This window comes from Aestuariivirga sp., from assembly GCF_037139295.1.
Lineage (GTDB): Bacteria > Pseudomonadota > Alphaproteobacteria > Rhizobiales > Aestuariivirgaceae > Aestuariivirga.
The window spans coordinates 1-54,548 of the sequence record NZ_JBAXGR010000001.1; the positions used below are offsets into that span (position 1 = coordinate 1).

The 54,548-nt window shown below is 64.5% G+C and carries 60 protein-coding genes (1 of these 60 running past the window's edge); 31 read left to right on the plus strand and 29 right to left on the minus strand.

All coding sequences use genetic code 11. From position 1 onward, the window contains the following. A partial coding sequence (locus WCJ41_RS00005) for a response regulator (protein ID WP_336903752.1) occupies positions 1-469 on the plus strand: 469 nt, incomplete at its 5' end. Positions 470-524: 55 nt separating this feature from the next. Here the strand turns inward: WCJ41_RS00005 and WCJ41_RS00010 are convergent. Further along, positions 525-686: a hypothetical protein gene (locus tag WCJ41_RS00010; RefSeq protein WP_336903753.1), complete on the minus strand. Its 162-nt coding sequence runs from the start codon at positions 684-686 to the stop codon at positions 525-527. Between the two features lie 215 nt (positions 687-901). Here WCJ41_RS00010 and WCJ41_RS00015 point away from each other — a divergent pair, with 215 nt between their 5' ends. Both WCJ41_RS00015 and WCJ41_RS00020 read left to right on the plus strand, forming a co-directional pair. After that, a complete protein-coding gene (locus WCJ41_RS00015; RefSeq protein ID WP_336903754.1) occupies positions 902-1,369 on the plus strand; it encodes a cytochrome c in 468 nt (155 codons plus the stop codon). Between the two features lie 3 nt (positions 1,370-1,372). Beyond that, on the plus strand, positions 1,373-2,281 hold the full coding sequence (locus WCJ41_RS00020) for a cytochrome c (protein ID WP_336903755.1): 909 nt from the start codon (positions 1,373-1,375) through the stop codon (positions 2,279-2,281). A 7-nt stretch (positions 2,282-2,288) separates the two neighbouring features. Here the strand turns inward: WCJ41_RS00020 and WCJ41_RS00025 are convergent, their stop codons facing one another. Then, complete coding sequence (locus WCJ41_RS00025) at positions 2,289-2,993, minus strand: alpha/beta hydrolase (RefSeq protein ID WP_336903756.1); 705 nt, start codon at positions 2,991-2,993, stop codon at positions 2,289-2,291. 111 nt (positions 2,994-3,104) lie between these two features. Between WCJ41_RS00025 and WCJ41_RS00030 the strand changes: the two genes are divergently transcribed. The 5 genes from WCJ41_RS00030 to hemN all read left to right on the plus strand — a co-directional run bounded on the left by WCJ41_RS00030 (position 3,105) and on the right by hemN (position 8,676). Then, a complete protein-coding gene (locus WCJ41_RS00030; RefSeq protein WP_336903757.1) occupies positions 3,105-4,094 on the plus strand; it encodes a hypothetical protein in 990 nt (329 codons plus the stop codon). Further along, entirely contained in the window at positions 4,091-5,092 is a 1,002-nt protein-coding gene (locus WCJ41_RS00035) for a carbohydrate kinase family protein (RefSeq protein ID WP_336903758.1), read from the plus strand. Before WCJ41_RS00030 ends, WCJ41_RS00035 begins: the two co-directional genes overlap by 4 nt. A 170-nt stretch (positions 5,093-5,262) precedes the next feature. Further along, complete coding sequence (locus WCJ41_RS00040) at positions 5,263-6,642, plus strand: aminotransferase (RefSeq protein WP_336903759.1); 1,380 nt, start codon at positions 5,263-5,265, stop codon at positions 6,640-6,642. Then, positions 6,642-7,259, plus strand: coding sequence for a pyridoxamine 5'-phosphate oxidase family protein (locus WCJ41_RS00045; RefSeq protein ID WP_336903760.1), 618 nt, complete (start codon positions 6,642-6,644; stop codon positions 7,257-7,259). The genes WCJ41_RS00040 and WCJ41_RS00045 overlap by 1 nt, the downstream gene beginning before the upstream one ends. Positions 7,260-7,323: 64 nt before the next feature. Next, positions 7,324-8,676, plus strand: a complete 1,353-nt coding sequence (gene hemN, locus WCJ41_RS00050) for an oxygen-independent coproporphyrinogen III oxidase (RefSeq protein ID WP_336903761.1) — start codon at positions 7,324-7,326, stop codon at positions 8,674-8,676. Positions 8,677-8,818: 142 nt separating this feature from the next. Here the strand turns inward: hemN and WCJ41_RS00055 are convergent, their stop codons facing one another. Genes WCJ41_RS00055 through pdxH form a run of 3 tightly spaced genes read right to left on the minus strand, consistent with a single transcriptional unit; the run spans position 8,819 to position 11,341 of the window. Beyond that, on the minus strand, positions 8,819-9,964 hold the full coding sequence (locus WCJ41_RS00055) for a PLP-dependent aspartate aminotransferase family protein (protein ID WP_336903762.1): 1,146 nt from the start codon (positions 9,962-9,964) through the stop codon (positions 8,819-8,821). Continuing rightward, positions 9,957-10,736: an SDR family oxidoreductase gene (locus WCJ41_RS00060; RefSeq protein ID WP_336903763.1), complete on the minus strand. Its 780-nt coding sequence runs from the start codon at positions 10,734-10,736 to the stop codon at positions 9,957-9,959. The genes WCJ41_RS00055 and WCJ41_RS00060 overlap by 8 nt, the downstream gene beginning before the upstream one ends. Beyond that, a complete protein-coding gene (pdxH, locus tag WCJ41_RS00065) occupies positions 10,709-11,341 on the minus strand; it encodes a pyridoxamine 5'-phosphate oxidase (protein ID WP_336903764.1) in 633 nt (210 codons plus the stop codon). Before pdxH ends, WCJ41_RS00060 begins: the two co-directional genes overlap by 28 nt. Before the next feature lie 213 nt (positions 11,342-11,554). On the opposite strand from pdxH, the gene fabI reads away from it, so the two are divergent. The 3 genes from fabI to aroC are packed head-to-tail and all read left to right on the plus strand — an operon-like array spanning position 11,555 to position 14,073. Continuing rightward, a complete protein-coding gene (fabI, locus tag WCJ41_RS00070) occupies positions 11,555-12,379 on the plus strand; it encodes an enoyl-ACP reductase FabI (protein ID WP_336903765.1) in 825 nt (274 codons plus the stop codon). Then, a complete protein-coding gene (locus WCJ41_RS00075) occupies positions 12,372-12,977 on the plus strand; it encodes a histidine phosphatase family protein (RefSeq protein ID WP_336903766.1) in 606 nt (201 codons plus the stop codon). Before fabI ends, WCJ41_RS00075 begins: the two co-directional genes overlap by 8 nt. A gap of 10 nt (positions 12,978-12,987) precedes the next feature. Next, positions 12,988-14,073, plus strand: a complete 1,086-nt coding sequence (aroC, locus tag WCJ41_RS00080) for a chorismate synthase (RefSeq protein ID WP_336903767.1) — start codon at positions 12,988-12,990, stop codon at positions 14,071-14,073. Positions 14,074-14,304: 231 nt separating this feature from the next. Here the strand turns inward: aroC and WCJ41_RS00085 are convergent, their stop codons facing one another. Genes WCJ41_RS00085 through WCJ41_RS00095 form a run of 3 tightly spaced genes read right to left on the minus strand, consistent with a single transcriptional unit; the run spans position 14,305 to position 16,248 of the window. Further along, positions 14,305-15,033 (minus strand): TlyA family RNA methyltransferase, encoded by a 729-nt coding sequence (locus WCJ41_RS00085; protein WP_336903768.1) that lies wholly within the window; start codon positions 15,031-15,033, stop codon positions 14,305-14,307. Further along, positions 15,023-15,268, minus strand: coding sequence for an exodeoxyribonuclease VII small subunit (locus tag WCJ41_RS00090; protein WP_336903769.1), 246 nt, complete (start codon positions 15,266-15,268; stop codon positions 15,023-15,025). The genes WCJ41_RS00085 and WCJ41_RS00090 overlap by 11 nt, the downstream gene beginning before the upstream one ends. Continuing rightward, positions 15,268-16,248 carry a histone deacetylase family protein gene (locus WCJ41_RS00095; protein WP_336903770.1) on the minus strand — a complete coding sequence of 327 codons (981 nt, stop codon included), beginning with the start codon at positions 16,246-16,248 and terminating at the stop codon, positions 15,268-15,270. The genes WCJ41_RS00090 and WCJ41_RS00095 overlap by 1 nt, the downstream gene beginning before the upstream one ends. A 46-nt stretch (positions 16,249-16,294) precedes the next feature. Here WCJ41_RS00095 and WCJ41_RS00100 point away from each other — a divergent pair, with 46 nt between their 5' ends. Genes WCJ41_RS00100 through WCJ41_RS00110 form a run of 3 tightly spaced genes read left to right on the plus strand, consistent with a single transcriptional unit; the run spans position 16,295 to position 19,040 of the window. Beyond that, positions 16,295-17,233, plus strand: coding sequence for an L-threonylcarbamoyladenylate synthase (locus tag WCJ41_RS00100; RefSeq protein ID WP_336903771.1), 939 nt, complete (start codon positions 16,295-16,297; stop codon positions 17,231-17,233). Beyond that, the gene (locus WCJ41_RS00105; RefSeq protein ID WP_336903772.1) at positions 17,230-18,624 is read left to right on the plus strand and encodes an FAD-binding oxidoreductase; all 1,395 of its coding nucleotides are present in this window, start codon (positions 17,230-17,232) and stop codon (positions 18,622-18,624) included. Before WCJ41_RS00100 ends, WCJ41_RS00105 begins: the two co-directional genes overlap by 4 nt. Continuing rightward, positions 18,621-19,040: a GNAT family acetyltransferase gene (locus tag WCJ41_RS00110; RefSeq protein ID WP_336903773.1), complete on the plus strand. Its 420-nt coding sequence runs from the start codon at positions 18,621-18,623 to the stop codon at positions 19,038-19,040. The genes WCJ41_RS00105 and WCJ41_RS00110 overlap by 4 nt, the downstream gene beginning before the upstream one ends. Here the strand turns inward: WCJ41_RS00110 and WCJ41_RS00115 are convergent, their stop codons facing one another. Next, positions 19,041-19,703, minus strand: a complete 663-nt coding sequence (locus tag WCJ41_RS00115; RefSeq protein ID WP_336903774.1) for an SOS response-associated peptidase — start codon at positions 19,701-19,703, stop codon at positions 19,041-19,043. Between the two features lie 20 nt (positions 19,704-19,723). On the opposite strand from WCJ41_RS00115, the gene WCJ41_RS00120 reads away from it, so the two are divergent. Continuing rightward, on the plus strand, positions 19,724-20,152 hold the full coding sequence (locus WCJ41_RS00120) for an NUDIX hydrolase (protein WP_336903775.1): 429 nt from the start codon (positions 19,724-19,726) through the stop codon (positions 20,150-20,152). A gap of 109 nt (positions 20,153-20,261) precedes the next feature. Then, entirely contained in the window at positions 20,262-20,522 is a 261-nt protein-coding gene (locus tag WCJ41_RS00125; protein WP_336903776.1) for a hypothetical protein, read from the plus strand. Between the two features lie 3 nt (positions 20,523-20,525). Here the strand turns inward: WCJ41_RS00125 and WCJ41_RS00130 are convergent, their stop codons facing one another. From WCJ41_RS00130 to WCJ41_RS00140, 3 genes are read right to left on the minus strand one after another with little or no spacing between them, the layout of a single operon-like run. Next, positions 20,526-21,155 (minus strand): LysE family transporter, encoded by a 630-nt coding sequence (locus WCJ41_RS00130; protein WP_336903777.1) that lies wholly within the window; start codon positions 21,153-21,155, stop codon positions 20,526-20,528. A 4-nt stretch (positions 21,156-21,159) separates the two neighbouring features. Further along, a complete protein-coding gene (locus WCJ41_RS00135; protein ID WP_336903778.1) occupies positions 21,160-22,143 on the minus strand; it encodes an MDR family oxidoreductase in 984 nt (327 codons plus the stop codon). Positions 22,144-22,161: 18 nt separating this feature from the next. Continuing rightward, the gene (locus WCJ41_RS00140) at positions 22,162-23,487 is read right to left on the minus strand and encodes a dihydroorotase (RefSeq protein ID WP_336903779.1); all 1,326 of its coding nucleotides are present in this window, start codon (positions 23,485-23,487) and stop codon (positions 22,162-22,164) included. 61 nt (positions 23,488-23,548) lie between these two features. Between WCJ41_RS00140 and WCJ41_RS00145 the strand changes: the two genes are divergently transcribed. From WCJ41_RS00145 to WCJ41_RS00160, 4 genes are read left to right on the plus strand one after another with little or no spacing between them, the layout of a single operon-like run. Then, positions 23,549-24,364: a folate-binding protein gene (locus WCJ41_RS00145; protein WP_336903780.1), complete on the plus strand. Its 816-nt coding sequence runs from the start codon at positions 23,549-23,551 to the stop codon at positions 24,362-24,364. Further along, positions 24,361-24,951, plus strand: coding sequence for a DNA-3-methyladenine glycosylase I (locus WCJ41_RS00150; protein ID WP_336903781.1), 591 nt, complete (start codon positions 24,361-24,363; stop codon positions 24,949-24,951). The genes WCJ41_RS00145 and WCJ41_RS00150 overlap by 4 nt, the downstream gene beginning before the upstream one ends. Next, entirely contained in the window at positions 24,935-25,543 is a 609-nt protein-coding gene (locus tag WCJ41_RS00155) for an HD family hydrolase (RefSeq protein ID WP_336903782.1), read from the plus strand. The genes WCJ41_RS00150 and WCJ41_RS00155 overlap by 17 nt, the downstream gene beginning before the upstream one ends. Next, the gene (locus WCJ41_RS00160) at positions 25,540-26,043 is read left to right on the plus strand and encodes a protein tyrosine phosphatase (protein ID WP_336903783.1); all 504 of its coding nucleotides are present in this window, start codon (positions 25,540-25,542) and stop codon (positions 26,041-26,043) included. The genes WCJ41_RS00155 and WCJ41_RS00160 overlap by 4 nt, the downstream gene beginning before the upstream one ends. A 110-nt stretch (positions 26,044-26,153) precedes the next feature. Here WCJ41_RS00160 and WCJ41_RS00165 read toward each other — a convergent pair whose 3' ends face one another. The 11 genes from WCJ41_RS00165 to WCJ41_RS00215 form a co-directional block, all read right to left on the minus strand. Beyond that, complete coding sequence (locus WCJ41_RS00165; RefSeq protein WP_336903784.1) at positions 26,154-27,014, minus strand: branched-chain amino acid aminotransferase; 861 nt, start codon at positions 27,012-27,014, stop codon at positions 26,154-26,156. A gap of 101 nt (positions 27,015-27,115) precedes the next feature. Continuing rightward, positions 27,116-28,087, minus strand: coding sequence for a cell wall hydrolase (locus tag WCJ41_RS00170; protein ID WP_336903785.1), 972 nt, complete (start codon positions 28,085-28,087; stop codon positions 27,116-27,118). Positions 28,088-28,261: 174 nt separating this feature from the next. Beyond that, entirely contained in the window at positions 28,262-30,937 is a 2,676-nt protein-coding gene (gene ppdK / locus WCJ41_RS00175; protein WP_336903786.1) for a pyruvate, phosphate dikinase, read from the minus strand. A gap of 127 nt (positions 30,938-31,064) precedes the next feature. Beyond that, complete coding sequence (locus tag WCJ41_RS00180) at positions 31,065-32,300, minus strand: MFS transporter (RefSeq protein WP_336903787.1); 1,236 nt, start codon at positions 32,298-32,300, stop codon at positions 31,065-31,067. 334 nt (positions 32,301-32,634) lie between these two features. Next, positions 32,635-34,647, minus strand: coding sequence for a glycine--tRNA ligase subunit beta (gene glyS, locus WCJ41_RS00185; protein ID WP_336903788.1), 2,013 nt, complete (start codon positions 34,645-34,647; stop codon positions 32,635-32,637). A gap of 65 nt (positions 34,648-34,712) precedes the next feature. Then, a complete protein-coding gene (locus tag WCJ41_RS00190; protein ID WP_336903789.1) occupies positions 34,713-34,952 on the minus strand; it encodes a CDGSH iron-sulfur domain-containing protein in 240 nt (79 codons plus the stop codon). A 72-nt stretch (positions 34,953-35,024) separates the two neighbouring features. Further along, the gene (locus WCJ41_RS00195; protein ID WP_336903790.1) at positions 35,025-35,936 is read right to left on the minus strand and encodes a glycine--tRNA ligase subunit alpha; all 912 of its coding nucleotides are present in this window, start codon (positions 35,934-35,936) and stop codon (positions 35,025-35,027) included. Between the two features lie 52 nt (positions 35,937-35,988). Then, positions 35,989-36,174, minus strand: a complete 186-nt coding sequence (locus tag WCJ41_RS00200) for a hypothetical protein (protein WP_336903791.1) — start codon at positions 36,172-36,174, stop codon at positions 35,989-35,991. A 31-nt stretch (positions 36,175-36,205) separates the two neighbouring features. Beyond that, entirely contained in the window at positions 36,206-37,054 is an 849-nt protein-coding gene (locus WCJ41_RS00205) for a S49 family peptidase (protein ID WP_336903792.1), read from the minus strand. A gap of 43 nt (positions 37,055-37,097) precedes the next feature. Beyond that, positions 37,098-37,886 (minus strand): methyltransferase, encoded by a 789-nt coding sequence (locus WCJ41_RS00210; protein ID WP_336903793.1) that lies wholly within the window; start codon positions 37,884-37,886, stop codon positions 37,098-37,100. 13 nt (positions 37,887-37,899) lie between these two features. Continuing rightward, positions 37,900-38,112, minus strand: coding sequence for a DUF2007 domain-containing protein (locus WCJ41_RS00215; protein WP_336903794.1), 213 nt, complete (start codon positions 38,110-38,112; stop codon positions 37,900-37,902). Positions 38,113-38,231: 119 nt separating this feature from the next. On the opposite strand from WCJ41_RS00215, the gene WCJ41_RS00220 reads away from it, so the two are divergent. After that, positions 38,232-39,251: a polyprenyl synthetase family protein gene (locus tag WCJ41_RS00220; protein ID WP_336903795.1), complete on the plus strand. Its 1,020-nt coding sequence runs from the start codon at positions 38,232-38,234 to the stop codon at positions 39,249-39,251. A gap of 150 nt (positions 39,252-39,401) precedes the next feature. On the opposite strand, the gene WCJ41_RS00225 is transcribed toward WCJ41_RS00220, so the two are convergent. From WCJ41_RS00225 to WCJ41_RS00235, 3 genes are all read right to left on the minus strand, one after another. Then, positions 39,402-40,232, minus strand: coding sequence for a 4-(cytidine 5'-diphospho)-2-C-methyl-D-erythritol kinase (locus WCJ41_RS00225; protein ID WP_336903796.1), 831 nt, complete (start codon positions 40,230-40,232; stop codon positions 39,402-39,404). 23 nt (positions 40,233-40,255) lie between these two features. Next, entirely contained in the window at positions 40,256-41,974 is a 1,719-nt protein-coding gene (locus tag WCJ41_RS00230; RefSeq protein ID WP_336903797.1) for a tetratricopeptide repeat protein, read from the minus strand. 202 nt (positions 41,975-42,176) lie between these two features. After that, positions 42,177-43,802, minus strand: a complete 1,626-nt coding sequence (locus WCJ41_RS00235; RefSeq protein ID WP_336903907.1) for an electron transfer flavoprotein-ubiquinone oxidoreductase — start codon at positions 43,800-43,802, stop codon at positions 42,177-42,179. Positions 43,803-43,908: 106 nt separating this feature from the next. On the opposite strand from WCJ41_RS00235, the gene WCJ41_RS00240 reads away from it, so the two are divergent. Both WCJ41_RS00240 and moaB read left to right on the plus strand, forming a co-directional pair. Continuing rightward, positions 43,909-44,700 carry a uracil-DNA glycosylase gene (locus tag WCJ41_RS00240; protein ID WP_336903798.1) on the plus strand — a complete coding sequence of 264 codons (792 nt, stop codon included), beginning with the start codon at positions 43,909-43,911 and terminating at the stop codon, positions 44,698-44,700. A 118-nt stretch (positions 44,701-44,818) separates the two neighbouring features. Then, positions 44,819-45,358 (plus strand): molybdenum cofactor biosynthesis protein B, encoded by a 540-nt coding sequence (gene moaB, locus WCJ41_RS00245; RefSeq protein ID WP_336903799.1) that lies wholly within the window; start codon positions 44,819-44,821, stop codon positions 45,356-45,358. Here moaB and WCJ41_RS00250 read toward each other — a convergent pair. Next, the gene (locus WCJ41_RS00250) at positions 45,355-46,227 is read right to left on the minus strand and encodes an EamA family transporter (RefSeq protein ID WP_336903800.1); all 873 of its coding nucleotides are present in this window, start codon (positions 46,225-46,227) and stop codon (positions 45,355-45,357) included. The genes moaB and WCJ41_RS00250 overlap by 4 nt on opposite strands. 145 nt (positions 46,228-46,372) lie before the next feature. On the opposite strand from WCJ41_RS00250, the gene WCJ41_RS00255 reads away from it, so the two are divergent. Further along, a complete protein-coding gene (locus WCJ41_RS00255; protein WP_336903801.1) occupies positions 46,373-47,443 on the plus strand; it encodes a PA0069 family radical SAM protein in 1,071 nt (356 codons plus the stop codon). Here the strand turns inward: WCJ41_RS00255 and WCJ41_RS00260 are convergent. Further along, on the minus strand, positions 47,440-47,919 hold the full coding sequence (locus WCJ41_RS00260) for a hypothetical protein (protein ID WP_336903802.1): 480 nt from the start codon (positions 47,917-47,919) through the stop codon (positions 47,440-47,442). The genes WCJ41_RS00255 and WCJ41_RS00260 overlap by 4 nt on opposite strands. Positions 47,920-48,277: 358 nt before the next feature. On the opposite strand from WCJ41_RS00260, the gene WCJ41_RS00265 reads away from it, so the two are divergent. The 4 genes from WCJ41_RS00265 (at position 48,278) to WCJ41_RS00280 (ending at position 51,208) form a co-directional block, all read left to right on the plus strand. Continuing rightward, the gene (locus tag WCJ41_RS00265; protein ID WP_336903803.1) at positions 48,278-48,415 is read left to right on the plus strand and encodes a hypothetical protein; all 138 of its coding nucleotides are present in this window, start codon (positions 48,278-48,280) and stop codon (positions 48,413-48,415) included. A 129-nt stretch (positions 48,416-48,544) separates the two neighbouring features. Then, positions 48,545-49,162, plus strand: coding sequence for a ribonuclease HII (locus WCJ41_RS00270; RefSeq protein WP_336903804.1), 618 nt, complete (start codon positions 48,545-48,547; stop codon positions 49,160-49,162). A 92-nt stretch (positions 49,163-49,254) separates the two neighbouring features. Continuing rightward, on the plus strand, positions 49,255-50,361 hold the full coding sequence (locus WCJ41_RS00275) for a site-specific DNA-methyltransferase (protein WP_336903805.1): 1,107 nt from the start codon (positions 49,255-49,257) through the stop codon (positions 50,359-50,361). A gap of 163 nt (positions 50,362-50,524) precedes the next feature. Next, positions 50,525-51,208: an HAD family hydrolase gene (locus WCJ41_RS00280; RefSeq protein ID WP_336903806.1), complete on the plus strand. Its 684-nt coding sequence runs from the start codon at positions 50,525-50,527 to the stop codon at positions 51,206-51,208. Positions 51,209-51,223: 15 nt separating this feature from the next. On the opposite strand, the gene mutY is transcribed toward WCJ41_RS00280, so the two are convergent. After that, positions 51,224-52,369 (minus strand): A/G-specific adenine glycosylase, encoded by a 1,146-nt coding sequence (gene mutY, locus WCJ41_RS00285; RefSeq protein ID WP_336903807.1) that lies wholly within the window; start codon positions 52,367-52,369, stop codon positions 51,224-51,226. A gap of 63 nt (positions 52,370-52,432) precedes the next feature. On the opposite strand from mutY, the gene WCJ41_RS00290 reads away from it, so the two are divergent. The 3 genes in view from WCJ41_RS00290 to WCJ41_RS00300 are tightly spaced (at most 44 nt apart) and all read left to right on the plus strand, a layout consistent with a single transcriptional unit that may run on beyond the window. Continuing rightward, positions 52,433-52,903, plus strand: a complete 471-nt coding sequence (locus WCJ41_RS00290) for a DciA family protein (RefSeq protein WP_336903808.1) — start codon at positions 52,433-52,435, stop codon at positions 52,901-52,903. A gap of 44 nt (positions 52,904-52,947) precedes the next feature. Continuing rightward, on the plus strand, positions 52,948-53,583 hold the full coding sequence (locus WCJ41_RS00295; RefSeq protein ID WP_336903809.1) for a DsbA family protein: 636 nt from the start codon (positions 52,948-52,950) through the stop codon (positions 53,581-53,583). 32 nt (positions 53,584-53,615) lie between these two features. Next, a protein-coding gene (locus tag WCJ41_RS00300; RefSeq protein WP_336903810.1) for an AAA family ATPase crosses the window boundary here: on the plus strand, positions 53,616-54,548 show its 5' portion. Its footprint extends 2,532 nt past the window's final position; 933 of the gene's 3,465 nt are visible here — the first part of the coding sequence; the start codon lies at positions 53,616-53,618; its stop codon lies off the right edge, out of view.

Here is a 54,548-nt window from a genome sequence, read left to right on the forward strand (position 1 = left end):
GTCAGTGGGAATGATGGCAGAGCCGGCAGTTATTGGCGCGAGCCCCGAAAGAAAATCGCTCAGGCTCGAGGCCGCCCACGGCGGGCGCCCGCGCCTGCTGCTGGCCGAGGATTGTGACCCGGTGCGCATCGTCACCGCCGCCATGCTGAAGGGCATGGGCTGTGACGTCGAAGCCGTCATCCACGGCGAGGAAGCCGTGAAGAGCGCTTCTGAAAACGAATTCGACGTGATCGTGCTCGATATCGAGATGCCGATCATGGATGGCATCACCGCTGCCCGCTCGATCCGCCAGATGGGCGGCCAGGTTGCGGCCACGCCGCTGATGGCGCTGTCGGCCTTCCTTGCCGACTCGGTGCGCACTGGCGAATGGATGGACACATTCGACATCGCGCTGCCCAAGCCCGCCAACCGCAACGAACTGCACGAGGCGGTCAAGGCCGCCCTTGAACGCGTCCGCGACGAGGCCTGAAAACGCGAAAGGGCGGGAATGACCCCGCCCTCTTCCGTAAAGCCTGTCCGGATGCTCAGCCCTGTGCGGGCTTCGTCTCCAGCGACTTCAGCATGTGAAGCACTTCGCGCAATTCCGGGCTCAGCACGGTCTTGCGCTTGCGCGCTTGAGGTTGCGCCGGTTGCTGGGTTTCCTCAGCCTGCATGTTTTCCACCTTGTCGTCCGCGATTGGACCCATTGTCGTTCCGTGACCTTAACGTCACCCTAAGGGCGGCGTTGCAGGCAATCTGCTCCCGGCACATGGCGCATGCGAGGCCCGATCCGGGCGCTTTTGCGGCATTGTTAACAAGGCGTTAGGGGTGACTAGGCGGAAACACAGAATTGTGATGGATTGGGTTGCAGTATTTCCGCGTAAACTTTCCGCTAAACACAGCTGATGGAGGACGAACGCTCATGGTGTCAAAGACGGTTCTGGGACTTTTCACGGCGGGCGTGATCGCGCTCGGCTTCACCTCGTCAGCCATGGCCGATGCCAAGGCCTCGATCGAGGCCCGCCAGGCCTGCATGAAGGCCAATGGCGGAATGATGAAGGTGATGGTCCCCATCATCAAGGGCCAGAAGCCCTATGACAAGGCGGCGATCGACGCCGCCATTGCCGCCTCGCAGAAGGCCTGCGGCGGCTGGGCCGATTGGTGGGGCGCGGACACCAAGCCCGATACCGCAGCCGGCAAGGCGGCCAAGACCGAGGCGAAGGCCGAGATCTGGTCCGATGCTGCTGGCTTCGAGGCCGCAGGCACGGCCTACGTGACGGCCGAGGCCGCCGTGCTGGCCTCCACCGACGAGGCCTCCTTCAAGGCCGCCTTCCCGGCGCTCGGCAAGTCCTGCCAGGGCTGCCACGAAAAGTTCCGCCAGGCGGACTGATCCTTGCGGCGGTCAGGAAAGATCGTGCTGGCCCTGGCGCTCATCGCGGCGCTGGGGCTTCTCGCTTTTTGGCTGCTTAGCACGCCGCGGCCGCTCACCGCGGCCGACATTCCGCAGCACACGCCGGACGTGGCCAATGGCGTGCGCCTTTACCATGCCGCAGGCTGCATCTCCTGCCACCAGCCATCGCCTGACCTGAAGGACGTGGCGACCGATGTGCCGGCCGGCGGCGCGCCGCTGCACACGCCGATCGGCACCCTCTACCCGCTGAACCTGACGCCAGACCCCGAAACCGGCATCGGCTCGTGGAGCGATCTCGAATTCCTCAACGCCGTGATGCGCGGCATCTCGCCCGAGGGCGAGAACCTCATTCCCGCCCTTCCCTACACCTCCTACGCCCACATGAAGCCGGAGGACGTGCTCGACATCCGCGCTTATCTCGCCAGCCTGCCGCCGGTGAAGTCGCCCGAGCGCGAACCGGACATCACGGCCCTGCCGTTGGTCCGCCGCGGCGTGGGCCTGTGGAAATGGGTGGGTCTCGACACCACGCCGTGGACACCCGACCCGTCGCAGTCGGACAGCTGGAACCGCGGCTCATACCTCGTCAACGGCCCTGGCCACTGCCAGGAATGTCACACGCCGCGCAACATTTTCATGGCGCGCGATGAATCGAAGGCCTTCCAGGGCGGCCCGCATCCCGAGGGCAAGGGCCGCGTGCCGAGCCTGCTCGGCCTCATCGAGCGCGGCCGCTACACCGACGCCGCCGACCTCGCCTCAGCCCTGCAGAACGGCGAGATGATGGGCTACGACAAGCTCGCCTCAGGCGGCATGGGCCAGGTCCAGCGCAACATCTCGATGCTGCCCGAGAGCGACATCCAGGCCATCGCCGATTACATCGCGAGCCTGAAGTAGCCCCTGCTCACAGCTTCGGCGAGAGCCCCACGTCTTCCATCCAGTGGTCGATCGCCGCTGCCGTCTCGTCGGGGTATTCGAGCGTCGGGAAGTGGCCGCAGTCGGCGAGTTCCACATAGCGGCCATTCGGGATCGCGGCTGACATGCGCAGGCCCTCTGCTGCGGGCGAGTACTTGTCATGCACGCCCCACAGCATCAGCGCCGGGCAGGTGATCTCGGAAAGCCGCGGCCAGCGGTCCACGCGGTGGGCCAGCGCGTCCGACTGGCGGGTCATCGCTTCAGGCCCCATGGTTGCGCACATGTCGATGAAGGCCTGCCGGGCGGCGGGGCCATTGGGTCCGTCCATGTGGGCGATCATGTCGCCCATCTCGGTGGCCACCTGCTCGGCCTCGCCCGCCCGCAGCCGCTCGGAGCGGCGCAAGCCAGCGCGCTGGTCAGCAACCGCGCCGGGGCTGGACCCGATGACGATCAGCCCCCCCACCCGGTCGGGTGCGGCGAGCGTCGTTTCGAGCGCCACCCGGCCTCCGAAGGAGGTGCCGAGCACCACGAAATGCTCCGGCGCCTGGGCCAGCACCTGCTCAATACAGATGGCAAAGTCGGCACCATCGGCAATGACGACGGAACTCAGCACGTTGGAGGGCAGGAGCGGCGCGATCTCGGCATAGAGACGCTCGTCGCAGCCGAAGGCGGGGATCATCACGAGATTTGTCATGGCAGCCATTTTGCAACGGCGGGGCTCAAAGGGAAAGCCCACAATCCCGTTGTTCCGGACCCTGAGGCTGCTAGAAGGGGGGACCTTCGATCAACCTGCAGGAAACGCCCCGTGAAATCGCTCGACAAGAAGCTGAAAACCATCGCCGCTGGAAAATACAAGCCCCGCGACTTCATCCTCGCCGATGCCAAGGACCCGGACTACGCCTTCGGCGTGAAGGGCACGGGTGCGCATGACCATCTCGACCAGTCCGGCAAGCACCGCTCCATCCCGGAGTTCCGCAAGACCATCCGTGACATGGTCAAGCAGAAACAAATGGACGTGATGCTGGGGGCCGTCTCCAACATGGAACTCCTCATCGAGGACGGCCTGTTCGAGAAGTCCGCCGTGACGCCTGCCATCCGCGCCAATGACACCACCGACATCTGGCACCCGCGCGCTGGCAACTACGCCAAGGAGCCGTCACGGCCCTGGCGCACCGCCAACCTCGGCTATGTGTCGAAGTTCTGCGACCTCGGCCTCTATTCGGTGACCTTCAACAACATCCTCGAGCGCGATCTCGAGGCGGTCGCCCATTACCGCGAGTTCCGCCACGATGCGGTGAAGCACAAGTTCCGCCACTTCCTCGAAATCTTCAATCCCAACGCGCCGCAGAACCTGCCCGCCGAGCAGATGCCCTTCTTCGTCAACGACATGATCATGCGTGTGCTCGCCGGCATGGCAAAGGTGGAGCGGCCGCTGTTCCTCAAGATGCCGTTCAATGGCCGCATGGCAATGGAAGAGCTGGCGAGCCATGATCCGGGCCTCGTCATCGGCATCCTCGGCGGTTCGGCCGGCACCACGCGCGATTGCTTCGAACTCCTCAGCCAGGGCGAGAAGTCCGGCGCCAAGGTCGCGCTCTTCGGCCGCAAGATCAACCTCGCCGAAAGCCCGCTCGACCTCGTGGCGCTGTTCCGCCCGGTTCTCGAATCCGAAGTGACGCCGGAACAGGCCGTGAAGCACTATCACGCCATCCTGTCCAAGAAGGGCCTTAGCCCCAAGCGCAAGCTCGAGGACGACCTCATGATCACCGAACCTGCCCTCGAGGGCTACAAGAAGTGACGCAAAGCGGCATCGTGCTGGCCGGGATCGTGGTGCTCGACATCGTGCACATCATCGATCACTGGCCGGCCGAGGAGACGCTGGCCTTCATCGACCGCACGGAAATGGCAGCCGGCGGCCCCCCGCACAATGCGGCGGCGGGACTTCTCAAGCTGGGCGCGGAATTTCCGGTGACGCTGCTGGCCACTGCGGGCGACGACGCCTATGGCGCCACCATGCTGGCCAGCGCGCGTGGATACGGGCTCGACACCTCACGTGTGTCGGTGATCCCAGGTGCCGTCACCAGCCACACCCATGTCATGTCCTGCAAAGATACCGGCCGGCGTACCTTCTTCGCGCAGCTCGGCTGCAACAACCTGATGACGGTCGAGCACCTGATGCCGCCGGAGGACAGCAACGCCAAGATCTATTACCTCGGCAGTCCCGGCACGGCCCGCGCGCTGGACAGGGGCGATGGCTGGCGCACGCTGCTGAAGGCAGCGAAGGACCGCGGCATGAAGACTTGCATGGAACTCTGCCCGGTTCCGGCCGATGACCTGCGCAAGCTGGTGCCGCCCTGCCTGCCGCTGTGCGATGTATTCGTGGTCAATGACTATGAGGCGACGAGCATCACGGGCGTCGACGTGGCGCCTCACGTCCGCCTGAATTGGCACGCGGCAGAGGAAGCCTGCCGCAAGCTGCTGGCCATGGGCGTTGGCGAACTCGCCTGCGTGCACCATCCTGATGGCGCGGTGGCAGTGACGCGCAATGGCGAAGTCGCGAAGCGCCCCTCGGTGCGGGTCGACCAGTCCGAGATCGCCGGCGCCACGGGTGCAGGCGATGCCTTCTATGCTGGCGTCCTCTTCGGCTATCATGAGAACTGGTCGCTGGAGCGCTGCCTCGACCTCGGCAACGCCGCCGCCGCCACGTCGCTCCATTCGCCAACCACCAGCGCGGGCATCCGTCCGTGGGCGGAGTGCCTGGATTACGCCAAGGCCAAGGGCCTGCGCTCGACTTAGGACCATCCCCCACGTTCACCTTGCCCCGGCTTGACCGGGGCATCCTTCTTGGTGACTGCGCAAAGGATGCGCGGGTCAAGCCCGCGCAAGGTGAATGGGTGGGGTGTCCCGTCCCCTGTTCCCACGCCCGATTCCCCTGATATAGTCCCTCCATCCCAGGAGGAACCCGAATGCCCTTGTCCAACATGGCCGTCCGCGACATCGAGACGGTGATCCACCCCTACACCAACCTCGCCCGCCACCGTGAAGTCGGGCCCCTCATCCTCAACGAGGGCCGCGGCATCTATCTCTATGATGACACGGGCAAGCGCTACATCGAGGGCATGGCGGGCTTGTGGTGCACCGCACTGGGCTATGGCAACCAGGAAATCGCCGAGGCGGGTGCGGAAGCGCTGCGCCGGGTGTCCTTCACCCATGCCTTCGGCGGCAAGTCGCATGATGGCGTGATCGAACTCTCCGAGAAGCTCAAGGAGATCGCCCCCTGCCCCGCCTCCAAGGTGCTGTTCGGCTCCTCTGGTTCTGAGGCCAACGACATGCAGATGAAGCTGTCGTGGTACTACAACAATGCCCGCGGCAAGCGGGAGAAGAAGAAGATCATCAGCCGCATGCGCGCCTATCATGGTGTGACCATCGCGTCGGCCTCGCTCACCGGGCTTCCCTGGGTGCACAACGACTTCGACCTGCCCATCGCCAACGTGCTGCACACCTCCTGCCCGCATTATTATCGCTACGGCCAGGAAGGCGAGACCGAGGAGCAATTCTCCGCGCGCATGGCGCAGGACCTCGAGGACATGATCCAGCGCGAGGGGCCTGACACTATCGCCGCCTTCATCGGCGAGCCGCTGATGGGTGCGGGCGGCGTGCTGCTGCCGCCCGACGGCTATTGGGAAAAGGTCAATGCCATCCTCGAGAAGTACGACATCCGCTTCATCGCGGACGAAGTGATCTGCGGCTTCGGCCGCACCGGAAACTGGTTCGGCTCGACGACCTACGGCATGAAGCCCCAGTCGATCACCATGGCCAAGGCCATCACCTCGGCCTATTTCCCGCTCTCGGCCCTGACGGTGGAGGAAGACCTCTACCAGGCCATGCTGGATGAAAGCCGCAAGCTCGGCACCTTCGGCCATGGCTACACCTACACCGCACACCCCGTCGGCTGCGCCATCTCGCTCAAGACCATCGAGATCTATCAGCGCGACAAGATCATGGAACATGCGGCCAAGATGTGCCCGGTGTTCCAGATGCGGCTGAAGAAGCTCGCCGACCACCCGCTGGTGGGCGAGGCGCGCGGCGTCGGCCTCATCGGTGCGGTGGAACTCGTGGCCGACAAGGCCACCAAGCGCAGCTTCGACCCGAAGAAGATGGTGGGTGCCGCCACGGTGAATGCCCTGCAGGAGATGGGCCTCATCGTCCGCAACATCCAGGACTCGGTGGCGCTCTGCCCGCCGCTCATCATCACCACCGACGAGATCCACGAGATGTTCGACATCTTCGAAAAGGGCCTCGACCAGATGGAAGCCTGGGCGCGCAAAGAGAACGCGAGGGCCTGATGATCGGCAACGAGGAGGAACTGCGCGCCAGGTTCGGCGAGGTCTCGCACCTCGCCTCCGCCAAGAGCAGGCCGGCACTGGACACGTATTCGCGCCAGTTCATCGGCCTGTCGCCCTTCCTCGTCATCTCGACGGCTGACACACAAGGCCGCGCGGATCTTTCTCCGCGCGGCGACCCGCCGGGCTTCGTCCGCGTCATCGACGACAACACCATCCTCATCCCCGACCGGCCCGGCAACAACCGGCTGGACACCATGGCCAACATCACGGCCAACCCGAATGTCGGGCTGCTGTTCTTCGTCCCCGGCTTCGAGGACACGCTCAGGCTCAATGGCAAGGCCCGCATCACCGACGACGCCGCCCTGCTCTCCGCCTGCACGGTGAACGGCAAGCAGCCCGTGGTCGGGATCCTCGTCGCCGTGGAGGAGGTGTTCCTGCACTGCGCCAAGGCGCTGAAGCGCTCGAAACTGTGGGACCCGGCTTCCCGCCAGGACCGCGGCCAGATGCCCACGATCGCCCGCATGATCCTGGAACAGACCGCGACGCCGGTGGCCGAGCCCGAAGCGGCGAAGATCGATGCCGCGGTCGAAGAGGAATACCGCACCGCCCTCTACTGACAAAAATGCCCGGTCTTGATCGAGGTCAATGAACGGAGCCTAACAGCCGATACTGTCAGCTTCCATGGACAGTCAGCTTCTCCCCTTCGCCACCCAGGACGTTCCGCGGTACACGAGCTACCCGACCGCGGTGCAGTTCCAGTCCCCCTTCCCCGGCCAGACGTCGGATGACTGGCTGGTGGCGCTCGACCGGCAAGCCACCCTCTCGGTCTATGTCCACATCCCCTTCTGCCGCCAGCTCTGCTGGTATTGCGGCTGCCACACTTCGGTGCCGAACAGCTATGACCGGGCGGCCCGCTACGTCGAATATCTGGTGAAGGACATCAAGCGCCAGGCCGCGCTATTCCGGGGCCGCAAGGGCAAGGTCACCCACCTCCATTTCGGCGGAGGCACCCCCACCTATCTGGACGACCTGCACATCGGCGAGATCGTCGAGGCCATCGATCAGGGCTTTGGCCTTGCCACCGGCGGCGAAATGGCGCTCGAATCAGACCCCCGCACGCTGACGCGTGAGCGCGCCAAGGTGCTGAACGCCATGGGCTTCAACCGCATCAGCTTCGGCGTGCAGGATTTCGCAACACCGGTGCAGATGAAGATCAACCGGCTGCAGACCTTCGGCCTCGTCAAGGCGGCGAACGAATTCCTGCGCGAGGCGGGCTTCACCAGCGTGAACTTCGACCTCATGTACGGCCTTCCTGCCCAGACGGTGGAGAGCGTCGCCAGGACCGCCCAGCAGGCCGCCTCGCTCAAGCCCGACCGCATCTCGGTCTTCGGCTATGCCCATGTGCCGTGGTTCAAGAAGCACCAGAAGATGATCAATGATGCCGAGCTTCCCGGCGTCAACGCCCGCTATGCCCAGGCCACCACCATCGAGCGCGAGCTCAATGCCCATGGCTATGCCTCGATCGGGCTCGACCATTTCGCGTTGGAGCATGACGACCTCAAGGCGGCCGCCCGTAAAGGCACCATGCGCCGCAATTTCCAGGGTTATACGACGGACGTCTCCGACGCGCTCCTGGCCTTCGGTGCTTCCGCCATCGGCGAATTCCCACAGGGCTTCGTGCAGTCGGCACGTGACACGCTGGAATGGTCTCAGAAGATCGACCGCAACGAGAGCCCGGTCACGCGCGGGCTTGCCACCACGGCTGAAGATCGCATGCGTTCGGAAGTCATCGAGCGCCTGATGTGCGATCTCTCAGTCGATGCCGCCGAAATTGCCACGCGCCACGGCTTCGACCCGGCGATCTTCGATGATGTTGCCGAAAAGCTCGAACCCGCCATCTACGCGGGTATCGCCGAGGTGAAGGGCAGCAGCGTCAGCGTCAAGCCGAAGCACCGCCTGTTCCTGCGCACCGTGGCCGCCGCCTACGACGCGCATTTTGTGGCCGCACCCAACCGGCATGCCAAGGCGGTGTGACGCCACCACCTGCCTTCCTTACTTTCTCCCACCTCCCCAACTCATCATGCCCGGGCTCGACCCGGGCATCCTTTTCCAGGCCACCAAAAAGGATCGCCGGGTCAAGCCCGGCGAAGATGATGTGAGTGGAATTGTGGGGCCGTCAGACCCCGGCCAGAGCCTGCTCGAGGTCCGCAATCAAATCATCCGCATGCTCGATGCCGATCGACAGCCGCACGAGGTTGTCCGGCACGGGGCTCGTCGGCCCCTCCACCGTCTTGCGGTGTTCGGCAAGGCTTTCCACCCCACCCAGTGACGTCGCCGGCACGATCACCTTCAGCCTGGTGCACAGCTTCTGCGCATCGTTGAAGCCGCCCTTGACGAGCAAGGACATCATGCCCCCGAAGCCATCGCGCATCTGCCGCACCGCGATGTCATGGCCGGGGTGCGAGGCAAGCCCCGGATAGAGCACGCGCTCCACCTTCGGGTGACCATCGAAATGCTTCGCAATCGCCATGGCATTGGCCGAGCACTGGCGATAGCGCACGAACACAGTGCGAAGCCCCCGCAGCAGCAGGAAGCAGTCGAGCGGCGCCAGCGGCGCACCCATCTTGGTGCGTAAGCTTCGGACGTCCGCCCAGCGCAGGTTTTCCTCGCGCGTCACCAGCACGCCGGCAAGCACATCGGAATGGCCGTTCAGGTATTTGGTCGCCGAGTGGAACACGATGTCAGCACCGAGCTTCAAGGGCTGCGTGGTCACCGCACCCGTCGCCGTGGCATCAACGCCAAGAATGGCCCCGGCCGCATGCGCGGCCTTGGCTGCGGCCTCGATGTCGATCACGTCCCATGTCGGGTTCAGCGGCGTCTCGATCCACACGAGGTCGGTCTTGCCCTTCTGCAGCGCGGCTTCCAGCAAGCCATCCTTGCGCGGGTCAAACAGCGTGAGCGTAATGCGCCCCAGCCCTTCGAGCCGCTTCATCCAGTCGCGCGTGCCGTAATACATGACGTCGGGGGCCACCACATGCGCTCCCTGCGGCACCGTCTCCAGCAGGATGGTGATCGCCGCCATGCCGGAGGCAAACAGCAGCGCCGACGTGCCCTGCTCCAGCGCCGCGATGGCCTCCTCCGTCTGCCACAGCGTCGGATTGCCGTTGCGGACGTAGTTCTCCTTCAGCTTCGGCTGGTAGTTCTCGTCGCGGGCATAGGTGGAGGAGAGGTAGATCGGCGGCACTACGGCCCCCGTCGCCTCGTCCACCGCGCGCAGTGCATGCGCCGCAATGGTCTCCGGCCGCAAGGCCTCGTTAGACATGCTGGCCGCCGTTGATATGAAGCTCGGCACCCGTCACATAGGATGACTGCTCGGTGCACAGGAAATAGATGGCCTTGGCCACCTCCTCCGGCTGGCCCAACCGGCGCTGCGGAATCTGCGCCACCAGCTTTTCCGTGCCAGGAGACAGGATGGAGGTTTCGATCTCGCCCGGCGAAATCGAATTGACGCGCACGCCGAAGGGGCCGAAGTCCGCCGCCATCTCGCGCGTCAGCGAGGCGAGTGCTGCCTTTGACGTCGAATAGGCAGCACCTGCGAAGGGATGCACGCGGGAACCCGCAATCGAGGTGACGTTCACCACCGCACCCTTGGCCGCCACAAGTTCATTCATCAATCCGCGCGCCAGCATGACGGGCGCAAAAAAGTTGATCTGGAACACAGCCTTCCAATCCTCTTCCGCTGTCTCGAGCGTGTTGAGGCGAGCGCCGCCCGGCTTCTTCGGGCTGATCGCCGCGTTGTTGACCAGCGCATGAAGCCTGGAGCCTTGCGCCTTCAGCTTTTCCCTCATCTGCGCGATGGCCTTGTGGGTGTCCTCGGAGGAGGCCAGGTCAACCACGATGTGGTCATCCGGCCCTGCATCCCAGGGGCAGTCGTCCGGAAACGGCTGGCGCGAGCAGGTGATGACGCGCCATCCGGCCGTCGAGAAGCGTTTCACCGTCGCATGCCCGATGCCGCGCGAGGCGCCAGTGAGGATCAGGGTCTTGCGGTCGCCGTCGGGGGTGGTGTTCACGGGTAAAGCCTCGCTTTCGACCATGCGGCCTTGTCATCCGGGCGGCGGAACACCACGCGGTCATGCAACCGGAACGGCCGGTCGTGCCAGAATTCAATCGCCAGCGGCTTGATGCGGAAGCCCGACCAGTGGGCAGGCCGCGGCACCTCGCCGATCGCGTATTTCGCCGTGTTGATGGCAACCGCCGTTTCCAGCGCGAAGCGGCTTTCCAGCGGGCGCGACTGCTGCGAGGCCCAGGCGCCGATGCGGCTGTCCCGCGGACGCGAGGCGAAATAATCATCCGCCTCGGCCTTCGAGACCTCCTCCACGATACCGCGGACGCGCACCTGGCGGCGCAACGACTTCCAGTGGAAGACGATGGCCGCCTTCATGGTGCCGAGGATCTCCTGGCCCTTCTGGCTCTGGAAATTGGTGTAGAACACGAAGCCGCGCTCGTCATAGCCCTTCAGCAGCACCATGCGGACATTGGGCAGCCCCTCCTCGTCCACGGTGGCCAGCGCCATGGCATTCGGGTCGTTGGGCTCGGAGGCTTCCGCCTCCTTCAGCCACTCCCCGAAGAGGTTGAAGGGGTCGTTCCTGTCGGTGAAGCCGGCGGAAGCCGTCAGCTTGGAAATGTCGCTCAATGCCATGTGCAAGTCCCGATTTTTGAAGAGCTTATGCCACCCGTCAAGCCTACGCATCAACCTTCGCCGCAGACCATCAGCCATGTCCGGGCATCACAAGGTTGAGGTCCGCCCCTCATCTTTCGCGTGTTTTCTTTCCAGTGGACCTCCCCCCGGCTTTGTGTCAATTAACCGACCGCCGGGGAACGTCCGGCCCACCTGTTTTTTGGACGGTCAATCATGAGCGATAACAAGGGTTTAATGGCTGGCAAGCGTGGCCTCGTCATGGGGGTTGCGAACAACCGGTCCATCGCCTGGGGCATCGCCAAGTCCTGCGCTGCGCAGGGTGCCGAACTCGCCTTCACATACCAGGGCGATGCCCTGAAGAAGCGCGTCGAGCCGCTCGCTGCCGAACTGGGCTCCAAGATCGTCGTCCCATGCGATGTCACCGACATGTCATCGATGGATGCCACCTTCGAAACGATCGCTAGGGAATGGGGCTCGCTTGACTTCGTCGTCCACGCCATCGCCTTCTCCGACAAGGACGAGCTGCAGGGCCGCTACGTCGACACCAGTCCTGACAATTTCACCAAGACGATGTTCATCAGCGTCTATTCCTTCACGGCTGTCGCCCAGCGCGCCGAGAAGCTCATGACCAATGGCGGCTCCATGCTGACAATGACCTATTACGGTGCCGAGAAGTGGATGCCGCACTACAACGTCATGGGCGTGGCCAAGGCAGGCCTCGAAGCCTCGGTGCGCTACATGGCGGCTGACCTTGGCCCCAAGAACATCCGCGTCAATGCCATCTCTGCAGGCCCGATCAAGACGCTCGCAGCCTCCGGCATCGGCGACTTCCGCTACATCCTGCGCTGGAACGAATACAACTCCCCGCTCCGCCGTACCGTCACCATCGACGAAGTGGGCGACTCAGGATTCTATCTTCTCTCTGACCTCGGGCGCGGCGTCACCGGCGAGATCCTGCATGTCGATGCGGGCTATCACATCGTCGGCATGAAGAACCCCGATGCGCCAGACATCACGGTGAACGGAAGCGGTGAGTAAAGCGCGCCCACCCATCTACTTCGTCCGCCACGGCGAGACGGACTGGAACGTCCAGGGACTGATCCAGGGCTGGACCGATATCGAGCTGAACCAGAAGGGCCACACCCAGGCCCGCGCCGTCGCCGCGGCGATGAAGAACGTCCCCGACTTCTCGCCCGATTTCAATTTCGTCGTCAGTCCGCTGCTGCGCGCCCGCCAGACCATGGGCTACATCGCCGAAGCCCTCGAACTCGAGCCGCCGCAGATCGCCATCGAACCTGCCGTCACCGAGCTGGGCTTCGGCATCTGGGAGGGCAAGCCCTTCTGGGAGCTCAAGGCCTCGCCCATCTATCCGCCGCACCCCGAAGACCGCTATTTCTGGCGCCCGCGTGAGGGCGAAAGCTACGAGGACGGGCACGCCCGCATCAATGCGTGGCTCGATACGCTCGACCGGCCGACGGTGGTCGTCGCCCATGGCGCCATCGGCCGCTGCCTCATCGCCGAGATCGCCAGCCTGCCGCGCCGCGACCTTGTGGAGCTGGCGATGAAGCAGGGCTTCTACTGCAAGCTGGCGGACGGCAGGGCCGAGTGGTTTGACGCCACGGCCGATGCGGCCTAGTTAAGGCCTCATGTCGCACAACAGTTTCGGCCACCTCTTCCGCATCACCACCTTCGGGGAAAGCCATGGTCCGGCCCTTGGCTGCATCGTCGATGGCTGCCCGCCCAACATTCCGCTCACCGCTGATGAGATTCAGGCCTTCCTCGACAAGCGCCGCCCCGGCCAGTCGCGCTTCACCACCCAGCGCCAGGAGCCGGACCAGGTAAAGATCCTCTCCGGCGTCTTCGAGGATGACCGCACCGGCGGCCCCGTCACCACCGGCACGCCGATCATGCTGATGATCGAGAACGTCGACCAGCGCTCCAAGGACTATGCCGAGATCCGGGACAAGTTCCGCCCCGGTCATGCCGACCTCACCTACCAGGCCAAATACGGCATCCGTGACTACAAGGGCGGGGGCCGCTCCTCGGCGCGCGAGACGGCGGCGCGCGTGGCCGCAGGTGCTGTCGCCCGCAAGATCATCCCCGCCGTGTCGATCCGCGGCGCACTGATCCAGATGGGTCCCCATAAGATCGACCGGAAAAACTGGGACTGGGCGGAGGTGGACCGCAATCCGTTCTTCTGCCCCGATGCCAAGGCGGCGAAGTTCTACGAGGACTATCTCGACGGCGTGCGCAAGTCCGGCTCCTCGATCGGTGCGGTCATCGAGGTCACGGCGAGCGGCGTTCCGGCGGGCTGGGGAGCACCGCTTTACAGCAAGCTCGACCAGGACCTGGCAGGGGCCATGATGAGCATCAATGCGGTGAAAGGTGTCGAGATCGGTGCCGGCTTCCAGTCGGCCGAATTCTCGGGCGAAGAGAACGCCGATGAAATCCGCATGCGCCGGGGAAAGCCCGAATTCCTCTCCAACAACGCGGGCGGCATTCTGGGTGGCATTTCCACCGGCCAGGACGTTGTGGTGCGCTTCGCGATCAAGCCCACCTCGTCCATCCTCACGTCCAAGCGCAGCATCTCCGCTCAAGGGGAAGACGTCGACGTGATGACCAAGGGCCGCCACGACCCTTGCGTCGGAATCCGGGCCGTTCCGGTGGGCGAGGCCATGATGGCCATCGTGCTTGCCGACCACTTCCTGCGCCACCGCGGCCAGGTGGGCTAGGAACCGTCCAACGATGTAAACCAGCAGAAGAAGCATGGCTGGAATATAGCATCATAGGAATAAAAAGTCAAGGATTAAATTCTTCTTTTATTTCAAGCTACATCACAACTCTCTCATATTCATCATGCCCGGGCTTGTCCCGGGCATCCTTTTGCCGGGCGCCCAAAAGGGCACCCGGGTCAAGCCCGGGTGGGATGAATGGCAGAATTGCGGCACTTCGACAGAAGGATCTCACCCCTTTCCCGCCGCCACCAGAAATTCCCGGTTCCCATCGCCACCCTCGACCGGCGACGCAACCACCCCCAGAACCCGCCAGCCCTGCAAGCCCAGGAAATCCGTGATCTCCCGGCACACGCGCTCATGCACCTCAGGGTCCGTCACAAGCCCACCCTTGCCGATAGCATCCTTGCCCGCCTCGAACTGCGGCTTGATCAGCGCCACCAGCAGGGCGCCCTCCTCGGCCAATTCGAGTGCCGTCGGCAATGCCAGCTTCAGCGAAATGAAACTCACGTCGCAGACGATCAGCTGTACAGGCCTATCCAGATGCTCCGTAGACAGATCACGTGCATTGAGCCCCTCGATCAGCGTCACGCGCGGGTCCGCGATCTTCATCTGCCTGTGGCCCACATCGATGGCCGTCACGTGCGCCGCACCCTCTTCCAGCAGCACCTGCGTGAAGCCGCCGGTCGAGGCGCCAATGTCGAGGGCATTCTTGCCGCGCGCCGAAATGCCGAACTGGGTGAGCCCATGCTTCAGCTTGAGGGCCGCGCGCGACACGTATCCCTGCGCCTCGTCCTCGATGGTGAGCACACAGTTTGCCCCAACCATCTGCGAGGGCTTCACCGCCTGCTCGCCATCAACCTTCACCGTTCCGCGCAGAACCGCATCCCGCGCGCGTGAGCGCGAGGGGTAGAGCCCGCGGGCGACGAGCGCCTCGTCGAGGCGCTGCCTAGTCGACATCCAGGGGTTCGGTGCCGGACGGCGTCCCGTCGGGCTTCAGCGTGATCTTCTCGATGCGGGCCTCGGCGGCCTTCAGCAACGTCTCGCAATGCTTCTTCAGCGCTTCGCCGCGCTCATAGATGGCGATCGACTGCTCGAGGTCCACCTTGCCGGATTCGAGCCTCGTCACGATCTGCTCCAGTTCGGCAAGCGCCTTCTCGAAGGGCAGGCTGGCGATGTCGGCGTGTTCGCTCATCAGATCTCGTCCTCGTCGTCGTCTTCGAATTCCGTTTCCTCGACCATCCCGGCATTGCCGCGCATCAGCGCCTGCACATGGATGCCGACCGAGGCCGCCAGTCCCTGCAGGTCATAGCCGCCTTCCAGCACCGAGACGAGGCGGCCGCCGCAATGGACCTCCGCCGCCTCCATCAGCTTCAGCGTGGCCCAGGCGAAATCTTCTTCCGTCAGCTGCAGGCTGCCGAGCGGATCGCGGTGGTGCGCATCAAAGCCGGCGGAGACGATCACGAGGTCGGGCGAGAACACGTCGAGCGCCGGCAGGATCACCGAATTCATCGCCTCGCGGAACTGCTCGCCGCCGTCGCCTGCGCGCAAGGGCGCGTTGAAGATGTTGCCCACGCCCGTCTCCTGCACGTCACCCGTGCCGGGGTAGAGCGGCATCTGGTGGGTCGAGCCATAGAACATGTTGGCATCCGACCAGAAGATATCCTGCGTGCCATTGCCGTGGTGCACGTCGAAGTCGACGACCGCCACCCGCTCGGCATCATGTTTGTGGCGGGCGTAATGCGCGGCAACGGCGGCCTGGTTGAACAGGCAGAATCCCATGGCACGCCTTGTCTCGGCGTGGTGGCCGGGTGGGCGCATGGCGCAGAACACATTGTCGGCCTCGCCCGTGAAGACCGCATCCACCCCGGCGGTGGCCGCCCCCACGGCGCGCAGTGCCGCCTCCAGCGAGCCCACGGACATCACCGTGTCAGGGTCGAGGTATTCCATGCCCTCGGCGGGCGCCATGGCGCGGATGCGCTCCAAGTGCTCATAGGCATGGGCGCGCAGGATGTCCTCGTCGCGGCCCAGCGGCGCCTCGCGACGAGCGAGGTCGTTGAAATGCGGATTGGCGAGGATCTGGTTCACCGCCCTGATGCGGTCGACCCGCTCCGGGTGGCCATTGGGCGTCACGTGGCGGAGGGACGAGGGATGCGTGAAAAGCAGGGTGGTCATGGCCCCCGTTCTAGCCGCTTGCGCGCCGGACTGCTATAGAGCCCGCATGGCTCCCCACAACGACATTGACGCCGCCGCACAGGCCCTGCGCGAGGGGCACCTCGTCGCCTTCCCGACGGAGACCGTCTATGGCCTCGGGGCGGATGCCACCAATGGCGAGGCCGTGGCCCGGGTCTATGCCGCCAAGGGCCGCCCCTCCTTCAACCCGCTCATCGCCCATGTGCCGGATGCCGAAGCCGCCTTCGCACTGGGTGATTTCAGCCCGGAGGCCCGGGCGCTGGCTGAGGCCTTCTGGCCGGGACCTTTAAGCCTCGTGGTGCCGCGCCGCGCTGATTGCCCTGTCTCCCTGCTGGCCAGTTCCGGCCTCGACTCGATTGCCATCCGCGTTCCCGCCCACCCGGTGGCGCTGGAGCTGCTCAAGGCCACCGGTCGCCCCGTGGTGGCGCCCAGCGCCAACCCTTCCGGAAAGATCAGCCCCACCACGGCAGAGCACGTGCGCCGGCACCTGAAGGACAAGGTGGCCATGGTTCTGGACGGCGGACGCTGCAAGGTGGGCGTCGAGTCGACCGTCGTCAGCTTTCTGGAGGACGGCCCCAAGCTGCTGCGCCACGGCGGCGTGCCGCGCAGCGAGATCGAGAAGGTGCTGGGCCACGCCATCGCTGTCGAATCCCATTCCGCCCGCCCCCACGCGCCGGGCCAGCTACTGAGCCATTATGCGCCGCACGCCGAGCTTCGCCTCAACGCCGATGCCCCGCGCGAGGGCGAGGCCTATCTCGGCTTCGGCAGGCTGCATGCGCACGGACCCTGGACGCTCTCGCCCTCAGGCGACCTCGTGGAGGCCGCCGCCAGCCTGTTTGACCTGCTGCACGAGATCGACGCGACAGGTGTCGCCCGCATTGCCGTGGCTCCCATCCCGCACACCGGGCTGGGCGAGGCCATCAACGACCGCCTGCTGCGCGCCGCAGCACCTAGGGATGCCACATGAGCGATGCCCTGAACCGCCTCGCCGCCGTGGTCGGCGAGGCGCACGCCATCCGCAATGCCGCCGAGATGGACGGCTACATGCGCGAGTGGCGGCAGATCTGGACCGGCCGCTCGCCGCTGGTCCTGCGCCCCGGCTCGACCGGGGAAGTCAGCCGCATCCTGGCCATCGCCAACGCGACGCGCACGGCCATCGTGCCGCAGGGCGGCAACACCGGGCTGTGCGGCGGGCAGATCCCGACCGATGCCGGCAACGAGGTGGTGCTGTCCTTGGACCGCATGACGCGCATCCTCGACGTCGATGCCGCCGACAATACGATCACGGTCGAGGCCGGAGCGGTGCTCAAGTCGGTGCAGGACGCAGCGGATGCGGTGGACCGGCTGTTTCCCTTGAGCCTCGCCTCCGAAGGCTCCTGCCGGATCGGCGGCAATCTCTCGACCAATGCCGGCGGCCTCAACGTCATCGCCTATGGCAACACGCGCGATCTCTGCCTTGGCCTCGAGGTGGTGCTGGCCGACGGCCGCATCTGGAATGGCCTCAAGCGCCTGCGCAAGGACAACACGGGCTATGACCTGCGCGACCTGTTCATTGGCGCGGAAGGAACGCTCGGCATCATCACCGCCGCCGTGATGAAACTGTTCCCCAAGCCGAAGTCACGGGAGACGGCCTTCATCGCGGTCCCCTCGCCGCAGGCGGCGGTGGACCTTCTGTCGCTCGCGCAGGACATGAGCGGCAACCGCGTGGTGGGCTTCGAGCTGATCGCCGACATTGCCCTGCAGTTTTCCATTCGCCATGCGGGCGTGCGCCATCCGCTGGCGGAGACCGCGCCCTGGTATGTGCTGGCCGAACTCTCCGACCCGGTGCCGGGTGCGATGATGGCGATCTTCGAGACCGCCATGGAGCGGGGTCTCGTGACCGACGCGGCCCTCGCCCAGTCGGATGCGCAGCGCCAAGACTTCTGGACGGCGCGCGAACTCATCTCGGAATCGCAGAAGCCCGAGGGCGGCTCGATCAAGCACGACGTCTCGGTGCCGGTGTCGAAGGTGCCGAAGTTCCTGTTGGAGGCCGACGCAGCGGTCTCCCGCCTCGTGCCGGGCGCGCGTTTTGTGTCCTTCGGGCACCTGGGCGACGGCAATATCCACTACAACATCTCGCAGCCTGTCGGCATGGACAAGGCCCGCTTCCTCGACATGTGGAACGAGATGAACGACGTGGTGTTCGAGGTCGTGGGCCACTTCAACGGCTCGATCAGCGCCGAGCACGGCATCGGGCGACTGAAGGCGCACCGCATGGCCGAAATCAAGTCACCCGTCGAACTCGACATGATGCGCGGGTTGAAGCGCATGCTGGACCCCAACAACATCCTCAACCCGGGCCGCGTGCTGCCGGAATGACCAGCTTCCGCGACATCACGGACGCCGACGTCGAGGCCGTCGTCGCCCTGTGGCAGGCTTGTGGGCTCACGCGGCCATGGAATGATCCGTACAAGGACATTTCCTTTGCGCGGCGCTCGGAGAACGCCACGGTTCTCGTTCTCGCGCATGACGGCCACATCGTGGCCAGTGCGATGGCGGGGCATGATGGCCACCGTGGCGTGCTCTACTATGTCGCGGTCGACCCTGCCCGGCAGCGCCAGGGCCTTGGCAAAGCAGCGGTGCGCGCTGGCGAAGAGTGGCTCAGGGCACGCGGCGTCTGGAAGGTCAATCTGCTGGTGCGCGACGAGAATGCCGCCGCACGGGGATTCTATGAGGCGCTGGGTTACGGCGTGAACCCTGTCATCAGCATGGCGCGCACCATCATCGAGAATTGATCAGAACAGGTTCATCTGGTCCGGCTTCTTCGGCGGCGGCTTGGGCGCTGCTGCACGGCCGATGGTGGTGGGCTCCATGACGAAGCTTCCGTCGGGTGCCGGTCGGATGAGCTGTGCCGCGTCCTCCACCTCGCCCGTCAGCCACGTCTCGTAATCCTCCGGCGCGATGATGACCGGCATGCGGTCATGGATCGTGGCCAGTTCGGCATTGGGCGCAATGGTCATCAGCGTGGCGGTTTCGAGTTCGGAGCCGTCGGCCCCCATCCAGTGTTCCCACAGGCCCGCGAGTGCGAAGAGGCCCTTGTCGGCGGCCTGTACGAAGAACGGCACCTTGCGGCCTTCCGCGCCCGACCATTCGAAATAGCCATCGGCGGGCACCAGGCATCGGCGGCGGCGCATGGCGTTCTTGAAGGAGGGCTTCTCCATCACCGTTTCGCCACGCGCGTTGATCAATGGCTTGCCGGGCTTCACCTCCTTCACCCAGGACGGGATGAAGCCCCAGCGCACCAACGCGAAATGACGCGCGCCATTTTCCATGCGCACCACGCCAATGGGTTGGCCCGGCGCCACATGGGCGCGCGGCGGGAAATCCTCATCCTCCTGGTACTTGAACCAGGCTTTGGTTTCACGGGGGCTCTTCGATAGGCTATAAAGTCCGCACATGGAGCGGAGAATAATCACGAATGGCGGGTGAGCAACAGTGGCCGAGGCTCGGCGTGTCGGCCTCCATCTGGCGAGGCGGCAAGGTGCTGCTGGTGCAGCGGGCGAAGCCGCCCAAGGGCATATGGGCCTTTCCCGGCGGCCACGTGGAAGCAGGCGAGAAACTCGAAGAGGCCGCCGCGCGTGAACTGCATGAAGAGACCGGCATGACCGCACGCTTCCAGGGATTGCTCGGGCTCTACGACGTGATCCGGCGTGACGAGAATGGGCTCGTCACCGTGCACTATGTGATCGCATCCTATATCGGAATCGCAGGACCGGAAGAGCCCGTTGCCGCGAGCGATGCAGCTGACGTGACATGGGCTGACCCCAATCATCTCGGAGGCTTCACGCTCGCGCCAAACATGGCCGACGCGATCGCCACCGCACGCAAAATCCTTAATATCCATTAAGGTTTACAGCGTTCAAGTTAACCCTCGTTTAAGGAACGAGTAGCCGGCATCGAAGCAATTGCTATGTTCACTTCAACACGCGGCATGACGCTGCTGAAAGATGGATAGCATGTTGAAGACTTCGCAAGGGACCTACGTACCGATGCCGACCGAGGCGAAGCAGCTCGCTTTGCAGTTCCTCCTCGATGCCTGGGAGGAGGCCGCCTACGAAGGCGTCGACCGGGATTGCATCGCGACCGCCGCGATCTTCGCAGCGCTCTCCGACCTCATCACGACTTACGGCGAAGAGCCGGTTGCCGTGATGTGCCAGCGCCTGCCCGAACGCATCCGCGGCGGCGAGTTCACCCTGACCCGCACCACCAAGCAGTAAGGTTCACGTCAGCGCTTCCATCAGCAGCGCAAAGCCGAAGGCCGCGATCAGGACTCCCGTCCAGCGGCTGATGCGGGCCAAGGCCCTTTCGCTGATGCGCGTCTTGAGCCGCGAAACCACGAAGCTCAGGAACAACCACCACAGGATGCCGCCGGTGGCGACACCGACGATGACCACCGGGGGCCGCGCGGCATTCTCATGCAGGCGCAGCACCCCGCTCATCGTGCCGAAGATGGCAAGGAATCCCAAGAATTCGCCCGGATTGGACATGGTGAGGCCGAAGGCGGCCAGCATTCGTCCGATCACCTTCGCGGTCTGTGGCTCATCAGCCTCGACGACGGCAAGCTCGATGCGCTTGCGCGCCAGCCACACGCCGATGACCACCAGCAGCAGCCCGCCGATGATTATCAGCGGCCGCGCATAGGCCTCGATCAGGTGTGACACCCAGCTGACGCCATAGGCTGCAGCCGCGGCATAGAGCACGTCCGCCACCACCGCACCCAGCCCCACCAGGAACGCAACCACAAAACCGCGCCGGATGGCGCTGCGGATGACGAGGATGTTGACGGGACCCAGCGGTGCCGTGACGGCAAGACCGATGGCCATGCCGATGAACAGGAGCGAGACGTCCATCCGCCTAAGCGATGTCGACGACGACGCGGCCCTTCACCATGCCGGCCACGATGTCAGCCGCCACCTGCGGCACGTCGTCCAGCTTCACATGCGTGGTGAGCGCGTGGAGTTTCGAGAGGTCAAGGTCCTGTACCAGCCGCTCCCACACTTGCAAGCGGCGCGGCATGGGCGTCGAGACGGAGTTGACGCCGACGAGCTTGACGCCGCGCAGGATGAAGGGCGCAACACTGGTCGGCAGGTCCAGCCCTTGGGCATTGCCGCAGGCTGCGACCGTGCTGTCAGGGTTCATCTGCGAGATGACATTGGCGAGCGTGGTGGAACCCACGGAATCAACGCAGCCCGCCCAGCGCGACTTGGCCAGCGCCTTCACCGGGCCGTTGAACTCGTTGCGATCGACGATGCCTGCCGCGCCGAGACTCTTGAGGAACGGCTCTTCCGAGGTGCGGCCCGTGGAAGCGATGACGCGATAGCCGAGCTTGGCGAGGATGACGATGGCGGTGGTGCCCACGCCACCTGCCGCACCGGTGACGAGGATGTCGCCGTCCGACGGCTTTACGCCCTGCTCCTCCAGCGCCATGACGCAGAGCATGGCGGTGTAGCCCGCGACACCCACTGACATGCAGTCGGCCGCCGTCCAGCCCTTTGGCACAGGCACCAGCCAGTCGCCATTGACGCGTGCGACTTCCGAGAAGCCGCCATGGTGGCCTTCGCCCACGCCGTAGCCGTTCAGCACCACATGGTCGCCCGCCTTCCAGCGCGGGTTGGTGGAGGAACGGACAACGCCGGCGAAGTCGATGCCGGGGATCAGCGGGAAGCGCCGCGCAATGGGCGCCTTGCCGGTGATGTTGAGGCCGTCCTTGTAGTTGACCGAGGAATGCGTGACGTCGACGGTGACGTCGCCTTCCATGAGGTCGGACTCCTCGAGGCGGGTGAGTTCGGCCGTCTGGCCGGCGTCGGACTTCGAAATGAGAATGGCACGGAAGGACATGGTGGTTCCTCTCTGAAACTAAAGCGCTTCCACGAAGCGGATGGGCTGGCCATGGGCATGGCCGATGATTTCGTCGTTCCACATGGCGCGGCGGCCGCGCACATAGGTGCCGATGGGCCAGCCGGTGACCTCGCGGCCGTCATGCGGGGTCCACTTGCAGCGGCTTTCGATCCAGTCATTGGTGATCGTCTGCTTGGCCTTCATGTCGACGATGGTGAAGTCGGCATCATAGCCCTCGGCGATGCGGCCCTTGCCAGCGAGGCCGAAGATGCGGTTGGGACCATGCGAGGTGAGGTCGACGAAGCGCTCGAGGCTCAGCATCCCCTTGTTCACGCAGTCGAGCATGACGGGCACCAGCGTCTGCACGCCGGGCATGCCTGAGGGCGAAGCGGGATAGGGCTTGGCCTTCTCCTCCAGCGTATGGGGCGCATGATCCGAGCCCAGCACGTCGACGAGGCCGGAATTGAGCGCGGCCCAGATACCGTCCTTGTGATGCGGTTCGCGCATCGGCGGGTTCATCTGCAGCAGGTTGCCGAGGCGGGCGTAATGCTCGGAGGTGAAGACGAGGTGGTTGGGCGTCACCTCGACGGTTGCCACGTCACGCGCGGCGGCGAGGATGGGCAATTCATCAGCGGTGGAGACATGCAGCACGTGGATGCGCTTGTGCGCCTCACGCGCGAGCCTGACGAGGCGCTCGGTGCACAGCCGCGCGGCCTCGGCATCGCGCCAGACATAGTGGCTGGACGGATCGCCGGGGACGCGCAGGTCCATCCGCGCATTGAGCCGATCCTCGTCCTCCGAATGGAAGGCGGCGCGGCGGCGGATGTTGGCCAGCACGCGGGCCACACCCTTGTCGTCGTCGACCAGCAGCGAGCCGGTGGACGAGCCCATGAACACCTTGATGCCCGCGCAACCGGGCAGCAGTTCGAGCTCGCCCAACTGGTGGGCGTTCTCGCGCGTGCCGCCCACATAGAAGGCGAAATCGCAATACATGCGGTTGGAGGCGCGGGCCACCTTGTCGGCCAGTGCTTCGGCGCTCGTCGTCAGCGGGCTCGTATTGGGCATTTCGAAGACGCCAGTGACGCCGCCCTTGACCGCGGCGCGGCCGCCGGTCTCGAGGTCTTCCTTGTGCTCGGCGCCGGGTTCGCGCAGGTGGACCTGGCTGTCCACCACGCCCGGCAGGATGTGGAGGCCGGTGCAATCGACCACCTCGCCACCCTGTTCCCGGCCGAATGCGCCGAGACCGACGATGCGGCCTCCGGAAACGGCAATATCGCGCTGTCCGACACCGTCGTGGTTGACGACGGTGCCGCCCTTCAGGATCAATTCGGCGTGGAACGGCATGGCTGTCCTTGAACGTGGTTCCCGGTCTTCGTAAATGTGGATTGGAAACGAAGCAACAGAGATGCATGAGATTGATTTTCGGGCCGGACGGCTCCCCGGTCGGGCCATTCTGTCAGTTGGGGGCCCGGAGGCGGGGCATTTCCTGCACAACCTGCTCACGTCCGACATCGACCACTTGGGCCCGGGCCAGGCCGCCTATGCCGCCCTGCTCACCCCGCAGGGGAAAATCCTGTTCGACATGATCGTGGTCGCCCAGGATGGCGGCTACCTGATCGACTGCGGCGCAAGCCAGCGGGCGGACCTCATGAAGCGACTTGCCATGTACAAGCTCCGCGCCAAGGTGGAGATCGCCGCACGGGACGACCTTGCCGTCGGGGTTTCACCGGTCGAGGTTCCCGGCAGCTATCGCGACCCGCGTAGCGCCGACATCGGCTGGCGCATCATCGGCGCGCCGGAGGGCGAGGCCGATGGCTATGACGCCGCCCGCATCAGAGGCGGACTGGCAGACTCGGCGGCCGATCTCGGGTCAGGCGAGTTCTTCCCGCATGAGGCCAACCTCGACCAGCTGGCAGGCGTGAATTTCCGCAAGGGCTGCTACGTGGGCCAGGAAGTGGTCTCGCGCATGGAGCACCGTGGCACGGCACGAAGCCGCATCCTGCCGGTGTTGCTGGATGGCGTGGCTCCACCGAAGGGCACGGACATCCGCTCCGGCGACAAGCAGGTCGGCACCCTGCTCTCCTCATCCGGCTCGAACGCCCTCGCACTGATCCGTCTCGACCGGCTGGCGGAGGCCACAGCCCCGCTCCTTGCCGATGGCGTTTCGCTGAAGGTGCTGAAGCCCGCCTGGGCGACGTACGATGTTCCGGGGGCCGCATGAGTGCCGTTCGCCATGAAGACGGGATTTGCCGCTGCCACTGGTGCGGCACGGACCCGGTCTATGTCGCCTATCACGATACCGAATGGGGCGTTCCCGAATATGACTCGCGCGCGCTGTTCGAGAAGCTGCTGCTCGATGGCTTCCAGGCGGGGCTCTCATGGATCACAATCCTCCGCAAGCGCGACAATTTCCGCAAGGCCTTCGACGGCTTCGACCCGCAGAAGATGGCGCGCTACAAGCCCGCGAAGCTCGAGCGCCTGATGCAGGATGCGGGCATCGTGCGGAACCGGCTGAAGATCGACGCAAGTGTCACCAATGCGCAGGCCTATCTGGCGATCCCCGATTTCTCCACCTATCTCTGGGATTTCCTCAATGGCGTGCCGCTGCAGAACAAGATCCGCAGCATGAGTGAGATCCAGGCCAAGACGCCGCTCGCCGAGAAGATGTCGAAGGACCTTCAGAAGCGCGGCTTCCGCTTCGTCGGCCCCACCATCGTCTATGCCTTCATGCAGGCCTGCGGACTGGTGAACGACCACCTCATCGACTGCCACCGCCATGAGTCCGTGAAGCATGCCGCGCGCCGCTGAGCCGCCGCGCGCCTGGCAGCGCATGCTGTCAGGGCGGAGGCTCGATCTGCTCAACCCCTCGCCGCTCGACATCGAGGTTGAGGACATCGCGCATGGGCTGGCCCGCGTGGCGCGGTGGAACGGACAGACCAAGGGTGACCATGCCTTTTCCGTCGCCCAGCATTGCGTGCTGGTGGAAGAGCTGGCCCTGCAGCTCGACCCCGGACTCGACCGCGCAGCGCGGCTCACGGCCTTGCTGCATGACGCGCCGGAATATGTGGTGGGCGACATGATCTCGCCGTTCAAGGCGGCGCTGGGGCTGGACTACAAGGCCTTCGAGAACCGGCTTCTCGCTGCGATCCACATCCGCTTCGGGCTGAAGGCGCAGGCACCGCAGAAGCTGGAACTGTTCATCAAGAAATGCGACCACCTCGCTGCCTATCTGGAAGCGACACAGCTTGCGGGCTTCGCCATCGACGAGGCGGAGAAGTTCTTCGGCAAGCCGAAGGGCCTCGAGGGCGTTGCGGCGCAGCGCTTCTTCCGCCTCAAGCCGCTGGCCACCAATGATGCGGCGGCCCTTTACCTCAAGACATTCAGAAAGCTTGCCCCATGATCATCGTCGGCCCGCTCAACAAGGTCCAGCCGCTCATCGACGAGCATGGCGTGAAGCATGTGGTGACGCTGCTCGCCCCCGATACGCCGCATGACGCACCAGTGGGCATTGCGCCCGACCGTCATCTGAAGCTCTATTTCCATGACATCGTGCAACACATGGACGGCCACACGCCTCCACGCGCGGCAGATGCCGAACGGCTCATCGCCTTCTTCCAGAGCTGGGACAGGCAAGACCCGATGCTGGTGCATTGCTGGGCCGGCATCAGCCGTTCGACGGCGGCAGCCTATACTGCTCTGTGCATGTTCCGGCCCGATGCGAGCGAAGAGGAACTGGCGCAGGAACTGCGCACCGCCTCGCCTTCGGCCACGCCCAACCGGCTGATCGTGTCGCTGGCCGACGAGGTGCTGGGCCGACAGGGGCGCATGTTGAAGGCCATCGAGAAGATCGGTCGTGGTGCCGATGCCTTCGAGGGCACGCCCTTCGTGCTGAGGCCTTGAGGTTCACAAAGGTTCATCATGCGCGGGCTTGACCCGCGCATCCTTTTCGTGGCCGCCAAAAAGGATGGCCGGGTCGAGCCCGGCCATGATGAGTTGAATGGTGCGGAAACCTACTTCCCGCTCAGCGCATAGTCCCAATAGAGGTCCCGCGCCTTCTGCATGATGGGGCCGGGCTGCAGGTTCTTCTGCTCGACGCGGGTGATGGGTGCCACCTTTGCCCAATTGCCGGTGGTAAAGACTTCATCCGCCTCGAGGAACTCGCTCCACTTGAGCGAGCGCTCATGCACCTTGATGCCAGCCTCGCGCAGCAGCTTGACGACGCGCTGGCGGGTGACGCCGTTGAGGAAGGTGCCGTTGGGAACGGGCGTATGCGCCTCGCCATCCTTGGCGTACCAGATGTTGGCGGTGGAGAGCTCCGCCACATGGCCCAGCGCATCGAGCATCACGGCATTGTCGAAGCCCCGTGACTTCGCCTCGCGGATGGCGCGGGCCGAGTTGGGATAGTGGCAGGCCGCCTTGGCGTCGGTTGGCGCATATTCATAGGACGGACGGCGGAATGGCGAGCAGGTGATGGCCGAACCCGTTGGCTTGGGCAGCGGCGCGGCATAGACGGACACCGAGAACTGGGTCGACTCCGGGTCGACGTCGACGAAGCCATCCTCCGCCCAGAACATGGGGCGGAGATAGAGTTCGGCGTCCTTGGGGAACTTGGCGATGCCCTCGCGGATCAGCTCCTCGATCTCGCCGGCATTCTTGACGACCTTGAGGCCGAAGCTCTGGGCCGAACGCACGATGCGCTGGCAATGCTGGTCGAGATCCGGCGCCACGCCCGCAAAGGCGCGGGCTCCATCGAACACGCAGGAGCCGAGCCACGGCGCATGGGTCATGGTGCCCATCACCTGCGGGTTGCCCTCATGCCATTCGCCCTTGAACCAGGTCCAGGCAGTGCCGGCGGTTTCCTTGTGGCTCATCTCTCAACGTCTCCCTTTCATGCCCGGCATCCTAAACCGGCCTCACCTGAAACAGAAAGGGCGCCCGGAGGCGCCCATTCGAACCCTGCCATGCAGGCGTGTCAGCCCTCTTCGTAGAAGACGTGATGCCCGATCTTGATGAGCCGCCGCATGCTCTTGGCCCAGGCGGGGTTCACGTAGTCGGCGTGGTAATTGGTTGCGGAGCCGACGGCGGCGACCTTGGCATCGCCCGAAATCGCCATCTGCGCGATGCGCTTGGAATTGGACCAGGCGGCAGCGCTGCGCACGTCATCCGGCAGGCCGTCACAGGCGAAGGAGAACTGGCAGGAATTGCGGCGGCCAGAGCCCTGGTAGACCACGCCGCAGATCGACTTGGGATATTCCGGATCCTTGACGCGGTTGAGAATGACCTTGGCGACGGCGAGCTGGCCCAGTTCCGACTCCGAGCGGGCCTCGAAGTAGACGGCGCGGGCGAGGCAGTTTTCCTCAGCCATCTGAATGCGGCGCTGGGCGATGGCTTTCTGGGTGGCCTTGTCCACGGGCTTGGCCGAGGCGGTGACGGTGCGCTTCAGCTTCACGCCCTGCATGACCTTCAGCGGCGAGGGACCCTTGTTGATGACGCTGGGCGTCTGGGTGTCGTCCTCGCTCATGTTCACCGAGGCGGGGACGATCTGAACCTGCTGCTTTTCAACGATGGAGGCCTGAAGGACGACGGGCTTGTCGCCCTTGCCGTCGGCGGAGACAGTCTGTTCCTGATAGGTGATCCGGGCGGTGAAGGCGGTCTTGTTGATGACCTCGAGGCTGGTGGATTCAGGGACCAGCGAGCCCTTGGCGAGGATGTTGGAAGACGGGCCGGACATGCTTTCGATGATGTCGCCCGGGTCGGCGTTGTGGGCCACGGCATTCTGGCCCATGTAATGGCCAGCGAAGGCGAAGGCCAGAACCAGCAATACGCCACCGACCGCCATAGGGGCGTAGTCGGCGAAGAAGCTGGGCTTCCTGGCGACGGCGTAGTGCTCGAGTTCCCAGAAGCCCGCAGGCCCTGCTGATCTTTTAAGCGCTTTTTTCTTCACTTCCCCTCGACACACCGTGGGCCGCATGTCTTACGGCGCTGTTAATACGCGGTAGTCTATTGGGGTCTCGTTTAACATAAGTTAACCATCCCGGCAACACGAGACGGCCGCTTTCGAGCCTGAATCGTGACAGGGTAAAGACATGGTTAACCCCTTGCCACAATTCGGAAAAACCTAGTGTTTCGAGAGGCTTGCCTGAGCTGCCGCCAAGCGTGCAATGGGCACCCGGAACGGCGAACATGACACATAGTCAAGATTGACGGTTTCGCAGAAAGCGATTGAGGCAGGATCGCCGCCGTGCTCGCCGCAGATGCCGGCCTTCAGCCCGGGCTTGACGCTGCGCCCGCGCTCGGTCGCCATCCGGATGAGTTCACCCACCCCCTCGATGTCGAGAGAGATGAAGGGATCCGTCTTGAACACCCCCTTCGAGGTGTATTCGCCGATGAAGCGGGCGGCGTCGTCACGGCTGATGCCGAAGGTGGTTTGCGTCAGGTCGTTGGTGCCGAAGGAGAAGAAGTCGGCGGACTCCGCAATCTCGGCTGCCCGCAGCGCGGCGCGCGGAAGCTCGATCATGGTGCCGACCGAATAGGAGATGGCAACGCCTGTCTCCTTGGCCACCTGCTCGGCCACGGCGACGATGCGCTCCTTCACCCGGTCCAACTCGTTGCGGGACGCCACCAGCGGGATCATGACTTCGGGGATGGGCGCCTTGCCGGTGCGGCGGTGGATTTCGGTCGCCGCCTCGAAAATGGCGCGGGCCTGCATCTCGGCTATTTCAGGGTAGGAGATCAGCAGGCGCACGCCGCGGTGGCCCAGCATGGGGTTGAACTCCTTGAGCTCCGCCACGCGGGCGCGCAGCTGGTCGGGGTTGGCGCCCATCTGCTCGGCCACCTCCTCGATCTCGTGGTCGGCCTGCGGCAGGAACTCGTGCAGCGGCGGGTCGAGCAGGCGGATCGTGACGGGCAGACCCGCCATGATCTCGAACAGCTCGATGAAGTCGTTCCTCTGCATCGGCAGGATCTTGGCCAGCGCCGTGCGGCGGGCATCCACCTTGTCGGCGATGATCATCTCGCGCACCGCCACGATGCGCTCGGAATCGAAGAACATGTGCTCGGTGCGGCACAGGCCGATGCCCTCTGCCCCAAAGTCGCGCGCGGTGCGGGCGTCGAGCGGGGTTTCGGCATTGGCCCTGACACCCATGCGGCGGAAGGAATCCGCCCACGTCATCAGCAGCGCAAAGTCGCCCGAGAGCTCGGGCTTGATGGTGGCCACTTCGCCCTTCATCACCTGGCCGGACGAGCCATCGACGGTGATCGTCTCGCCCTTCTTGAGCGTGACGCCCATGACGGTGAGGGTTCCCGCCGCATAGTCGATGCGCAGCGTGCCCGCACCCGAAACGCAGGGCTTTCCCATGCCGCGTGCCACCACGGCCGCGTGGGAGGTCATGCCGCCGCGCGTCGTCAAGATCCCTTCGGCGGCGTGCATGCCGTGGATGTCCTCCGGGCTCGTCTCGATGCGCACCAGAATCACACGGCGGTTGAGCGCCTTGAGGCGCTCGGCCTCGTCAGCGTCGAACACGATTTCGCCGGAGGCCGCGCCCGGCGAGGCGGGAAGACCGGTGGCAATCACGTCGCGCCTGGCCTTGGGGTCGAGTGTCGGATGCAGCAGCTGGTCGAGCGAGGCCGGGTCGATGCGCTTGACGGCTTCCTGCCTGGTGATGAGGCCTTCCGCAGCCATGTCCACCGCGATCTTCAGCGCCGCCTTGGCGGTGCGCTTGCCGGTGCGGGTCTGCAGCATCCAGAGCTTGCCGTCCTGGATGGTGAATTCCATGTCCTGCATGTCGCGGTAGTGGCGCTCCAGCAGGTCGAAATTGGCCTTCAGCTCCGTGAAGGTGCCGGGCATGATCTGCTCGAGCGAGGGTGCTTCCGAATGCGCCTCGATGCGGGCTCTTTCGGTGATGTTCTGCGGCGTACGGATGCCGGCGACCACGTCCTCGCCCTGGGCGTTGACGAGGAATTCACCGTAGAGTTCCTTCGCGCCCGTTGCCGGGTTGCGGGTGAAGGCAACGCCGGTGGCCGAGGTCTCGCCCATGTTGCCGAACACCATGGCCTGCACGTTGACGGCGGTGCCCCAGTCTTCCGGAATGTTGTTGAGCTTGCGATAGGTGATGGCGCGGGCACCCATCCACGACTTGAACACGGCGCCGATCGCACCCCACAGCTGCTCATGCGGGTCCTGCGGGAAGGGCTTGCCGGTTGCCTCCTGCACCAATGCTGCGTAGCGGACGATGAGGCCCTGCCACTCCTCCGCCGTCACCTGCGTGTCGAGCGAATAGCCGCGCTGTTCCTTGAAGCCGCCGAGAATATCCTCGAACTCGTCATGGTCGACGCCGAGCACGACATCGGCATACATCGAGATGAAGCGGCGGTAGCTGTCGAAGGCGAAGCGCCGGTCACGTGAGCGGGTGGCGAGGCCCTCAACCGTTGCATCGTTGAGGCCGAGGTTGAGGACGGTGTCCATCATGCCCGGCATCGAGGCGCGGGCACCCGAGCGCACGGAGACGAGCAGCGGGTTGGCGGCATTGCCGAACTGGGCGCCGGCAATCTTCTCGACCGTGGTCAATGCCGAACGGATCTGCGCGTCGAGACCTTCAGGATAGGCGCGGTTGTTCTTGTAGAAAACGGTGCAGACTTCGGTGAACAGGGTAAAGCCCGGCGGAACGGGAAGACCGAGGTTTGCCATTTCGGCGAGGTTCGCGCCCTTGCCGCCCAGCAGCGCCTTCATATCCGCCCGGCCATCCGCCGCGCCACCACCGAAGGAATAGACGAACTTCGCGCTATCAGCCGCCATGACAGAGTCTTCCCATTGCTGACGTTTGCTTATGAAGTCTTTTAGCGGGCGGCGGCCCGCTCAATAGACAACCACAGCCTTGCACCGTGTGCAATGCAATATCGCAGATGCGACATTGCGGCTGGCCTCAGGCCATGGCCGGGCTGAGCGGCGGGGCGTGAGGGCGGCGGACATAGAGGATCCACAGGGCGATCGACAGGTTCAGCACGTTCCAGCCCACGCCGTTGAGGAAGGCCATGGTGTAGGAGCCCGTCCAGTCATAGATGATGCCGGACATCCAGCCGCCCAGGGCCATGCCGAAGACGGTGGCGGTGAGCACGGTGGAGATGCGGCTGCCGGCCTCGCGTGCAGGGAAATGGTCGCGGATGATAAGCGCATAGCTCGGCACGATGCCGCCCTGGCTCAAGCCGAAGATGGCCGAGACCACGTAGAGCGAGGCGAGCCCGTCGAACGGGATGTAGGCGAGGAGCGCCAGCATCTGCATGAAGGAGCCCGCGATCAGCGTCGTCAGGCCGCCCAGCTTGTCGGCGACGAGGCCGGAGACGAGGCGGCTCAACACGCCAAAGCCCAGCATGACGGAGAGCATTTCAGCACCGCGTGCCGGGCCATAGCCGAGATCGGCGCAATAGGCGACGATGTGAACCTGCGGCATTGACATGGCGACACAGCAGGAAAGGCCCGCCAGCACGAGGGCGGGGAACAACAGTGGATGGCTGGGCAACAGGCCCTTCTGGCCTGAGCCACGGCTCGCGGGGCTGGCCGTGTCGTGGAAGTGCGGGCGCTTCCGCAGGAGCTGCGCGCCCGGCACCATGACGACGATGCAGAGCACGCCGATCGCCATGTAGGTCCAGCGCCAGCCATAGGTCTGGATCGAGGCCTGCATGAAGGGCGGCCAGATGGTGCCGGCGATGTAATTGCCGCTGGCCACGATGGCGATGGCGATGCCACGGCGCTTGAGGAACCACTGCGAGGCATCGGCCACCAGCGGACCGAAGGTGGCCGCACTTCCGAGGAAGCCGATGAAAACCGCCTGCACCACGACGAACTGCCAGTAGCTGGTCGACCAGGCGGCGAGAAAGAAGCCGACGCCCAGCGCAACGCCCGCGATGGTGATGGGCACGGTGATGCCGAACTTGTCCGCCACCTTGCCCATGACGAAGCCGCCGGCCGCGAAGCCGAGGAAGGTGGCCGTATAGGGGAATGAGGCGCCCGCACGGTCCACCCCGAACTCCGTCTGGATGGTGGGCAGCACGACGACCGCCAGCCACAGCCCGATTCCGCCCACCACGGCGAGCACCAGCGAGATGAACAGCCTGATCCAGGCATAGCGGCTGTCAGGCGTGTAGGCGGAGGCAGCGGTCATGCCCCTGCATAACAAAGCGGGAGCCGAGGTCCAATCGGCACCTTTGCCAAATCGCTGGGACCAGCATTGCTTGGGGGGCGTGGCTCTGCCTACTGAATCATCTCCGGCTGGAGACGGCCCATCGTCCTCTCCCGCAAAGCGGGAGAGGAAGGGGACCCAACGAAGTTGGGGGAGGTGAGGGTATGCGGTCTCCGGACCAAATGCAGCGCCCGTTTCCCCTCATATCCCCGTTGCGACCCGCAACGGGTCCCTTCTTCTCCCGCTGAAGAAGCGGGAGAAGACAGAATGAGCATCCAGAAGACATTCCTTCAGCGGGGGAAGTCGCGCGTGGTCTTCAGCCCTCGATCTTCGAGAAATCCGCCACTTCCGCCGTTGCCGCGCGGATGTGGTTCAAGAGGCGCAACCGGTTTTCGCGGAAGGTGGCGTCCTTGTCGTTCACCGTCACGCCTTCGAAGAAGGCATCGACCGGCACGCGCAGCTTGGCGAGAGCCGTCATGGCCGCGCCGAAATCCTCCTCGCGCAGCGCGCGGCGCACCTGGCCCAGGGCCTGGGTGATTGCGGTGTGGAGCGTCTTCTCCTCGCCCTTGATGAGCTGCGAGATGTTCACGTCGCCGTCAAACGACTTGCCGTCTTTCTTCTCCTCGATGCGGAGAATGTTGGAGGCACGCTTGACGCCGGCCAGCAGGTTCTTGCCATCTTCCGTCTCGAGGAAGTTCGACAGCGCCTCGACGCGCTTCGTCACCATGAGAAGGTCGTTCTGGTTGCCGAGCGCGAAGACCGCGTCGATCAGGTCATGGCGCTTGCCCTGTTCCTTCAAGTGCACCTTCAGGCGATCGGCGAAGAAGGCGATGAGGTCGTCACCGCAGAAGGTGAGTGGCAGGTGGAGATTCTTGTCGAGGATGATGCGGATGACGCCGAGTGCGGACCGGCGCAGCGCGTAAGGGTCCTTGGAGCCCGTAGGCTTCTCGTCGATCGACCAGAAGCCGTTGAGCGTATCGAGCTTGTCAGCCAACGCCACGGCCTGGCCGACGGCAGACACCGGAATGGAATCTGTGGGGCCAACCGGCTTGTAATGATCGCGGATTGCATCGGCGACTTCGGGGTCCACACCTTGGTCGAGTGCGTAGTAGCGGCCCATCAGGCCCTGCAGTTCGGGGAACTCGCCCACCATGCCGGTGACGAGATCGGCCTTGGCGAGGCGTGCGGCGAGCTTCGCCTTCTCAGGGTCAGCACCGATTTTCCTGGCGACTTCAGCCGCGAGCGTTTCGATGCGCTGGACGCGTTCGCCCTGGTTGCCGAGCTTGGCGTGGAAGGTGATGGCGTCGAGCTTCTTCGCCCACTGCTCCAGCTTCACCTTGCGGTCCTGGTCCCAGAAGAACTTGGCGTCCGAAAGCCTGGCGGCGATGACCTTGTTGTTGCCGGCGATGATGGTCCGGCCACCATCCTTGGCGACGAGGTTCGACACCAGCAGGTAGCGGTTCGCGAGCTTGCCGGTTGATGCATTGCGCAGCGCGAAACATTTCTGGTGGTTCTTGATCGAGGTGGCGATCACCTCGGGCGGCACCGTGAGGAAGCTTTCATCGAAGCTGCCCATCAGCACCACGGGCCACTCGACGAGGCCTGCGGTTTCCTTCAGCAGGCCTTCATCCTCGATCAGTTCCAACCCTTGCGCAAAGGCGAGGTTCCTCGCTTCGGTGCGGATCGTCTCGACGCGCGCACTGGCGTCGACGAGCACGAAATTATGGTGGAGTTTCTGGGCATAATCATCGAAGCGGCGCACCTCGATGTTCTCAGCGCCCATGAAGCGGTGGCCGTGGGTGATGTTGCCGCTGTGGATGCCATCGATCTCGAAGGGCACCACTTCACCGTCGAAGGTGCAGACGATGGAATGCAGCGGGCGCACCCAGCGCAAGCTGCCCGAGCCCCAGCGCATGGATTTGGGCCAGGGGAACTTACGGATCGTGTCCGGCACGACATCGGCGATGATTTCGGTGGCGGTGCGGCCTGGCCGGCGGATGACCGCGAGGTAGAACTGGCCCTTCTTGTCGTCCTGCACTTTCAGCTCGCCGAGGCCGAGGCCGGTGGACTTGAGAAAGCCTTCGATGGCCGCTTGGGGCGCATCGACGCGTGGGCCCTTGCGCTCTTCATTCACGTCCGCTGCCTTAGCGTCGAGGCCCTCGACCGACAGCACCAGGCGGCGCGCACCGCCATGGGCCTGCGCGCCCTCATAGGTGAGGCCCGCTTCCACCAGCGCGTTGGTCACCATCTGGCGCAGGTCGGCAGCCGCCTTGTGCTGCATGCCAGCGGGGATTTCCTCGGAAAACAGTTCGATCAGAAGTTCAGGCATCGGGGACTCCGGGCGGGACCGCCGATTAGCAGCCCCGTCCCGGCTTGTCACCCCTCAGGGGTGACTCAGATCGCCTTGTGGCTGCCGTCGCAGAAGGGCGGCGTCTTGGTGTGCTTGCAGGCGCAGAAGAATTTGCGGCCGGTTTCTTCCGCCGTCCACTTGAGCGGCGTGAAGGAGGAGCCCTTGTGGCTGCCGTCGCAGAACGGCTGCTTCTTGGAATTGCCGCAGCTGCACCACCAGTAATCCTTGCCGGCCTCGACCTCGACGGGGATGGGCGACTTCTGGGCGATGGTGGGTTCAGACATGGGATGCTCCTGATTCAGTAATGGATCATGTTACATATTGCCGCGACTCAAGGTTTTTACAATCCCCGAAAACTACGCAGCAGCCCCGCCGCCCACCGTCTTGCTCCACGCCTCGCAGCAGCCCTTGGCGAGTTCGCGGACGCGCAGGATATAGGCCTGGCGCTCGGTGACCGAGATGACGCCGCGCGCATCGAGCAGGTTGAAGGTGTGAGATGCCTTGATGCACTGGTCGTAGGCCGGCAGCGCCATTTCGTGGAGCGTGTCGCGATCGCCTGCGGCCAGCAGTGCCTTGCACTCGGCCTCGGCGTCGATGAAGTGCTGCAGCAGGGCTTCCGTGTTGGCGTGCTCGAAATTGTAGCGCGAGAATTCCTGCTCGGCCTGCAAATAGACGTCACCGTAGGAGATGCGCTTGGCACCGTCCTGGCCGTTGAAGTTCAGGTCGTACACATTGTCGACGCCCTGGACATACATGGCGAGGCGCTCGAGGCCATAGGTGAGTTCACCCGAGACCGGCGCGCAGTCCAGCCCGCCGACCTGCTGAAAGTATGTGAACTGCGAGACTTCCATGCCGTCGCACCAGACTTCCCAGCCAAGACCCCAGGCGCCAAGCGTGGGGCTTTCCCAGTCGTCCTCGACGAAGCGGATGTCATGCAGCGAACGGTCGATGCCGATTGCTTCCAGCGAACCCAAATAGAGGTCCTGCAGGTTGGGCGGCGATGGCTTGATGATGACCTGGTACTGATAATAGTGCTGCAGCCGATTGGGGTTTTCGCCGTAGCGGCCATCCTTGGGGCGGCGCGAGGGCTGGACATAGGCGGCAGCCCAGGGGCGCGGGCCCACCGAGCGCAATGTGGTGGCGGGGTGGAAGGTGCCGGCACCGACTTCCATGTCATAGGGCTGCAGGATGACGCAGCCCTTGTCGCCCCAATACTGGTGGAGCGTGAGGATCAAGTCCTGGAAGGATTTGGTGGTATTCAATGCCATGTGGTCCGCCTCGAGAAAGCGCGGCGGACCCTAGGGGGCACGACTCGTGAGGTCAAGCCTCGGGGTAATAGATGCCGGTGCGCGGATCCTGGCGGAGGCGGCGCGCCTGCTGCGGCTGGCGGTTCGGACGGTTCGCCTTGACGCGCACGGGCTGAGGGTCGCGCCCCATCATCATCTTGATGACGAAGAGCGAAACAAGAGCTGCGGCGAGCAGCGACAAGAGCTTCAAAACAACCATCGGATCCTCCAACGAGCCTCCATGAGTACGATCATAAGCCGAAACGGGACCACAATGCACGCGATTCAAGCGCGTCCATGGTGTTTTCTGCAATATCAGATACTTCAATGCCAAAACCGAGCTTTTTCAAGCCCCAGCCCTGCGAAGGGGCGATCGTGCGCAGCACCAGCTGGTCGCCAAAGCGATCCTCAAGCACCTGGTGCATGTGGCCGAGGCCATCGACCAGCCCGCGATCCAGCGCCTGGCGGCCGGACCAGAAGGCACCGGAGAACAGCGCCGGGTCGTCGAGCTTGAGCTTCGTGCCGCGACGGGACTTCACCAGCGTCTTGAAGGCATCATGGATGTCAGTCTGCAGCGACAGCAAATGTTCAACGTCTTCAGGACGTTCGGGCTTGAAGGGATCAAGCATGGACTTGTTTTCGCCCGAGGTGTGAACGCGGCGCTCGACGCCAAGCTTGGCGATCGCATCGACGAAGCCGAAGCCCGCCGAGATGACGCCGATCGAGCCGATGACGGAGCATTCATCGGCATAGATTTCATCGCCCGCGCAGGCAAGCCAATAGCCGCCGGAGGCTGCCACGTCTTCGCAGAAGACGATGACCGGCACTTTCGCTTCATCCGCAAGCTGCCGGATTCGCGCGTGAATCAACGCCGACTGCACCGGCGAGCCGCCGGGCGAGTTGATCGAGATGGCCACCGCCGCCAGGCCCTTCCGCGCGAAGGCACGCTGCAAGGTGGTGTTCACCGACTTCAACGTGAGCGCCGGCTTCATCGGCGAGCCGATGCCGATGGCGCCGCTGAGCGTTACGTGATGCACGACCGACACCGACTTGCGAAAGCGGAGCGGAATGAGTTTGGTGAAAAAACCGTTGCTGGCCATGCGCTTCAGATAGGTGCCCTGATGCCGAAGGGCAAGGTGGCGATCAGCGCAGGGTGAATGCCGCACCGTCGCGCAGCACGGCATCGGCCTCAGGCGTGAAAGCGTTTCCGACGCCATGCAGGACCATGCCCGGCATGATTTGCAAAGGCGCCCTCGAACCCTTGATGCCCTGCACCAGGATGCGCGATGCAGCCGCACCACTGCGCGGGAAAAGCGGCGCAATCCGGATGTCGCCGAAGCGATTCTGCATGCCGTCCAGAAGCTGCCCGAGCGAGTCCGCGCGGTGCACGATGGTGACGCTGCCGCGCGGGCTGAGCATGGCATGGAGGACCTTCATCCAGAGCTCCAGGTCCTCCGGCCCGAAGGCATGGGCCTGGGACTTGAGGAGGTGGGGCGAGGGCGTCGACTTTGCCTCGTCGAAGAAGGGCGGGTTGCACATAGCGTGGGCGAAGCTGCCGGGGGCGGGCATGCCGATCTGGTCGCGCCGCATCGCCTCGCGCACGTCGGCGTGGATGACGTGGAGGCGGTCCTGCAGGCCATTCCGCTTGGCGTTCTCCTCGCAGATCATGGCGTAGCGGGCGGCGACCTCGACGCCGGCCACCTTCAAGCCCGGGTTGCGGGCCAGCAGGCAGAGGGCGGCTACCCCGGTGCCGATGCCGGCCTCGAAGACGCTTTCGCCGGGCAGGCAGGGAATGGCGGCGGCAAGGAAGACCGAATCAATGCCGGCGCGGAAGCCCTTCTCGGGCTGAAGGATGCGCAGGCGGCCGCCGAGGAAGCCATCCTCGGTGAGGCTGGGCGGGATGGGGCTGGCGGGTGTGTCGCTGGGCTGCATCTGGTGATTTTTGCTACTTCCGGGTTAGCGTCTCGTTACCAAGGCTGAGGCGGGCGCGGGGCAAATCCTCCCCCAGCACCATGATGCGGCGGGGAATGGCGCCGACCGAGCCTTCCAGCACCGACATGTGATCGTCGAGCTGGAGAAACGCGATCCCCTCCTCCGCCAGCACGTGACGGACGTAGGATAGCCAGACCGGATCGTTGCTGCGCAGAAGTTCTTCCATGGGCCCGAGCTTGGCGGGTTGGATTGTCGCGGGCAAGCCCGCTTGCGCAGCGTCATATTGGCCTCATGGCGCGGCTGTGCTTTAACGGGCCAAGAAATCAGCGAAGGCAGGCAGTCTCCATGGGAGTCGTCATTCCGCTCGACGGAGCGGGCAACAAGAAGCGGGCAAGCATCGAGCCGCTGGTGAAGCTCACGCTTGCCGACATGGAACGGGTCAACGAATCGATCCTCAGCCATGCGCGCAGCCACGTGGAGCTGATTCCCGAGATCGCCAACCACCTGATCAACTCCGGCGGCAAGCGCATCCGCCCGATGCTGACGCTGGCGGCCGCGCGCATGGTTGGCTACGAGGGCGAGCATCACCTGAAGCTCGCCACAGCGGTGGAGTTCATGCACACCGCAACACTGCTGCATGACGACGTGGTGGACGAGAGCGACCTGCGCCGCGGCAAGCAGGCCGCACGCGTCATCTGGGGCAACCAGGCCAGCGTGCTGGTGGGCGACTACCTGCTGGGCCAGGCCTTCAAGATGATGGTGGAGACGGGCTCTCTCGACTCGCTGCGCATTCTCTCCAATGCCGCCTGCGTCATCGCCGAGGGCGAAGTCCTGCAGCTTTCCGTCTCGCAGGATACGTCCACCACGGAAGACGCCTACATGCAGGTGATCGTGGCCAAGACGGCGGCCCTGTTCTCGGCAGCCGCCGAAGTGGGCGCGGTGGTGGCCAGGCGCCCCGCCAGCGAACAGGCGGCCCTCGAATCCTATGGCCGCAACCTTGGCATCGCCTTCCAGCTGATCGACGATGCGCTGGATTACTCGGGCTCCACCGAGAAGCTGGGCAAGGGCGTTGGCGATGATTTCCGCGAGCGCAAGATCACGCTGCCCGTCGTTCTTTCCTATCGCCGTGGCACGACCGAAGAACGGAACTTCTGGAAGCGCACCATGGAAGACGGCGACCAGACGCCGGACGACTTCACCTATGCCAAGAAGCTGATGGAACGCCACGGCGCGCTGAAGGACACCATCGACCGCGCCAACCACTATGGCGACATCACGCGTGACGCGCTGGCGATCTTCCCCGACTCAGGCCTGAAGGACGCGCTGCTCGAGGCCGTGGAATTCTGCGTGGCGCGGGCTTACTAGCAGCCTCTCGTCGTTCTTTCGAGTCATCATGCCCGGGCTTGTCCCTGGCATCCTCCTTTGTGGCATCGAAGAGGATCACCGGGTCAAGCCCGGCCATGATGAGAGTGGGTGGGCGATGGCCCAGATGAATTCATGTACTTCGAAGCGGGACTAGCCCAGCACCGTTCGGGCCACCCACCAGCCTGGGTCGAAGTCGGGCATTGAGGCGTCATCTTCGAGCAGGCCGACGCAGGTGGCGCCGGAGCCGGACATGAAGGCGCGGGTGACGCCGCGCGTTGCAGCGAGGCGGTTCAGCACGTCACCGATGACAGGCGCCAGCGCGATGGCGGGTTCTGCGAGATCGTTGCGCCACGAAGCGGGATCGCGCGCATCGGCGATGGCAGCGCCACAGGACTGCCCCTTCTCCAGCGCGAGGCCCTTGAAGACCGCCGGCGTGGAGACTTCGACCAGCGGGTTGACGAGGATCGCCCGAAGCGGCGTGAACCCTTGAAGCGGCGTGATGCGCTCGCCCACGCCGCGCATGCGGCAGGGCACGCCGCACAAGCAGACAGGAACATCCGCACCGATCGCCAGACCGGCTGCGGTCACCTCGTCATCGATCTCCGTGATGTCGGCGAGGCGCAGGAAGCCCTTCAATGCGGCGGCCGCATTGGCGGAGCCGCCGCCGATGCCGGAAGCTACAGGAAGGTTCTTTTCAAGGTGCACAGTGACCGGCGCGATGGCCCTGCCCCGCTTCGCCGCGATGGCATTCGCAGCGTTCCAGGCCTTCGCGATGATGTTGTCACCGCCCGCTGGCAGTGCCGCCGCAAAGGGGCCCGACGTGGTGATCGCGAAGCGACCGGCAGGCGTGAAGGTGAGCCGATCGCCGACATCGGCGAAGGCGACGATGGAATCGAGATCGTGGTAGCCGTCATCCCTGCGGCCCAGCACGTGGAGCGCAAGGTTCACCTTGGCGGGGGCGAAAAGTGTGAAGGGCGCCACGGGCCGAACGCGCCTTCGCTGTATCAGCCGTTGGTCTTGGGCGCGGCGTTCTGCGCCGGGGTGACCGGCGGCTGCTCCGGCGGCAGGCCGTTCTTCAGCTTGTCCTCGATACGCTTCAGGTCTTCGGGCTCGGGCTTGTTGTCCTTGGCGTGCTGCCACTGGAACTTGGCTTCCAGCGAGCGGCCGGTGCGCCAATAGGCATCGCCCAGATGCTCGGCGATGATCGGGTCGGCCGGGAGCAGATCCACCGCCTTCTCGCAATAGATGACGGCCTGTTCATAGTCGCCAAGCTGGAAATAGGCCCAGCCGAGACTGTCGGTGATGTAGCCGTCATTCGGCTTCATCTCGACCGCCTTCTTCACCATCTCGAGGGCTTCCTGCAGGTTGATCTTCTTCTCGATCATCGAGTAGCCAAGATAGTTGAGCACGCTCGACTCGTTGGGCGAGAGTTCGAGTGCCTTGCGGAACTGCTTCTCCGCCACGTCCCACTGCTTGATGCGCTCATGCGAGATGCCATCGTAGTAGAAGATGCGCCAGTTGCCGGGGCCGGGGTTTTCGAGGAGCGCAATGGCCTGGTCATAGGTTGCCGCCGCATTGGCAAAGTCGCTGTTGGCGCGGTAGAGATTGCCGAGCGTGACGATGGCATCATAGTTCTTGGGGTCGGCCGCGACGATCGACTTGAGCATGGTGAGCGCCTCGTCCTTGCGGTCGAGATGCTGCAGCGCGACGGCCTCTTCCATCTGGGCGTTGACATGCAGCGGCGAGGTTGCGGGCACGTTGGCATAGGCAGCCAGCGCCTTGTCGTAACGCTTCATGCTTTCATAGGTGTCGCCCAGCAGCGTGTACATGATGTCGTCATCCGCACCGAGCGAGATGCCGAGCTGGATATAGAGAAGTGCAGCGTCGATCGACTGGTCGTCGGTCATCGAGGTGGAGAGCGAGAACAGCGCCTCGGCTGCGCCCTCGGTGGGCGATGCGATGAAGGGCGTGGGCTTGTCGCCCTTGGGGCTCGCCGCGAGGGCCTCGTCAATCAGCGGATTGTCGTCGTTCTCGAGATAGGCGCGGTAGAGCGCCTGCGCCTCTGATGCGCGGTTGTTGCGCTCGAGGAAATTGCCATAGGCCTGCACGATGCGCAGCGAAGTTCCCGCTGCCTCGTTGGCCTTCTTGTAGGAGGCCTCGGCGCGGATGGAGTTGCCGAGATAGTCGGCGATCAGCGCCTCGTGGAAGACCTTGAAATTGGCGAAGCTCTCGTTGGTGTCGAGACGGTCGAGCGCCTTGAGCGCCTGGTTCAGTTCGCCTTCGCCCGCATAGGACCAGGCGGTGAGGAGCCACGAGGTGAGCTCGCCCACCGGCGTGTAGGCCGACTGCTCGAAGTTCTTGCGGGCTTCCACATAGCGGCGGCCCTTGAAGTCCTTGAGGCCCAGCACGATGCGCGCCATGCGCTGCTGGCTGTTGAACTTGAGAACTTCAGTTGCGAACTCCTCCGCCTTGGACAAGTTGCCCTCGGAGAGTTCGAGCAGGAAGATCTTTTCGATGAGCACCGGGTTGCCGGCATCGGCCTTCAGCGCATTGGTGAGATAGTCAGAGGCTGACCCGTTGTCGCGCAGCTTGGCGGCCGAACGGCCCGCCAGGTAATTGCCGGAGATCGACGAAGACGCAGGATCATAGGCAAGGGCCGCAGTGGCGGGGATGGAAGCGAGCAGGAACCCGGTGAGTGCGGTGCGCAGAAGTGCCGTCATCATCATCCATTTCAGTGTCGAGGCGGCAAGCTGCCGCCCATGTTTCAAGGTGATTTGGTTGTGGCCGCAAAATGCGGTGTTTTTGGGATGAGGGCAAGCACCCTACGGCCGTCACCCCGGCGAAAGCCGGGGCCCAGCTTAGATGCGGTGTGCGAGCGGAGAAAAAGCTGGGTCCCGGCTTTCGCCGGGACGACGAGCTTGTGGTTTACATGTTCGGGTAGTTCGGCCCTTCGCCGCCCTGCGGGACGACCCAGTTGATGTTCTGGGCGGGATCCTTGATGTCGCAGGTTTTGCAGTGGACGCAATTCTGGTGGTTGATCTGGAAGCGCGGCGGCTTGCCTTCCTCCATCACCACCTCATAGACACCGGCCGGGCAATAGCGCTGGGCGGGCTCGTCATAGATGGGCAGGTTGTCGCCGATCGGCACTTCCGGGTTCTTGAGCTGGAGGTGGACCTTCTGGTCCTCCTCGTGGTTCGTGCCGGAGAAGGCAATGTTGGTGAGGCGGTCGAACGAGATCTCGCCATCAGGCTTCGGGTACTTGATGGGCTTCGCCTTGTCGGCGGGCTTCAAGGTCGCGTAGTCGGGCTTGCCGTGCTTCCAGGTGCCGAAGCCAAAGCCGAAGATCTGGTTCAGCCACATGTCGAGCCCGCCCAGCGCCAACCCGCCGAGGAGGCCGAGCTTCGACCACATGGGCTTGACGTTCTTGACGCGCTTGAGGTCCTGGTAGACCGAGGAGTTTTCGTAAGCCGCTTCATACTCGACCAGGCTGTCGCCCGCGCGGCCGGCAGCCAGTGCGGCGGCGGCGGCTTCCGCCGCCATCATGCCGGTCTTCATGGCATTGTGCGAACCCTTGATGCGCGGCACGTTGACGAAGCCCGCCGAGCAACCGATGAGGGCACCCCCGGGGAACGACAGCTTCGGCACCGACTGGAAGCCGCCCTCGGTGATGGCGCGTGCGCCATAGGCGATGCGGCGGCCGCCCTTGAGCACCGGCTCGATGAGCGGATGGTGCTTGAAGCGCTGGAATTCCATGTAGGGGAAGAGGTGCGGGTTGTCGTAGTTCAGATGCACCACGAAGCCGACGGACACGAGATTGTCCTCGAGGTGATACATGAAGCTGCCGCCGCCGGCCTTGACGCCCAAAGGCCAGCCCATGGTGTGGGTGACCTGACCCTGCTTGTGGTTCTCCGGCAGAACCTCCCAGAGTTCCTTCATGCCGAGGCCGTATTTCTGCATCTCGCGGCCTTCGGTGAGATTGTATCTGGCGATGATCTCCTTCGCCAGCGAGCCGCGCGCGCCCTCGGCGATCAGCACATACTTGCCGAGGAGCTCCATGCCGGGCTGGTAGTCCGGCTTTTTCTCGCCGTCCTTGCCGATGCCCATGACGCCGGCGACCACGCCGCGGACCGAGCCATCCTCGCGGTAGAGCACTTCCGAACAGGCGAAGCCGGGATAGATCTCGACGCCCAAGGCTTCCGCCTGCTGGGCAAGCCAGCGGCACAGGTTGCCGAGCGAGACGGCATAGTTGCCGTGGTTGTTCATCAAGGGCGGCATGAGGAAGTTGGGAAGCCGCAGCGCGCCCGAGGGCCCGAGCATGTAGAAGCGGTCTTCGGTGACGGGCGTGTTGAGGGGGGCGCCCTGTTCCTTCCAGTCGGGGATCAGCTCGTTGAGCGCCACGGGGTCGATGACGGCACCCGACAGGATGTGGGCGCCGACTTCCGAGCCCTTCTCGAGGATGCAGACGGAAAGGTCCGGGTTGATCTGCTTCAGACGGATCGCCGCGGAGAGGCCCGCAGGGCCTGCACCGACGATCACCACGTCATATTCCATCGCCTCGCGCTGGACCTGTTCCAAGGACTGAACTCCCGTCTATCTTCTCAGTTGGGGCGTCTTTATAGTGGGCGGATAGTGCCGCACAAGCCCACCCAATCCGGACATGGACAAGACACAAAACGACATGACGCCGCATGACGCCGCCGAGGCGCTGCGCTGGCTTTCCGAGATGGGGGCTGACGAGATCATCGGGGAAGCTCCGGTGAACCGGCTGGCGGCGCCTGCGCCCAAGGCGGCCACCGCGGTGGTGGGCACTGCGACTGTCCCTGCGGCAGCGCCCGTGGTGGTGGCACCCGGAGCCTCCGCCACGCAATACCAGAGCCTGGCGGAAATCGAGGCGGCACTCGACGGCTTCGACGCCTGCCCGCTGAAGAAGACGGCGACCAAGCTGTGCTATGCCGACGGCAACCCCTCTGCCCGCGTCATGCTGATCGGCGAGGCGCCGGGGCGCGACGAGGACATCCAGGGCAAGCCCTTCGTCGGGCGCTCCGGGCAGTTGCTGGACCGGATGCTGGCCGCCGTGGGCCTCGCCCGCACCGCGCAGGACCGCGAGAGTGCGGTGTTCATCACCAACGTCATCTTCTGGCGGCCGCCCGGCAACCGCACGCCGACCGAGGCCGAGACGCAGATGTGCCTGCCCTTCCTGCTGCGCACCATCGAACTGCAGAAGCCCGATGTGATCGTCTGCCTCGGCGCCACGCCGGCCCATCGCCTCACCGGCAAGGCCGACGGCATCCTCAAGCTGCGCGGCACGTGGGTGACGGCGAATGTCAGTGGGCGGAACATTCCGCTGCTGCCGACGCTGCACCCCGCCTACCTGCTGCGCCAGCCCGCCCAGAAGCGGCTGGCCTGGCGCGACATGCTCTCGCTGCGCCAGATGCTCGATGTGCGTTGAAGGACAATATCCCCCGCCTCTGGTTGCGAATTGACACCCCGCTCGGCTTTCACTTGTCCTCCGGAATCGGATAGTGTTTCATGCATGGGTACACGTAAAGAGATTTAAGGTTTCGAGCATGAGTGAGCCGCGTCAGTTCATCCCCGTCAGGATCGCGGTCCTGACGGTCTCCGATACGCGCACGCTCGAGAACGACGTCTCCGGCCAGACGCTGGCCGACCGGGTGGCCGAGGCCGGGCATGCGCTGTCCGCGCGGAAGATCGTCAAGGACGACATCCGCTCCATCCGCCACGTGATCCGCGACTGGGCCAACCGGTCGGACATCGATGCCATGATCACCACCGGCGGCACCGGGCTCACCGGCCATGACGTGACGATCGAAGCCGTGAGGCCGCTGTTCGAGAAGGAGATCGAGGGCTTCGGCACGCTGTTCCACATGGTGTCCTTCCCCAAGATCGGCACTTCCACCATCCAGTCGCGCGCCACGGCGGGCGTCATGAAGGGGAAATACATCTTCTGCCTGCCGGGCTCGCCCGGCGCCTGCAGGGACGGCTGGGACATGATCCTGAAGCCGCAGCTCGACTACACCCACAAGCCGTGCAACTTCGTCGAGATCATGCCGCGACTGGAAGAACACCTGCAGCGCAAGAAGGGCTAGGCTGGCTTCAGCTTCGGCAGGCTCAGGCCGGACACGATAGCGAGGCCGAAGAGAATCACCGCGCCGCCCAGGAGCTGCGCCATTGACACGCTCTCGCCCAGCACCAGCGCTGCCGTGACGATGCCAACCACCGGCATGAGGAGCAGGAAGGGGCTCGCCTCGTCGAGCCGGCACTGCTTCAGCAGCGTGAACCACGACAGGTAGGCGAAATAAAAGCCCACCACAGCGACGAAGCCCAGCATGGCCCATTGCAGCCAGGTGGCGGTGACCACCGACTGCCACTGGCCGTGCTCGAACAGGAGCGTGGCGAGCGCCAGCTGCGGCAGCGAGCCGATGGCATTGCCTTTCAGGACACCGACGCCATTGTCCTTGCCGAGGCGCCGCACCAGCACCTGCCCCAGCGACCAGCAGAAGGCGGAGGCGATGATCATCACGGTGGGAACGAGGCCCGGGGGCGTTTCCGGAAGGCCTATGACCAGCGCCACGCCGAGGATCGCCAGCGCGGTGCCCAGCATCTTGCGGCCATCGGGGCGCTCCTTCATCAGCAGCCAGCCGAGCAGCACGGCGAAGGGGATCTGGATCTGCAGGATGAGGTTGGCGGCGGTCGCCGGCATCTCCGGGCTGCGGATGGCCCAGAACAGCAGCGCGCCCTGGATGGTGACCGAGAAGGCCGCGATCAGCATGATCGAGGGCCAGCTCGTCTTCAGCTTCTCGCGCTGGGTCAACCCCATCAGCACCGCGATCGAGCCGTAGCAGATCAGGATCAGGAACAGCGGCGGGAAATGGCTGACTGCCGGCTTGGCAATGGTGAAGCCCGTTCCGAAGAACAGGGGCGGCAGGAGGGCTAATAGAATCTGGCGGCGGGTCATTGCCCCACAGATGCCGGGCTTTCCTCTTTGTAACAAGAATGTTCTTGTTTTGTTCCCTAAGACGTTCTATATTGGGTCCATGTCCACTCTGATCGATAGGCGCAGGGCCCTTGCCCCAGACCCTGCCGCTCTCGGCGAAGGGCGCATGACCGCCCTCTCCACCCAGGCGCGTGGCCGCGGGGCCGGCGTCAACATGGCGGGCCGCTTCGAGGCCTTCAGCCGCTCGCTGTTCGACGACGGCTGGCAGGGGCTGGAGGACTTGCCCACCTTCCGGACCACGGTCTTCGAGGAAAAGCCCAGGACCATCATCTCCCGGAACGACTCGCCCGACATCAGCTTCGACCAGTCGATCAACCCCTATCGCGGCTGCGAGCATGGCTGCAGCTACTGCTATGCGAGGCCGGCGCACGCCTACATGGGCCTCTCGCCCGGCCTCGACTTCGAATCGAAGCTCTTCGCCAAGCCCGATGCGGCGAAGCTGCTCAGGGCCGAACTCTCTGCCAAAAGCTATGTGCCGAAGACCATCGCCCTCGGCGCCAACACCGATGCCTACCAGCCGATCGAGCGCGAGCGGCGCATCACCCGCGCCATCCTCGAGGTGCTGGCCGAGTTCAACCACCCGGTGGGCATCGTCACCAAGTCGGCATTGGTGACCCGCGACATCGACATCCTGGCGCCCATGGCGAAGAAGGGCCTGGTGAAGGTGGCGCTTTCCGTCACATCGCTCGACCCGAAGCTTTCCCGCGCCATGGAGCCACGCGCCGCGGCGCCCGCAAAGCGGCTCGCAGCCATCGAGCAGCTGTCGGCGGCGGGCATCCCGACGGTGGTCATGGTGGCACCCATCATCCCGGCGGTGAATGACAGCGAGATCGAAGCCATTCTCTCCGCCGCCAAGACGGCAGGCGCCAGCGAGGCGGGCTACGTCATGCTGCGGCTGCCGCATGAGGTGAAGGACGTGTTCAAGGACTGGCTGCAGGCGACCATGCCGGAGCGTGCCGCCAAGGTGATGTCGCTGGTGAAATCATCAAGCGGCGGCAAGGAATATGAGGCGGGTTTCGGGGTGCGCCAGACCGGCACCGGACCCTATGCCTGGACCATCGGGCGGCGCTTCGAACTCTCCTGCCAGCGGCTTGGCCTCAACCGCCGCAAGCTGAAGCTGGACACCAGCCACTTCCACCGCCCACCGCAGCCTGGCGAACAAATGAGCCTGCTCTAGCGCGACGGCCCCGCAAAGATGTAGCGCAACGCGCGCCCGGCAAAGAAGGCCAGCACAGCGAGCAGGAGAAGCGCCGCGGCGGCGAAGGCGAGGCTCTTCCACGCATTGACCATGGCCACCCCCCTGGCGGCAGGCGAATAGCGCCGGATGACGTCGCGCCACTTGCGAAGCTCTTCGCCGTCGAGCTCGCCGGCGGCATGGACCGTCCAGCTGCGGGGCACGGGTCGACCGGCATCGGCGGCGGCTGCCGCATCGAAGGCATCCTGCTCGGTCGACTTCGGATTGGCGCTCAGCGTGCAATAGGTGCGGCCGCTGGGAAGCTCGATCTCATAGGCGACGGGCGCCTTGCGCAGCATCCAGACATCCTTGGCGTGGAGACCGATCACAGCAGCTGCGGCCATGACGATGAGCACGGCGATGGCATTTCCGGTCCAGCCGAGCACATGGCCCAATCGCGCAACAGGTCCGACCGTCATTCTTGCCCTCTCATGGGCGGGCAGGATCAACCACACACGCCGCAAGGGCAAGCCCCAGCCGGGCAGAGGCAAGGCCGCGCACGTCACCCAACCCGCCATGCGCCTGCGACGCGGTATGATAAGTTATTACAATAATGATCTATAAACTTTGCTAGGAATGACTATTCCAGAGCCCGCGCGTTCACTATAGAACAACCACTTTGTTCCACAAAAATCGGCATTTTGTCAGCCAATTGTCAGGCGCTCAGAATTTTTCTGTCGCCTTCCACATTTTTACTTACTGCGGATGGAAGAAGCGCGCCGGGGCAGCGTAGACCCTTACAGTCACGGACTTCACCGTGCACGCACAGGAGCAAACATGAAGAAGATCTTCATCGCCGGCCTCATCTCCGTCATGGCCGCCGCGATTCCCGGCGGCGTCGCCTTCGCCAAGCATGGCGCGGACGATCCGGCCGGCCACACGCGCCACGGCAACGACGGTGCTGGCCACCGCTGACGACACCCCCGGGATGGTTGCCGGTTGCTGAGCCCCCAGGCGCCATCCCGACCCCTGCTCCTCCCACCGGGAGCAGGGGTACCTTCTCGTCAAATTGCCGCGCATGCATGATCATGCTTTAACGGCGGCATGGGGCGCGAAGGACCGGACTTCACGATCGAACGGAAGGCGATGCGCAAGGGCACGAAAATCGTGTGCGGCATCGACGAGGCGGGACGCGGGCCGTGGGCTGGCCCCGTGGTGGCCGCCGCCGTGGTCCTGGACCCAAAGATCGTTCCCGATGGCCTGAACGATTCCAAAAAGCTGAGCGAAGCACGGCGCGAGTCGCTGTTCACCGCCATCATGGCAACGAGCCGGGTGGGCATCGGCATTGCCGAGGTTGACCGCATCGACCGCGACAACATCCTGCAGGCAACCCTATGGGCGATGACAGAAGCGCTCCGGCAGATCGACGGCGTGGCGCTGGCGCTCGTCGATGGCAACCGCGCGCCGCAACTGCCCTGCCCCGTACAAACCATCATCGAGGGCGATGCGAAGTCGCTGTCGATCGCCGCCGCGTCGATCATCGCCAAGGTGACGCGCGACCGCATCATGGTGGGCCATGACCAGACGTATCCCCAATATGGCTTTGCCCGGCACAAGGGCTATGGCACCGCGCTGCACCAGGAGGCCTTGCGGCGCCATGGGGTGACGCCACTGCACCGCCGCAGCTTTGCGCCCATCGCCGCACTTCTGGCCGCGCGTTAACCACTTCCCACGAATTCGATTCACACCCGACTCCGCACGATTCAAGGTGCCGATTCTTGAGTCAGCTGCGTATCGCGTTCGAGGGGTGTGGGATGGGTTATCAGACGCGGCCGGATATCCGGCCATTGCAGGATCGGATCCTGGTCGGTGACTGCATCACAGAGCTGAAGAAGATTCCGGCGGGCTCCGTCGATCTCGTCTTCGCCGATCCGCCCTATAACCTGCAGCTCACCGGCAGCCTGACCAGGCCTGACCAGAGCAAGGTCGACGCGGTGGACGACCACTGGGACCAGTTCGAGAGCTTCGAGGCCTATGACCGCTTCACCAAGGGCTGGCTGGCGGAATGCCGCCGCGTGCTGAAGCCCGATGGCGCGCTGTGGGTGATCGGCTCGTACCACAACATCTTCCGTGTTGGCACGATCCTGCAGGACATGGGTTTCTGGATCTTGAACGACGTGGTGTGGCGCAAGACAAACCCGATGCCGAACTTCCGCGGACGGCGCTTCACCAATGCACATGAGACGCTGATCTGGGCCTCGCGCGATGCCAATGCCAAGTACACCTTCAACTATGAAGCGATGAAGGTGTTCAACGACGATTTGCAGATGCGCTCCGACTGGACGCTGTCATTGTGCACCGGTGCCGAGCGGCTGAAGAACACGCAAGGCGACAAGCTGCACCCGACGCAGAAGCCAGAGGCGCTGCTGCACCGCGTGCTGCTGTCCACCACCAAGGCTGGCGACACGGTGCTGGACCCGTTCTTCGGCACCGGCACGACGGGTGCTGCCGCCAAGGCGCTGGGCCGCCACTTCATCGGCATCGAGCGGGAAGAAGATTATGCCGAGGCGGCGCTGGCCCGCATCGACGCCACCAAGCGGCTGCCGCCGGAAGCCCTGCAGGTGACCACCAGCAAGCGCGCGGAGCCGCGCATCCCCTTCGGCTCGCTGATCGAGCGCGGGCTCGTGAAGGCAGGCGACATGCTATTCGACCCCTCGACACGGGTTGCCGCACGGGTGCGTGCGGACGGTTCCATCGCCATCAAGGATGCCTCGGGCTCGATCCACAAGATCGGCGCCCATGTGCAGGGGGCCGAAGCCTGCAATGGCTGGACCTTCTGGCACGTGAAGAAGGGGCCGAACCTCGTTCCCATCGATATGCTGCGCCAGCAGCTGCGCGCAGAAATGGCCGCAGCGGCGTGAGGTCAATTCACGCACTGTAAGTTCATCATGGCCGGGCCTGTCCCGGCCATCTTTTTTGGTGGCCGCGAAGAGGATGCCCGGGTCGAGCCCGGGCATGATGAGTGGGTGGTGGTGTATCCGCCCACACCGCGCTAAGTCTCTCGCCACAACGAGGTGACCCCCCATGATCAAGGCGCGGCAGCAGACGTCATTCCTGTTCGATCTCGATGGCACGCTGGTGGACAGCGTCTATGACCATGTGCTGGCCTGGCACGATGCGCTGCAGGAAGAGGGCGTCGAGGTTTCCGTCTGGCGGCTGCATCGCAAGATCGGCATGTCGGGGGGCCTTTTCACCAAGGCGCTGGCGCGCGAGACGGGGCGCGAATTCGGGCCGGAGATGCTGGAGCGGCTGCGGCTTCTGCACTTGAAGTACTACAATGCGCGCTCGCACCGCACCAGGCCGCTGCCCGGCGCGCGTGAGCTGCTCGCCTATCTCAGCGACAATGACATTCCCTGGGCGATTGCCACCTCGGGCCGCATCGAGACGGCGGGGCCGGTGCTGAAGATCCTCGGCGTCGATCCGGAAAGGAACGTGGTCATCACGCGCGACCTCGTGCGCTATGCCAAGCCCGACCCCGACCTGTTCCTCGCCGCTGCCGAGAAGCTTGACTGCGACATCAACACCGCCTGCGTGGTGGGCGATGCCATCTGGGACATGCTCGCTGCACGCCGCGCCCGGGCACTGGGCATCGGTCTTCTCACCGGCGGCTATGGCATGGAAGAGCTTGAGCGCGCCGGCGCCTATCGCGTGTATGAAGATCCGGCAGATTTGCTGGCGCATATCGATGAAGTGGGCGGGCGGAGGTAATCCACTTCCCGGCCGTCATCCCGGCGAAAGCCGGGACCCCGCTTTCTTGCCGCGTGGTTTACGCCCAAAGCTGGGCCCCGGCTTTCGCCGGGGTGACGGCATATGGGGGAGCACATGAGCCACCACCTTGCGCATCACCGTTGGCAGCGCCTCACCATCGATCTCCTGGCGCTTCGTCCAGCGGTAGTCACCGTCATCGCGCAGCACTCCGTCGCTGATGGCCTCGGACTTCCACACAGTGAGCTCAAGGTGAAAGTGCGTGAAGGTGTGCTCGACTGTGCCGGGCAGTTTCTTCCATTCAGCGGCGAGCGGAGCCTGTGGTTCGGCATCCGCCACCGTCGCACCCCACACGGTCGACGGCACTTCCATCATGCCGCCGAGCAGGCCCTTCTCCGGGCGGCGGCGGAGCAGCACCGCGCCATCGGCACGCTCGATCCAGAAGGCGATACCGCGGCGCGTGGGAACCGCCTTCTTCGGCTTCTTCCTCGGCAGCGTTGGCGCAAGGCCGGTGATGCGGCCAGCGCAATGCTCCGTCCACGGACAGATGAGGCAGTTGGGATCGCGCGGGGTGCAGATGGTGGCGCCGAGATCCATCATCGCCTGGGCGAAATCACCCGCACGCTGCACCGGCACCAGTGCTTGCGTCTTCTCGCGGATCTCGGGCTTCGAGTCCGGCAGCGGCGTTTCGATGGCGTAGATGCGGCTGATGACGCGCTCGACATTGCCATCGACCGCTGCATGGCGCCCGCCGAAGGCGATGGCTGCGATGGCGCCCGCTGTATAGGGGCCGATGCCGGGGAGGCTTCGGAGTTCTGCCTCGGTGTCGGGGAAGCGGCCGCCGAATCGGGCCACCACGTCCTTCGCGCAGGCGTGGAGGTTGCGGGCCCGCGCATAGTAACCAAGCCCCGCCCAGGCCTTGAGCACGTCATCGAGGGGTGCTGCGGCCAGCGCCTCGACGCTGCGCCAGAGGGCAACGAATTTCTCGAAATAGGCCTTCACCGCCTGAACGGTGGTCTGCTGCAGCATGATCTCCGACAGCCACACGCGGTAGGGGTCGGCCTGCTCGCCCGGACGCGAGCGCCACGGCAGAACCCGGGCGTTGGCGTCGTACCACGCAAGAAGTTGTGAAGAGCGGTGGGATTCCGGCCCTTTTCTGGCCATGCTGCTGCGCAAACAAACGACTCCTGTTACACCGAGACTACCGATCAACCCTCCGGCCCGGCAATGGAAACCCTCTCCAAGCACTTCCGCAAGATCACCAAGGCCGCCTTCGCGCGCTATGGCTTTGCCCAGGCAGACGTGGTGGCGAGCTGGGATGCAATCGTTGGTGAGGAACTGGCGGCGGTCTCAGCCCCGGAACGCATCAAATGGCCCCGGGGATCAGGCGAGGAGGCCCAGAAGCAGGGCGGCACGCTGGTCATCAGGGCCGCACCCGGCCGGGCGCTGGAGCTACAATATGAAGCGTCCCGCATCATTTCGCGCATCAACAGCTTTTTTGGTTATGGCGCCGTGACGAGCCTCAAGGTGATGCAGGCGGTGGAGCTGGCAAAGCCCCGCCCGAAGCCCCCGGCTCTGCCTGAAAAATCCGTTCACGAACAAGAACTTAATGCTGTGAAAGACCCCTCCCTCAGGGAGGCGCTGGAGCGCCTCGGGCGGGGGGTGGCGGGGGCTTCAAGTTCTCCACAAGGCAAATAATTCCCTTTTGTTTCAACCCCCAACATCTAGTAGGTAAACAAATCATGAAGATGATCAACCGCCGTTCGATTCTCCTGGCCGGAGCCGCCGTTGCAGGGCTGGCCGTGGCCCCTGCCCTTGCGGAAACCCCCGCCAAGCCCGTGGTGCTGGCCGAGCTCCTGGCGCCGCCGGCGCTGGGCGACATGGCGCTGGGCGCCGACGAGGGTGCCACCAAGGTCACCATCGTCGAGTATGCCTCGGCCACCTGCCCGCATTGCGCCGCCTTCCACAAGGATGTGTGGCCCAAGCTCAAGGCCGACTACATCGACAACAAGAAGGTTCGCTTCATCTTCCGCGAATTTCCGCTGAACGACCCGGCACTCGCCGCCTTCATGATCGCCCGCGCGGCGCCGAAGGAGTCCTATTTCCCGCTGATCGACGTGTTCTTCGACACGTTGCAGACCTGGGCGCAGGACCCGGCCACGGGCCTTCTCAACATCGCCAAGCAGGCGGGCTTCACCCAGGAAAAATTCGACGCCACGCTGCGTGACGAGAAGCTTGCCAAGGGCATCATGGAAATCCGCGATGGCGGCGTGAAGTTCGGCGTGCAGGGCACACCCACTTTCTACGTCAACAACAAGCAGCTCGACGGCGAAGTGACTTACGACACTCTCAAGGCCGAAATCGACAAGCTGCTTTAAGGCAGCCGACAAAAAAGGGGCAAGGGCTCAAGATGAAGTTCACACGGCTGAGGCTTTCGGGATTCAAATCCTTCATTGAGCCGACGGATCTCTTTATCGAGCCCGGCCTCACCGGCGTGGTGGGCCCCAATGGCTGCGGCAAGTCCAACCTGCTGGAAGCGCTGCGCTGGGTGATGGGCGAAAGCTCCTACAAGTCGATGCGTGCCTCCGGCATGGACGACGTGATCTTCTCGGGCACCACCGAGCGCCCGGCCCGCAACATGGCGGAAGTCGTCGTCACCATGGCGAATGACGACGGCACTGCGCCGCAGCAGTACCAGGACCAGGAGACACTCGAAATATCGCGCCGCATCGAGCGCGACGAGGGCTCCGCCTACCGCATCAACGGCAAGGACGTGCGCGCACGTGACGTGCAGCTGCTGTTCGCCGATGTCTCCACCGGCTCGCGCTCGCCCGCGCTGGTGCGCCAGGGGCAGATCGCCGAGATCATCAATTCGAAGCCGCAGGCCAGGCGCCTGATCCTCGAAGAGGCAGCGGGCATCACGGGCCTCCACACGCGCCGCCACGAGGCGGAACTGAAGCTGAAGGCGGCGGAAACCAACCTCACCCGCCTCGACGACGTGACCTCGCAGCTCGAAACCCAGCTCAACAGCCTGAAGCGCCAGGCGCGCCAGGCGACGAAGTACAAGAGCCTGTCGGGCGAGATCCGGCGGCTGGAGGCCATGGGCCTCTATGTGAACTGGCGTGAGACGGCGGACGCCTCGCAGCGCGATGCGGCAGCACTTGATGAAGCAACCCGCGTGCTGGCCGAGCACACGCGCGCAGCCTCCGAGAAGCTGCGCCTGCGCGACGACCTGGGCGAGAAGCTGCCGAGCCTGCGCGAGCAGGAAGCGGTGCGCGCCGCAGTGCTGCAGCGCGTGAGCCATGAGCGCAACGTGCTTGATGAAGAGGAACGCCGTGCCGGC

Coding starts and splice junctions, on each gene's coding strand:
- WCJ41_RS00010 (WP_336903753.1), bottom strand. CDS start 686: ATGGGTCCAATCGCGGACGACAAGGTGGAAAACATGCAGGCTGAGGAA.
- WCJ41_RS00015 (WP_336903754.1), top strand. CDS start 902: ATGGTGTCAAAGACGGTTCTGGGACTTTTCACGGCGGGCGTGATCGCG.
- WCJ41_RS00025 (WP_336903756.1), bottom strand. CDS start 2,993: ATGACAAATCTCGTGATGATCCCCGCCTTCGGCTGCGACGAGCGTCTC.
- WCJ41_RS00040 (WP_336903759.1), top strand. CDS start 5,263: ATGCCCTTGTCCAACATGGCCGTCCGCGACATCGAGACGGTGATCCAC.
- WCJ41_RS00045 (WP_336903760.1), top strand. CDS start 6,642: ATGATCGGCAACGAGGAGGAACTGCGCGCCAGGTTCGGCGAGGTCTCG.
- hemN (WP_336903761.1), top strand. CDS start 7,324: ATGGACAGTCAGCTTCTCCCCTTCGCCACCCAGGACGTTCCGCGGTAC.
- WCJ41_RS00055 (WP_336903762.1), bottom strand. CDS start 9,964: ATGTCTAACGAGGCCTTGCGGCCGGAGACCATTGCGGCGCATGCACTG.
- WCJ41_RS00060 (WP_336903763.1), bottom strand. CDS start 10,736: ATGGTCGAAAGCGAGGCTTTACCCGTGAACACCACCCCCGACGGCGAC.
- pdxH (WP_336903764.1), bottom strand. CDS start 11,341: ATGGCATTGAGCGACATTTCCAAGCTGACGGCTTCCGCCGGCTTCACC.
- fabI (WP_336903765.1), top strand. CDS start 11,555: ATGAGCGATAACAAGGGTTTAATGGCTGGCAAGCGTGGCCTCGTCATG.
- aroC (WP_336903767.1), top strand. CDS start 12,988: ATGTCGCACAACAGTTTCGGCCACCTCTTCCGCATCACCACCTTCGGG.
- WCJ41_RS00085 (WP_336903768.1), bottom strand. CDS start 15,033: ATGTCGACTAGGCAGCGCCTCGACGAGGCGCTCGTCGCCCGCGGGCTC.
- WCJ41_RS00090 (WP_336903769.1), bottom strand. CDS start 15,268: ATGAGCGAACACGCCGACATCGCCAGCCTGCCCTTCGAGAAGGCGCTT.
- WCJ41_RS00095 (WP_336903770.1), bottom strand. CDS start 16,248: ATGACCACCCTGCTTTTCACGCATCCCTCGTCCCTCCGCCACGTGACG.
- WCJ41_RS00100 (WP_336903771.1), top strand. CDS start 16,295: ATGGCTCCCCACAACGACATTGACGCCGCCGCACAGGCCCTGCGCGAG.
- WCJ41_RS00105 (WP_336903772.1), top strand. CDS start 17,230: ATGAGCGATGCCCTGAACCGCCTCGCCGCCGTGGTCGGCGAGGCGCAC.
- WCJ41_RS00110 (WP_336903773.1), top strand. CDS start 18,621: ATGACCAGCTTCCGCGACATCACGGACGCCGACGTCGAGGCCGTCGTC.
- WCJ41_RS00115 (WP_336903774.1), bottom strand. CDS start 19,703: ATGTGCGGACTTTATAGCCTATCGAAGAGCCCCCGTGAAACCAAAGCC.
- WCJ41_RS00120 (WP_336903775.1), top strand. CDS start 19,724: ATGGCGGGTGAGCAACAGTGGCCGAGGCTCGGCGTGTCGGCCTCCATC.
- WCJ41_RS00125 (WP_336903776.1), top strand. CDS start 20,262: ATGTTGAAGACTTCGCAAGGGACCTACGTACCGATGCCGACCGAGGCG.
- WCJ41_RS00130 (WP_336903777.1), bottom strand. CDS start 21,155: ATGGACGTCTCGCTCCTGTTCATCGGCATGGCCATCGGTCTTGCCGTC.
- WCJ41_RS00135 (WP_336903778.1), bottom strand. CDS start 22,143: ATGTCCTTCCGTGCCATTCTCATTTCGAAGTCCGACGCCGGCCAGACG.
- WCJ41_RS00140 (WP_336903779.1), bottom strand. CDS start 23,487: ATGCCGTTCCACGCCGAATTGATCCTGAAGGGCGGCACCGTCGTCAAC.
- WCJ41_RS00145 (WP_336903780.1), top strand. CDS start 23,549: ATGCATGAGATTGATTTTCGGGCCGGACGGCTCCCCGGTCGGGCCATT.
- WCJ41_RS00150 (WP_336903781.1), top strand. CDS start 24,361: ATGAGTGCCGTTCGCCATGAAGACGGGATTTGCCGCTGCCACTGGTGC.
- WCJ41_RS00155 (WP_336903782.1), top strand. CDS start 24,935: ATGCCGCGCGCCGCTGAGCCGCCGCGCGCCTGGCAGCGCATGCTGTCA.
- WCJ41_RS00160 (WP_336903783.1), top strand. CDS start 25,540: ATGATCATCGTCGGCCCGCTCAACAAGGTCCAGCCGCTCATCGACGAG.
- WCJ41_RS00165 (WP_336903784.1), bottom strand. CDS start 27,014: ATGAGCCACAAGGAAACCGCCGGCACTGCCTGGACCTGGTTCAAGGGC.
- ppdK (WP_336903786.1), bottom strand. CDS start 30,937: ATGGCGGCTGATAGCGCGAAGTTCGTCTATTCCTTCGGTGGTGGCGCG.
- WCJ41_RS00180 (WP_336903787.1), bottom strand. CDS start 32,300: ATGACCGCTGCCTCCGCCTACACGCCTGACAGCCGCTATGCCTGGATC.
- glyS (WP_336903788.1), bottom strand. CDS start 34,647: ATGCCTGAACTTCTGATCGAACTGTTTTCCGAGGAAATCCCCGCTGGC.
- WCJ41_RS00190 (WP_336903789.1), bottom strand. CDS start 34,952: ATGTCTGAACCCACCATCGCCCAGAAGTCGCCCATCCCCGTCGAGGTC.
- WCJ41_RS00195 (WP_336903790.1), bottom strand. CDS start 35,936: ATGGCATTGAATACCACCAAATCCTTCCAGGACTTGATCCTCACGCTC.
- WCJ41_RS00200 (WP_336903791.1), bottom strand. CDS start 36,174: ATGGTTGTTTTGAAGCTCTTGTCGCTGCTCGCCGCAGCTCTTGTTTCG.
- WCJ41_RS00205 (WP_336903792.1), bottom strand. CDS start 37,054: ATGGCCAGCAACGGTTTTTTCACCAAACTCATTCCGCTCCGCTTTCGC.
- WCJ41_RS00210 (WP_336903793.1), bottom strand. CDS start 37,886: ATGCAGCCCAGCGACACACCCGCCAGCCCCATCCCGCCCAGCCTCACC.
- WCJ41_RS00215 (WP_336903794.1), bottom strand. CDS start 38,112: ATGGAAGAACTTCTGCGCAGCAACGATCCGGTCTGGCTATCCTACGTC.
- WCJ41_RS00220 (WP_336903795.1), top strand. CDS start 38,232: ATGGGAGTCGTCATTCCGCTCGACGGAGCGGGCAACAAGAAGCGGGCA.
- WCJ41_RS00230 (WP_336903797.1), bottom strand. CDS start 41,974: ATGATGACGGCACTTCTGCGCACCGCACTCACCGGGTTCCTGCTCGCT.
- WCJ41_RS00235 (WP_336903907.1), bottom strand. CDS start 43,802: ATGGAATATGACGTGGTGATCGTCGGTGCAGGCCCTGCGGGCCTCTCC.
- WCJ41_RS00240 (WP_336903798.1), top strand. CDS start 43,909: ATGGACAAGACACAAAACGACATGACGCCGCATGACGCCGCCGAGGCG.
- moaB (WP_336903799.1), top strand. CDS start 44,819: ATGAGTGAGCCGCGTCAGTTCATCCCCGTCAGGATCGCGGTCCTGACG.
- WCJ41_RS00250 (WP_336903800.1), bottom strand. CDS start 46,227: ATGACCCGCCGCCAGATTCTATTAGCCCTCCTGCCGCCCCTGTTCTTC.
- WCJ41_RS00255 (WP_336903801.1), top strand. CDS start 46,373: ATGACCGCCCTCTCCACCCAGGCGCGTGGCCGCGGGGCCGGCGTCAAC.
- WCJ41_RS00260 (WP_336903802.1), bottom strand. CDS start 47,919: ATGACGGTCGGACCTGTTGCGCGATTGGGCCATGTGCTCGGCTGGACC.
- WCJ41_RS00265 (WP_336903803.1), top strand. CDS start 48,278: ATGAAGAAGATCTTCATCGCCGGCCTCATCTCCGTCATGGCCGCCGCG.
- WCJ41_RS00270 (WP_336903804.1), top strand. CDS start 48,545: ATGGGGCGCGAAGGACCGGACTTCACGATCGAACGGAAGGCGATGCGC.
- WCJ41_RS00275 (WP_336903805.1), top strand. CDS start 49,255: ATGGGTTATCAGACGCGGCCGGATATCCGGCCATTGCAGGATCGGATC.
- WCJ41_RS00280 (WP_336903806.1), top strand. CDS start 50,525: ATGATCAAGGCGCGGCAGCAGACGTCATTCCTGTTCGATCTCGATGGC.
- mutY (WP_336903807.1), bottom strand. CDS start 52,369: ATGGCCAGAAAAGGGCCGGAATCCCACCGCTCTTCACAACTTCTTGCG.
- WCJ41_RS00290 (WP_336903808.1), top strand. CDS start 52,433: ATGGAAACCCTCTCCAAGCACTTCCGCAAGATCACCAAGGCCGCCTTC.
- WCJ41_RS00295 (WP_336903809.1), top strand. CDS start 52,948: ATGAAGATGATCAACCGCCGTTCGATTCTCCTGGCCGGAGCCGCCGTT.